Origin of the sequence: Mesorhizobium intechi, assembly GCF_002879535.1 — a bacterium.
Classification (GTDB): Bacteria; Pseudomonadota; Alphaproteobacteria; order Rhizobiales; family Rhizobiaceae; genus Mesorhizobium; species Mesorhizobium intechi.
In genome coordinates this window covers 1-53550 of sequence record NZ_PNOT02000314.1, presented here as the reverse complement: position 1 = coordinate 53550, position 53550 = coordinate 1, and the positions used below count along the sequence as shown (strand labels likewise).

Here is a 53550-nt window from a genome sequence, read left to right as displayed (position 1 = left end):
GGGTCGGCGCCGAGCCCCCCCACCCGGACCTTCGGTCCGACCTCCCCACAAGGGGGGGAAGGCTAGGCAGCGCAGACTTCGCGGATCGAGCTTTCCAGGATGTCGAGCGCCTCGTTCATGACCTCGTCCTGGATGGTGATCGGTGCGAGGAAGCGGATGACGTTGCCGTAAACGCCACAGGTCAGCAGGATCAGGCCCTTGTCGAGCGCCTTCAGCCGGATGGCGTTGGCGATCTCGGCCGACGGCAGACCCTTCTTGACGTCGTTGAACTCGACCGCGTTCATGAAGCCAAGGCCCCTTATATCGACGATCTCGGGCACGTCGTCGCGGATCGACTGCAGGCGCTGCTTCAGCCGCGCGCCCAGCGTGTTGGCGCGGTCGCACAGCTTTTCGTGCTCGATCACGTCGAGCACGGCATGCGCTGCCGCAACGCCGATCGGGCTGCCGCCATAGGTGCCGCCGAGGCCGCCGGGGCCCGGCGCATCCATGATCTCGGCGCGGCCGGTGACGGCCGAAAGCGGAAAGCCGCCGGCCAGGCTCTTGGCCATGGTGGTGATGTCGGCCGCGACGTCGTGGTGATCCATCGCGAACATCTTGCCGGTGCGGGCAAAGCCGGTCTGCACCTCGTCAGCGATCAAAAGCATGCCGTGCTGGTCGCACAGCTTGCGCAGCGCGGTCAGGAATTCGCGCGGCGCCTCGTAGAAACCGCCCTCGCCCTGAACTGGCTCGACAATGATGGCGGCGACGCGGGCCGGATCGACATCGGCCTTGAACAACCGGTCGAGTGCGGCAAGAGAATCGGCGACCGACACGCCGTGCAACGCCACCGGGAACGGCGCGTGATAGACGTCTCCCGGCATGGCGCCGAAGCCGACCTTGTAGGGCACGACCTTGCCGGTCAGCGCCATGCCCATGAAGGTGCGGCCGTGGAAGCCGCCGGCGAAGGCGATGACGGCCGGGCGTCCGGTGGCATTGCGGGCGATCTTGATGGCGTTCTCGACCGCTTCGGCGCCGGTGGTGACGAAGATCGTCTTCTTCTCGAACTTGCCGGGCAACATGGCGTTCAGCCGTTCGGCCAGTCTGACGTAGCTCTCATAGGGCACGACCTGGTGGCAGGTGTGGGTGAAACGGTCGAGCTGCGCCTTGACCGCCTCGATCACCCTGGGATGGCGGTGGCCGGTGTTGACGACGGCGATGCCCGAGGAAAAGTCGATGTAGCGACGGCCTTCGACATCCCAGATTTCCGAATTTTCAGCCCGGTCGGCATAGATTTGCGTGGTCATGCCGACGCCGCGCGAGATCGACTGGTTTTTGCGTTCGGAGATGGCTGAATTCTTCATGATATCCCTCATCGGGCCGGCGCCCGTCCTCGTTGATCAGGTGTCTTCTGACCTTATTTCACGTTTTCCTCAAGTCGGCACCACCGGCGGGCGATTGGGCCTGCGACGGAAGATCCGGACCTTAACCAGTCGGACGATACGCGTACGAGGCCGGTTTCCTTTTTCCGGGGATCGACTATCCTCCTGACATCCGCGCGGCATCGCGATCAGCGAGCGACCCGCGGCTGGGGGAGCCCATGATGAGGAACGCGACATCGTCCGTCTCGCCGCCATCCGTCAAAACCTCCAGCCTTTCGTCGTTTCCAATAGCCTCGGCCGTGTGCGTCTGCGCAGCCGCAATGCTGCTTGCCGGCTGCCAGAAGCAGGAAGCGGCGGACAAGAAACTGCCGATCATGGTGCGCACCGAAACGGTGGCGATGGCCGACTATGCGCCGAGAACCTCGCTGACCGGGGTGATCGCGGCGCGCACGCTGAACAATCTGTCGTTCCGGGTCGGCGGACGCATCGCCGAACGGCTTGTCGATGTCGGCCAGCATGTCGACCAGGGTGCGGTGCTTGCCCGCATCGATCCGCAGGAGCAGCAATCCGACCTGCGCTCCGCACAGGCCGATCTTGACGCGGCACGAGCGCAGCTGACCCAGTCCGCCGCCGCTTTCGAGCGGCAGAAGACGCTGCTGGCCCAGGGCTTCACCACAAGGCGCGACTATGACGCCGCCGACCAGGCGCTGAAGGTGGCGCAAGGCAGCGTCGATGCCGCGCAGAGCGCATTCGCCAACGCCCAGCAGAATCTATCCTTCACCGAGCTTAAGGCGGGCGCCGCCGGCGTCATCACCGCCCGTCAGGTCGAAACCGGCCAGGTGGTGCAGGCGGCACAAACCGTCTTCACCGTCGCCGAGGACGGCGACCGCGATGCTGTGTTCAACGTGCAGGAGACGCTGGTCGCCAGGACGCCGGCCTCGCCGGCGGTGACGATCACATTGCTGTCCGACCCGCAGGTGCGGGCGACAGGCAAGGTGCGCGAAATCTCGCCAGCGGTCGACCAGGCTTCCGGTTCGATACGGGTCAAGGTCGGCATTGCCGACACGCCAGCCGGCATGCCGCTGGGGGCGGCCGTCATCGGCTCGGTCAGCGCCAAGCCGGCGAAGGCGATCCTGCTGCCCTGGCAGGCGCTGACATCCAGCGCCGGCAAGCCGGCGGTGTGGATCGTCGACCCCTCGACCAAGGCGGTGGCGACGACGCCTGTCGAGGTGCTGGCCTTCGATTCCGGCACGGTCGTCATCACCAGCGGACTGAACGAGGGCGAGAGCGTCGTGACCGCGGGCGGGCAGTTGCTCAGTCCTGGGCAGACGGTCGAGATATCGGGAGCGGGCCAATGACCCGGCCTATCATGCTCGGCCTGTTCGCGCTTGGCGCGCTCGCCGCCTGCTCGAAATCGGAGGAAAAGCCGCCGGAGGTCATCCGGCCGGTGCTGTCGATGGTGGTCGAGCCGCGCACCACGCAGACCTTCGGCTTTGCCGGCTCGGTCGAGCCGCAGGTCAGCGCCGACCTTGCCTTCCGCCTGCTTGGCCGGGTCGTCTCGCGCGACGTCAAGGTCGGCGACATCGTCAGCAAGGGCACGACGATCGCCGCGCTCGACCCGACCGCGCTGGAGCTGGCGGTGCAAGCAGCCAAGGCCGAGCTCTCCAATGCAGAGGCCCAGTTCGCCAACGCCGCCGCCAGCGAGGAGCGCCAGCGCCAGCTGCTCGCCGCGGCCAACGCGTCGCAGGCCGTGTTCGACGCCGCGCAGCAGGCACGCAAAGCCGCGGAAGCCAATGTCGAGCGGGCCAAGGCTTCGCTTGCCAAATCGCAGGAGCAACTTGGATACGCCAGGCTGTTCTCGGATTTCGACGGCGTCGTCACCGCCGTCGGCGCCGAGGTCGGACAGACCGTCTCGGCCGGCCAGACGGTCGTCACAGTGGCACGCTCGGATCTGCGCGAAGCCGTCGTCGATATTCCCGATCAGTTGACCGGCGATCTGACGGCCGGCACGCCGTTCCAGGTCATCCTGCAATCGCTGCCGACGATCGAGACCCAGGCCAAGCTTCGCGAGATCGCGCCGCAGGCGGAGGGCTCGACCCGCACCCGGCGCGTCAAGCTGACGCTTACCGATCCGCCGCAGGCCTTCCGGCTCGGCTCGACGGTCACGGCGACCCGAGTGACCAAGGTGGCACCGACGATCGAACTGCCCATCTCGGCGCTGCTGGAAAAGAACGGGGCCGACAAGGTGTGGATCGTCGATCCGCAGACATCGAGCGTGAGCGCGAAAGAGATCAAGGTGGCCGCCAAGGGTGCCGCCACCTTTACCGTCGCCGAAGGGCTGAAGGCCGGCATGCGCGTCGTCACCGCGGGCGTCCACAGCCTGAGCGAAGGCCAGAAGGTCAAAGTGCCGGAGGGCGGCGTCTGATGAAGGGCTTCAATCTCTCCGACTGGGCCCTTAGCCACCGCTCGATGGTCTGGTATTTCATGCTGGTCTTCGTCGTGGCTGGCATCTTCTCCTACCTCAATCTCGGCCGTGAGGAAGACCCCAACTTCACCATCAAGACGATGATCATCCAGGCCAACTGGCCGGGCGCCTCCGTCAAGGAGACCTTGCAACAGGTCACCGACCGCATCGAGAAGAAGCTCGAGGAGCTCGACAGTCTCGACTACACCAAATCCGTCACCACCGCCGGCCAGACCGTCATCTTCGTCAACCTGAAGGACACCACCAAGGCGCGCGATGTCGTGCCGAACTGGATTCAGGTGCGCAACATGGTCAACGACATCAAGGCACAGTTTCCGCAAGGCGTGCAGGGGCCGTTCTTCAATGACCGCTTCGGCGATGTCTACGGCAACATATACGCCTTCACATCGGACGGGCTGACGCCGCGGCAATTGCGCGACTATGTCGAGGATGTCCGCACCAAGATCCTGACCGTGCCCAATGCCGGCAAGGTCGATGTCGTCGGCGCGCAGGACGAAGCCATCTATCTCGAATTCTCGACCCGCCAGATCGCCGCCCTCGGCCTCAACCAGCAGGCGATCGTGGCAAGCCTGCAGGCGCAGAACGCGATAACGCCGTCCGGCGTCATCCAGTCCGGACCGGAGCGCATCAGCGTGCGCGTCGGCGGCCAGTTCACCTCCGAGGACAGCCTTCGCGCCATCAATCTGCGCGTCAACGACCGCTTCTTCCGGCTGAGCGACGTGGCGACCATCACGCGCGGCTATGCCGATCCGCCGACGGCGCTGTTCCGCTTCAACGGCCAGGACGCTATCGGGCTCGCCATCGGCATGAAGCCGAACGCCAATCTGCTGCAGTTCGGCGAGGCGCTGCATGTGGAGATGAACAAGGTGCTGGCCGACCTGCCGGTCGGTGTCGGCGTGCATCTGGTCGCCGACCAGCCGGTCATCGTCGAGGAGGCCGTCTCGGGCTTCACCCGCGCCCTGTTCGAGGCTGTGGCCATCGTGCTCGCAGTATCTTTCATCAGCCTGGGCATGCGGGCCGGCTTCGTCGTGGCCCTGTCGATCCCGCTGGTGCTGGCCATCACCTTCACGGTCATGGCCTATCTCGGCATTTCGCTGCAGCGCATTTCGCTCGGCGCGCTGATCATCGCGCTCGGCCTTTTGGTCGACGACGCCATGATCGCGGTCGAGATGATGGTGGCGCGGCTGGAGGTCGGCGACAATCTGCGCAAGGCGGCGACCTATGTCTACACATCGACCGCCTTCCCGATGCTGACCGGCACGCTGGTGACGGTCGCCGGCTTCATCCCGATCGGGCTCAATTCGAGTGCTGCCGGCGAATACACGTTCACGCTGTTCGTCGTCATCGCCGTGTCGCTGCTGGTGTCATGGATCGTGGCGGTGCTGTTCGCGCCGCTGCTCGGCGTCACCATCCTGCCGGCGGCGATGAAGACGAAACACCACGACCAGCCGGGGCGCTTCACTTCGCTGTTCCGGAGCGTGCTTATCGGCTCGGTGCGCCACCACTGGCTGACCATCATCGCCACGGTGTTGTTGTTTGGCGCCTCGATCGCCGGCTTCGGTCTCGTCCAGCAGCAGTTCTTCCCGCCTTCCGACCGGCCCGAGCTGATCGTCGACTGGAACCTGCCGCAGAATTCCTCGATCGCCGAGACCCGCGACCAGATGGAGCGGTTCGAGCAGCGGGCGCTGGTCGGCAATCCCGATATCGATCATTTCTCGTCCTATGTCGGCCAGGGCGCGGTGCGCTTCGTGCTGGCCTATGACGTGCAGCCGGCCAACCCCTATTTCGGCCAGACCGTGATCGTCACCAAGAGCATCGAGGCGCGCAACCGGGTCAAGCCGGCACTGGAGAAGCTGTTGCGCGAAGAATTTGTCGGCACCGACGCCTTCGTCAAATTGCTCGAGCTCGGGCCGCCTGTCGGCCGTCCGGTGCAGTATCGCGTCGGCGGTCCCGACATACAGAGGGTGCGCGAGCTGGCGCAACAATTCGCCGGTGTGATCTCGGCCAATCCGAAACTGGCAGCACCCACCTTCGACTGGAACGAGCCGCAACGCGTGCTGAGGGTCGATGTGCTGCAGGACAAGGCACGCCAGCTCGGCATCACCTCTTCCGACATCGCCAGCGCGCTCAACAGCACGGTCGGCGGCGCCACCATCACGCAGGTCCGCGATGCCACCTATCTCATCAATGTCGTGGCGCGCTCACGCGATGCCGAACGCGGCTCGATCGAGACGCTGCAGAACATGCAGTTGCCGACCAGCACCGGGGAAGCGATCCCGCTCGCGGCGGTGGCCAATTTCCACTACGACCTCGAACAGCCGACGGTATGGCGGCGCGACCGCATTCCGACGATCACCGTGCGCGCCGGACTGGTCGGCGACGTGCTGCCGGCCACCGTGGTCAACGAGCTGAAGCCATCGGTCGATGCCTTCATCGGCAAGCTGCCGCCGGGCTACTCGGTCGCGACCGCCGGCTCGGTCGAGGAAAGCGCCAAGAGCCAGGGTCCGATCGCGGCCGTGGTGCCGCTGATGCTGTTCGTGATGGCCACCATCCTGATGATCCAGTTGCAGAGCTTCCAGCGCCTGTTCCTGGTGGTGGCGGTGGCGCCCCTCGGGCTGATCGGCGTGGTCGCGGCCCTGGTACCGAGCGGCGCGCCGCTCGGCTTCGTCGCCATCCTCGGCGTGCTGGCGCTGATCGGCATCCTGATCCGCAACTCGGTCATCCTGATCGTGCAGATCGAGGACCTCGTCGCCGAAGGCAAGGACCGCTGGGCGGCCGTCATCGAGGCGACCGAGCACCGCATGCGGCCCATCGCGCTGACGGCGGCCGCCGCCAGCCTGGCGCTCATACCGATCGCCCGCGAAGTGTTCTGGGGACCGATGGCCTATGCCATGATGGGCGGCATCATCGCGGGTACGGCAATCACGCTGCTGTTCCTGCCGGCGCTTTATGTGACGTGGTTCAGGATCAAGGAGCCGAAGCGATCGAGCCAAGCCGGACAAAGCGAGGCCTTGCCTGAGGGCGAAGCAGCCTGACGCGCGCTTTGCGCCAAGGAAGTCGATTCAAAGAGTTTGGCTACGCCCTCACGAACCCCTCGCTGGCTCGCAACAGATTGCGCGTATAATCCTCGGCGACGCGGTGCGCGACAAGTTGGGCTGCGGTGAGGTTCTCGACCGCCTCGCCGCCTTGCATCACCATCAGCCGCTCGCACATATGGGTGATGATGGCGAGGTCGTGGCTGACCATCAGGAAGGTCAGCTTGCGCCGCCGGCGGACCTCCTCCAGCAGGTTGAGTACCTCCGCCTGCACCGAGGCATCGAGCGCCGAGGTCGGCTCGTCGAGCAGCAGGATTGACGGCTCGAGGATCAGCGCGCGTGCGATCGCCACACGCTGGCGTTGGCCACCCGACAATTGATGTGCGTAGCGGAAGCGGAAACCGTTGCCGAGCCCGACCTCGTCGAGCGCGCGTTCTATGCGCTTTTCGCCATCGGCGAAACCGTGGATGGCAAGCGGCTCCTGCAGCAGGCGGTCGACGGTCTGGCGCGGGTGCAGCGAGCCATAAGGATCCTGGAAGACCATCTGCACTTCGCGATAAAAGGCCTTGTCGCGGCGCGCGCCGAGTGTCTTGCCGTTGACGGTGATGCTGCCCGAGGCGACCGGCGCAAGGCCGGCGATTGCCCTGAGCAGCGTCGATTTGCCGGAACCGCTCTCGCCGACCAGGCCGAAGGATTCGCCTGACCTGACTTCGAGGCTGACGCCTTTCAGCGCGCGAAACCGGTCGAAGATCACTTCCAGCCCGTCGACGGTGATCGCAGCTGTCATGCCGCCCACTCCGGCTTGCGGTCGAGCACCGGCAGCGGGTGGCGCTCGAAGCCGATCCTGGGCATGCAGTTGAGCAGGCCGCGCGTGTAGGGATGCTGGGCCTGGCCGAGTTCGGAGGCCTTGAGCTGCTCGACCACCTTGCCGGCATACATGACGATGACGCGATCGCAGAAGGACGAGACCAGGCGCAGATCATGCGAAATGAAGATCAGGCCCATGCCGCGATCGCTGACCAATTTATCGAGGATGCCGAGCACGTCGAGTTGCACGGTCACGTCGAGCGCCGAGGTCGGCTCATCGGCGATCATCATTTCCGGTCCGGCGATCAGCATCATGGCGATCATGGCGCGCTGACCCATGCCGCCGGAGACTTCGTGCGGGTGCAGGTCGAAAACGCGTTTCGGATCACGGATCTGCACCGCTTCCAGCATGGCCAGCGCGCGCTCGCGCGCCTCTGCCTTGGAGACCTTCTCATGCGTGCGCAGGGTTTCGACGATCTGGCGGCCGATGCTCATCACCGGGTCGAGCGAGTATTTCGGATCCTGCAGGATCATGGCGATGCGGTTTCCCCGCAGCGCCCGGCGCTGGCGCGGCGAGATGCCGAGCAGGTCGATGCCGTCGAAGGCCAGTTTCCTGGCCGATATCCGAGCCTGCGGCGGCGTCAGGCCCATGACGGCACGGCCGGTCTGCGACTTGCCGGATCCACTTTCGCCGACAATGCCCAACCGCTCGCGGCCGAGCGTGAAGGACACGCCGCGCACGGCCTGGACCAGGCCGGTGCGGGTCGGAAAATCGACCCGAAGATCGTCGACTTCAAGCAGCGTACCGCTCATTGGTCACCGCTCCGGGGATCAAGGGCATCGCGCAGTCCGTCGCCGAGCAGGTTGAAGCCGAGGCTGACGATGAGGATGGCGAAGCCCGGCGCGCCGGCCACCCACCATTGGTCGAGGATGAAGCGGCGACCGGACGCGATCATGGTGCCCCATTCCGGCAGCGGCGGCTGCGCGCCGAGGCCGAGGAAACCGAGGCCGGCGGCGGTGAGGATGATGCCGGCCATGTCGAGCGTCACCCGGACGATCAGCGAGGAGATGCAGAGCGGCATGATGTGGCGCAGCACGATGCGGAAGGGCGAGGCGCCCATCAGCTGCACCGCCTTGATGTAATCGGAATTGCGCACCGTCAGCGTTTCCGCGCGAGCAATTCGAGCATATGGCGGCCAAGAGGTGATGGCTATCGCCAGCACCGCGTTCTCGATGCCGGGCCCGAGTGCCGCGACGAAGGCCAGCGCCAGAACCAGCTTCGGGAAGGCGAGGAAGATGTCGGTGATGCGCATCAGGATGGCATCGGTCCAGCCGCCGGCGTAACCGGCGACGGTGCCGACCAGAAGACCGATGGGGGCGGCGATGATGGCGACCAGGATGACGACATAGAGCGTCCAGCGCGAACCGTAGAGGATGCGCGAAAGAATATCGCGGCCGAGGTCGTCCGTGCCGAACCAGTGCTCGGCGCTGGGCGCAAGCAGTCGCGCGTTCTTCAGGTCGCCGAAGGTCGGCGAATAGGGTGCCAACACGCCGGCAAGGGCCGCGATGACGAGCAAGGCGATGATGATCAGCAGGCCGACAAAAGCCAGCCGGTTGGCCGAGAAACGCCGCCACGCGACATAGGCGCGGCCGAGCCTTGCCTGCATGCGCGAGGCCGGCCGCTCGCTGAGCAGCCAGTCGCGACGGCTCTGGATGGTGTCTGTGCTCATCCTGTCTTGGTCCTTGGATCGAGCACGCGGTAGAGAAGATCGGACAGAAGGTTGATGCCGATGAACACCGAACCGATGACGATGGTGCCGCCGAGCACGGCGTTCATGTCGGCGTTCTGCAGCGAGTTGGTGATGTAGAGACCGATGCCGGGCCAGGAGAAGACGGTCTCGGTCAGCACCGAGCCTTCGAGAAGGCCGGCATAGGAGAGCGCGATCACCGTTACCATCGGCACCGCCGCGTTGCGCAGCGCGTGGCCCCAGATGATGCGGGTTTCCGACAAGCCCTTGGCGCGCGCGGCGACGATGTATTCCTGCGCGAGTTCGTTGAGCATAAACGAGCGCGTCATGCGGCTGATATAGGCGAGCGAGAAATAGCCCAGCAGCGAGGCCGGCAGAATGATGTGACGGAAGGCGTCCCAGAAGACATCCCACTGACCTTGCATCGCCGAATCGAGAAGGTAGAAACCGGTGATCGGCGTGAAGGTGTATTCGTAGACGACATCGAGCCGGGCCGGAAAAGCCACCCATTGCAGCTTGGCGTAGAACAGGACGAGGCCAAGCAGGCCGAGCCAGAAGATCGGCACGGAATAACCAATCAGGCCGATGACGCGCACGACCTGGTCGATGATGCTGCCGCGCCTGACCGCGGCCAGCACGCCGAGCGGCACGCCGAACAGCGCGCCGATCAGCGTTCCCAGCGTCGCCAGCTCCGTCGTTGCCGGAAGGGCGCGGCGAATGTCGGTCATGACCGGATTGGTGGTCAGCACGGAGGTGCCGAAATCACCGCTCAGGGCATTTCTTACATAGATGTAGAACTGCTCGATCAACGGCAGGTCGAGGCCCATCTCGCGGCGCGTGCGCTCGACGACATTGGCCGGCGCCCGGTCCCCGAGCACGGCCAGCACAGGGTCGATCGGGATGACGCGGCCGATGAAGAAGGTGACGGCGAGAAGACCAAGATAGGTCGTCACCGCGATGACCAGGAAACGGCCGATCGCCGACGCAATGGCGACGGCGCGGGCGCTGCCGCGCCCGCTCTCGTTTTCAATCGCGCTCATGTGGCGCGTCCGTCGACTTTATTCTTTCGAGACCGGGCCGACGAAGTTGCTGTCAAAGCTCGGACCGAGCGCGAAGCCCTTGAGGTTCTTGCGCAGCCCAGCCACTTCCAATTGCTGATGGATGATGACGAAGGGGCTGGTGTCGAGGATCTTCTGCTGCAGATCCTTGTACATGTCGGCGCGCTTGCCCGCATCCTTCTCCAGCAGTGCCGCTTCGGTTTCCTTGGTCAGGTCCGGAATGTCCCAGGCATTGCGCCAGGCGAGCGTGTGGGATTTGCCGCCATCCGAATTGTCGGGGTTGGAAGCGAAGGTCTGGGCGTTGGAGTTCGGATCGAAATAATCCTGACCCCAATTGCCGATGTAGATGTCATGGTTGCGGGCCCGGTACTTGGTCAGCGTCTGCTTGCCGTCGCCGGGAATGATCTCCAGCTTGATGCCGGCCTGGCCGAGCGTCTGCTGGATGGATTCCGCCATGCCGGTGGTCGGCTGACCGGTGCGTACGTCCATGGTGACGCTGAAGCCGTCGGCCAGGCCGGCCTTTGCCAGCAATTCCTTGGCCTTGGCAACGTCGAGCTTGAAGGGATTGGTGTCGATGGCCCCGAGGTCGCCCTTGGGCAGGAACGACTGGTGGATTTCGCCGATACCCTTGAGGATGGTCGAGCTCAGCGCATCGTAGTCGACCAGATATTTGAAGGCCTGGCGCACCTCGGGCTTGGCGAGGTTCGGGTTCTTCTGGTTGAGGCTGATGTAGTAGACGGTGCCCTTCGGCGCGCTGGTGGTGGTGAGATCGGCGTTCTTGGCGATGGCGTCGAGGTCATTCGGCTCGAGGTTGCGGGCGACGTCGATGTCACCGGCTTCGAGCGCCAGGCGCTGGGCCGAGCTTTCCTTCATGTTGCGGTAGATAACACGGGCTAGCTTGGCCTTTTCTCCGTGATAGTTGTCGTTGCGCTCCATGACGACGGCTTCGTTGGCGCGCCATTCGCGCAGCTTGTAGGCGCCGGAGCCGGCATAGCCGGTCTTCAGCCAGGCATTGCCGAAGTCGTTGTCCCATTTGTAGTCGGCGCTTGGCGTCACCGCGGCGACATGCTCCTTGACCAGCTTGGCGTCGACAACGGAAGCGACGGTGGCCGACAGGCAGTTCAGCACGAAGCTCGGCGCATAGGCCTTGTCAACGGTGAACTGGAAGGTGGTGTCGTCGATTGCCTTGGCCTTTTCGGTGACATTGTCGCCGCTGATGCCGAACTGGTCGATGATGAAGGCCGGGCTCTTGTCCAGCTTGACGGCGCGCTCGAACGAATAGGCGACGTCGGCCGCGGTGATCGGGTTGCCCGAGGCGAACTTGAGGCTCGACTTCAGCTTGAAAGTGTAGGTCAGGCCATCGTCGGAGACGGTCCAGCTCTCCGCGAGATCGGGCTTGACCTTGGAGGTGTCGCTGAGGTCGAGACGGACCAGTAGGTCATAGGTGTTGCCGGTGACTTCGGCGGTCGACAACTCGAACGCTTCGCCCGGATCCATGGAGATGATGTCGTCGATGGCGAATCCCTCGACCAGCGTGTCGGCGGGCGTGACGGCGAAGGCTGGCGCCGCGCCAACGAGCAGCGCGGACATCGCCGCGCCCGCTAGCAAGGCACGCGAGCGAAGAGCAAACTTTTCCATCATCATGGTGATTGTTCCCTGTTTTGTTGGTTGTTGTCCTGAGTTCCCGGCTCAGGGTTGCAGAATTTTGTCGGGGCCAAACGACAGCCCTTCAGCCTCGTACCGTCGTGGTTTTTGTCCAATTGGTCAACAGCATATCGGGCCGCTTTGTGACGGGCAACGAGCATTTGCAGAACGGCCCATTGGAGCAGAATGGCGGGCAGCGCGTCGACGCACAGGTCAGCCAAGCGAGGCCGCCGGGCGAGAAAAATTTGCCAATTTTTCGAGTTATTTCAGCCGTCCGACCAGGCCGGCGTCGGGAAAGCAGGTCGCTGCCTGGCCGTTCTTGGTCTGCCACTTGCCGATCGAACGGCGGGTCTTGAAGCCCGGCAGGCCGTCGGAGCCGCCGACATCATAGCCCTTGGCCTGCAGCGCCCGCTGCAGGGCGGCGATGTCGGAGCGATGGAGATCACCGACCGGCCCCCAGCTGCCGGAAAAATTCTGGTCGCCATGCGCAATACGGTCGGCGCCATGGCCGATGAACAGCGCATAGAGGTCGCTGGTGTTGTATTCCTTCAGCACATAGAAATTGGGGGTGGCGATGAAAGCCGGCCCGCTGCGGCCGGCCGGCATCAGCAGGAAGCCCTCCGCCTGCAGCTCGCTGGCGGGAAACGGCTTGCCGCCGACGCGCTTGATGCCCATGCCAGCCCACTCAGAGATCTTCTTGCCCTGATCGGGACCTTCCAGCGAGCAGGAGACGCTGTCGGGCACGGTCACCTCGACCCCCCAGCCGCGTCCCCTCACCCAGCCATAATGGACGAGATAATTGGCGATCGAGGCAAGCACGTCGGGCGTCGAGTTCCAGATATCGACGCGGCCATCGCCGTCGAAATCCACGGCATGCTTGAGAAAGGAGGTCGGCATGAATTGCGGCTGGCCAAGCGCACCGGCCCAGGACGATTTCATCGCGCCGACCGGGGCCAGGCCGCGTTGGACGATCTCCAGCGCGGCCAAAAGCTCGGTGCGGAAGAAATCCTTCTTCGTCGACATGAACGCCTTGGTGCCCAGCACCTCGAAGGCGTTGTAAGGCATCTTTGCCGCCCCGAAGCCGGTCTCGCGGCCCCAGATCGCCAGAAGAATCTCGCCGGGCACGCCATATCGCTTTTCGATCGCGGCAAGCGTCTTGGCATTGGCGGCTTCGCGCGCGCGGCCGCCTGCCGTCACCGCACGAACCGTCTTCTCGGCGAAATAGGCGCCGGGCGAGCCGAACTCGGCCTGATGCTGCTTCTGCGGCGTCTTCGGCTTCTCGCCGGGCATGACAAGGTCGGGCAGCTTCAAATTGGGCTTTATGCCGTCAAAGGCGGCATCGAATGTCTGCCTGGAGATGCCTTTGGCCGTGGCCTCGGGCCAGAGGTCGTTCTGCAGCCAGGCGCGGAATTGGTCGTCGATCTTGGCCGCCGAGGCGGGGGCTGCGAGGAGGAGAGCGGTAAGAGCCGCGACCAAGGCGAAGGTCATTGTGCGAAGGAATGCGGTCATCTCGGCAAACATCCCCGCCATTGCATCAAAACGCCGTCCTGGAGCGCAGCGCGGCGGCGAGCGTGCCCTCGTCGAGATAGTCGAGTTCACCGCCGACCGGCACGCCATGTGCCAGCCTTGTCACCTTGATGTCGAAGCCGGACAGCTGGTCGGTGAGGTAGTGCGCGGTCGTCTGCCCCTCGACCGTCGCGTTGACGGCGAGGATGATCTCCTTGACCTCGCCGCCGGCGACGCGGTCGATCAATGAGCGGATGTTGAGCTGGTCGGGGCCGACACCATCGAGCGGCGACAGCGTGCCGCCGAGCACATGGTAGCGCACGTTCATGGCGGCTGCTCGCTCCAACGCCCAGAGGTCCGAGACGTCCTCGACGACGATCAGCGTGGCGGCGTCGCGGCGCGGATCGGTGCAGATCATGCAAGGGTCCGATGTGTCGACATTGCCGCAAGTGGAACAGATGCGCACCTTGTCGGCGGCTTCGCCCATGGCGGCGGCGAGCGGCGACAGCAACTGTTCCTTCTTCTTGATCAGATGCAGAGCCGCGCGCCTGGCGGAACGGGGCCCGAGCCCCGGCACCTTGGCCAGGAGCTGGATCAGGCGTTCGATCTCGGGACCGGCGATTCGCTTGGACATCGCTCTGATCTAGGATTTTTCAGAGCGCTTTGGAACATCCCGCGTTCGCGCATCGTCGCCATGCCGCCATGCGACACGCCGGCAACACGAATCAGTTGACCTCGAGCGGTCGGGACTGGCTGGCGATCATCGCCCCAATGGCGTCGGTGTTCTCGGGCGTCGACTGGAACCCCATCGCCGCTTCTTGCGGCGCACCCTGAACCGAGGAAATGACGCGGTTGTTCAAGGTTCCGCCGAAACGGGCGGCATCCGGTTCTTCCATCGGCTCCTGCATCGCGACCATTGTCGGCTTCACGCTCACGCGCTCCGCCTTCGCAGCAGGCGCCACAGCCGCGGTCACATAGGCCTCTTGAGCCGGGGCGGTCTTGGTCTTGGGCTGACGGGCCGGTTCCGCGGCGGCGGTCATATAGACCTGCTGCGCCGGAGCGGCGCGGGACGTTTTGTTCGGGCGCGCCGGTTCGGCCGAGGCCACCATCGTCACCGGGGCGGCCGGCTTGACTATCTCGGACCCGGCCGAAGCAAGCGCCACCATTGGTTCATCCGGCAGCGGCTGCCAGTTGCGGCCGCGCTTCTCGTAGAAGGCATTGCCGCCGGCAACCATGGTGTAGTGCATGTTCTTGTAGGGGAAGCGCAGGCCGGCGGTGTGGAAATACATCGTGTTCTTCAGCTTGGCCTTGCGCTCGCCCTTGAGCACTGCATCGGCCGCTTCCTCGACATCGGGCATGGCGCGCGAATTCATCGGCCTGGTCATGACGCCAGGCGCGAATTGCCCCGGCTCGCCGACCACCTGGCAGATGGTGCTGCCGTGGTTGCCGGAGCGCAGCCGGTTCATGACCACGGTGCCGACAGCGATCATGCCATCACGGCTCGAACGGTTGGATTCGAAGAACATCGCCCTTTCCAGGCACTCCCTGTCCTTCGGCGAGTGGCTGGAAGCGCGCGACGTCAGGAAACTCGGCGTGATGGCGTTGGTCAGGCCGGCAACGGACATGCCGTGCGAAGTGGTCTGGCTGCAGGCAGCCAAAAACAGGGGAGACGTGATGACGCCGAGCAACAGCGGCGTCTTCCATCGCATAACGATCAACAGGTTACCCTCTCACTTCGATGCCCGCCCCAGGCTGCGGCAAGAATGAGACACTTTCGGGCAAAATGATGGCCAAAACGTTATTAACAACGTACTGTTGCCAAAAAGGCACAATTTCGAGGTATTCCAGATAGATCGAGCCGTCATTTCACGAAAGCGATGACCGCTCTCTCTTGGTTTCGCCGCAATTGCCGACGGAAAAGCCTCGTCGCGGTTTTCCGGGAATCGCTACCGCGCGGCCGCAATAGCCGTCGGCTGACCAGGCTCAGCCTCCTCGACCTTCTCCGAAAACAGACCGCGCCTGAGGAACAGCGCCCGTGCGTCCCTGGCCGCCGGCGCGATCTTTCCCGGCCAGTCGCTGTCGATGAATTCGGCCTTGGTGAAATCGGGATTTGTTTCAGAGGCCGCCTCGAGGAATTCGGCGATCTCCAGCACGACCGCACGCTCATCCTTCGAAAGCGCCGACGTGCCGGCCTCGATCGACGGGCGGTGCACGAAATCCTCGAACAGGTAGAAGTAACCCTTGATGCCGACAATATCGACGCCGGCATCGCAATCGGCGAGGATTTCCAGAATCTCGTAGATCCTGTTGCGGATACGCTGCTCGATCAGTCTTTCGGACGGCTCTTCGGTCATGGGCGCATCGCCGCTGGGTTAAACTTTTATGCACGCCGTTGCCCAACACCGCTGCACGGTCTTGGGCGAGATGCATCAGAACGGCAATTTCATTCCCGGCGGGATCGGCAGGCCTGATGTCAGCGCCTTGGTCTTTTCCTGCATGATCTGCTCGACCTTGGCCTTGGCGTCATTGTGGGCGGCCAGAATCAGGTCCTCGAGGATTTCGACCTCATCCTCCTTGAACAGGGACGGGTCGATCTTCAGCACCTTCATCTCGAACTTGCCGCTCAAGGTGACGCTGACCAGGCCACCGCCGGCCTGGCCGACGGATTCGATCGTGGCGATCTCATCCTGCATGGCCTGGAATTTGGCCTGCATTTCCTTCGCCTTGCCCATCAGGCCGAGAAGATCTTTCATGGTCCGATCCTTGTCTTGTTTTATCAGGTCTCGTCGTCATCCGCCGGCGGCTCGACCGGCATTTCGGCCTCGGTCGTGTCCGCCTCCGGGGCGTCGGGAATGCGCACGTCGATGATCTTGGCGCCGGGAAAGCGCGCCAGGATGGCGGCAACCGTCGGATCGCTCTTTGCGTCGAGGAAGGCGTTTTCGCGCTTGGTCGATTCCATTTCGGCCAGCGTCTGGCCGCCCTCTTCCTTCGACAACGACACTAGCCAGTTGCGCCCGGTCCAGGCGCGCAATTTCGTCGTCAGGTCGTTGAGCAGCAGCTTGGGCGCATCGTCGGTCAGGCTGACGTCGATGCGGCCGGGCTCGAAGCGGACGGGACGGATGCAACGCTTGATCAGCACCTTGAAGGCTATGTCGCGCTGCGCGTCCGCAAGCGCAACGATGTCGGCCAGCGACCTGACCGGCACCTGCTGCGGCTCGGACACCGGCGCGGGCGGCGCAACGAAGGCGGCCGGCGCCGGCGTCGCCTCGACCAGCCGCATGGTCTGCGCGCCACCCGAACCGGATGGCATGCGCGCCTGCGCCACCGCGCTGGCCCCGCCGCCATTGCCAGGACCGGCAGGGGCACCATTCGGGCGCGATACGCCATTCTGAACCGGCCCCGCGCCCTCGAGCGATCGCAACGCCTCGTCCAGAGTCGGCAGGTCGGCGGCATGCGCCAGCCGGATCAGCACCATTTCGGCGGCACTGACCGGCCGGTTGGAGGACTGCACCTCGGGAATTCCCTTGAGCAGCATCTGCCAGGTCCGCGACAGCACACGCACCGACAGCGCTTTGGCGAAATCGGCGCCGCGCTGGCGCTCGTCCTGCGACAGCGATGCATCGTCCATGGCGGTCGACACGAAACGCAACCGGGTGACGAGATGGTTGAATTCGGCAAGATCGGTCAGCACCGCGGCCGGATCGGCGCCGGTGTCGTATTGCGCGCGGAATTCGGCGAGTGCCGCCGCCACGTCGCCCTTCATCACATGTTCGAACAGATCGACGATCCGGGCGCGGTCGGCCAGGCCCAGCATGGCCCGCACCGCTTCGGCGCTGACGGCGCCGGCGCCGTGCGCGATCGCCTGGTCGAGGATGGAGAGCGAATCGCGAGCCGAGCCTTCGGCCGCGCGCGCAATCATCGCCAGCGCGTCGTCGTCGACCGAAATGCCTTCCTTGGCGGCGATCGAGGAGAGATGCGCCACCAGCGCGCCGGCATCGATGCGCCTGAGGTCGAAGCGCTGGCAGCGCGACAGGACGGTGATCGGAACCTTGCGGATTTCGGTGGTGGCGAAAATGAATTTGACGTGCGGCGGCGGCTCTTCCAGCGTTTTCAGCAGGCCGTTGAAGGCCTGCGTCGACAGCATGTGCACTTCGTCGATGATGTAGACCTTGTAGCGGGCCGAGACCGGCGCGTAGCGCACGCGCTCGATGATGTCCCTGATGTCGTCGATGCCGGTGTGCGAGGCGGCGTCCATTTCGATGACGTCGACATGGCGGCCTTCCATGATCGCCTGGCAATGCTCGCCGAGCACGGCGAGGTCGACGGAAGGCTGGTCGACGGTCGCGGTCTTGTAGTTCAACGCCCGCGCCAGGATGCGCGCCGTGGTGGTCTTGCCGACACCGCGCACGCCGGTCAGCATCCAGGCCTGGGCAATGCGGCCGGTGGAAAAGGCGTTGGTGAGGGTGCGCACCATCGGCTCCTGGCCGACCAACTCGGAAAAATTCGACGGACGGTATTTGCGCGCCAGCACGCGGTAGGCGGCGGCCTTTCCATTCTCCGGGCTTTTTGGCCCCGAATTTCCGGCTTCGCTCATTCGCCCGTTAAGCTCCAAAAGGGCGCGCCCAAAGGCGCCGATTCCTGCGCATAGTCTCGCCCGCGCTGCAATGCGTCGTCAATGTCGCGAGGAGGGCCGATGAGGTGGGAGGCTGGAACAATGACCCGTTCCGGGCTCGTTAGGGCTGCTTCCTTCCGGACCTGACCCGGTTGGCGAGTGGATCGTCCACCACCAACCTCCCGATGTCCATATCGGCAATTGCGCGACGAAATGCAAGTGCGCAGGCAAATCAGCGCCATCACAAGAGAGATTCGCTTGCAGCCCCGATGCAGCCGCTCTAGCGTCCATGGTTTGAGGAAAACAGAAAAGCAAGGGAAACGCCGATGCTGCCGGGCCTGAAGGCCGGATTCACGCTGGATGCCCGGCTGGAGGCGGACAGCGAGCAGTTGATGTGGCTTGGGCTGTGCGAATTGCGGGTAATGAACGACCGTCGCTGGCCATGGCTGCTCTTGGTGCCGCAGCGGCTGGGCGCGGAAGAAATCCACGACATGACGCCGCTCGACCAGACGATGCTGACCTTCGAGACCAACATGGTGGCTCAGGCGCTGAAAAAAGTCAGCGGCTGCACCAAGATCAACACCGGCGCGCTCGGCAATATCGTGCGCCAACTGCATATCCATATCGTCGCACGGTCCGAAGGCGATCCCGGCTGGCCCGGCCCGGTGTGGGGGTATGGCCTGCGCGATCCCTATCAGGGTTCCGACCTGCGCCGGTTTGCCGAAACCATAAGGGCGGCGCTATAAGCCTTCCCCAGTGTTGTTCCAAGACACGTTCATTCCCAGACATGTCCATCCCAAAGCATCAGAGACCGCATGAGCTTCCGCCTGTTTGACGCGCCTTTGCGCGAGCCGAGCCAGTTCGTCGGCTTTGCCGGCAACACGATCAACCGGCAATCCGAGAATCGCGCCGACGATTCGGTCGACAACGCGCTGGCGGATCCGACGACACGGCTTTTGCTGATGAATGGCGGCCGGCTCCACCTGAAGCTTGGAACAGGCGGCAGTCTCGATCCCTGGTTCGACGCCGCCGGGAGCGAGCCCTTCAAGCCGTCCTTGGCGCAGGGCGTGTTGCTCGGCTATACCGAACAGGGGCCGGTGCTGGCGATGCCTGTCGGAATCGAGGCCGAACAGTTGCCCGAGACCGTCAAGGCGGTCGACTACCGCTCTGTCTACATGCAAGGACTGATCGACGAAGCGGCGGCCGGGGCAATGGCGCAAGGGGCGGCCCTGCTCGCCTGGCACGCCAGCCATCGGTTCTGCAGCAAGTGCGGCACGCAATCCGAAATGCGGGCCGGCGGCTACAAGCGCCATTGCCCGAATTGCGGCACCGAGCATTTTCCGCGCACCGACCCGGTTGCGATCATGCTGACGGCGACGCGGGAAAAATGCCTGCTCGGGCGCGGCCGGCACTTCGCGCCGGGCATGTATTCGGCGCTTGCCGGCTTCATCGAACCAGGCGAGACGATCGAGGCCGCGGTGCGCCGCGAAACACTGGAGGAAGCCGGCATCCGGCTCGGCCGCGTCGTCTACCACGCCAGCCAGCCCTGGCCGTTTCCCTATTCGCTGATGATCGGCTGCTTCGGCGAGCCGCTCAACGATGACATCCAGGCCGATCTCAACGAGCTGGAAGACTGCCGCTGGTTCGGCCGCGACGAGGTGCGGCTTATGCTGGCCAGGGAGCATCCCGGCAATCTGGTCACGCCGCCGAAAGGGGCGATCGCGCATCACCTCATCCGCGCCTGGGTCGACAGCGAATACTGAAAGTCATTGCAGGAGAGACAAATGATCCGTCACACCGTCGTCTTCACGCTGAAGCACCCGCCGCACTCGCTCGAGGAAAAGCGGTTCCTCGTCGACGCCAAGAAAATCCTCTCGGCGATCCGGGGCGTCACGCATTTCGAACAGTTGCGGCAGATCAGCCCCAAGAACGACTATCAGTTCGGCTTCTCGATGGAGTTCGCCGACCAGGCCGCCTACACCAGATACAACGACCACCCCGACCATGTCGCATTCGTGCGTGACCGCTGGGGGCCGGAGGTCGAGAAATTTCTCGAGATCGACTATGTGCCGCTGGGCGCTGTGATTTAAGCATGATCCCGAAAAGTGGGTAGCGGTTTTCTCGGACCAACGGTTTCCGTTTGTCCAGGAAATCACGCTGAACGCGGTCAGTCAGCGACTTTCCACTGCTCACGCGACTCACTGGCCGGGTAGACGCCCAGGATCCGCACCTCGCGGGAGAAGAAGCGCAACTCGTCCAGCGCCAGCTTGACCAGCGGATCGTCGGGATGGCCCTCGATGTCGGCGTAGAACAGCGTGGCGGTGAAAGCGCCGAGCTGATAGCTCTCCAGCTTGGTCATGTTGATGCCGTTGGTGGCGAAACCGCCCATGGCCTTGTAGAGCGCCGCCGGCACGTTACGGACGCGGAAGATGAAAGTCGTCATCATCTTGGTGTCGGCCGACGGCCGTTCGGCCCATTGCTTGCTCTTGGTCAGGACGACGAAGCGGGTGACGTTGGAATCGGTGTCCTCGACATTTTCCTCGATGATATCGAGCCCGTAGAGCGTCGCGGCCAGCGCCGGCGACAGCGCGGCCATGGTGCGGTCCTTGACCTCGGAGATCATCTTGGCGGCACCGGCGGTATCGCCGGCGACGACCGCCTTCCAGCCGTTCTTGCGGATGTATTTGCGACACTGGCCAAGCGCGTGGATGTGGCTGTGAACCGTCTTGATTTCGTCGCGCTTGACCCCGGGCAGCACCATCAGCTGGAAATGGATCGGCAGGAAATACTCGCCCACGATGTGCATCCGCGATTCCGGCAGCAGATGATGGATGTCGGCGACGCGTCCGGCGATGGTGTTCTCGATCGGGATCATGGCAAGGTCGGCCTTGCCGGTCTCGACGGCGTTGAAGGCATCCTCGAAGGTCGGGCACGGCAACGGCTCCATCCAGGGATAGACGTTGCGGCAGGCGGTGTCGGAATTGGCGCCCGGCTCGCCCTGGAAGGATATTCTGTTGGTCTTTTCAGGCATGGCCGGGTCTCGATTCACGGTGTCGAAGGGATTTCTCAGTTTGAAAGGATGGTTCGGGCGCGCTCAAGGTCTTGCGGCGTGTCGACGCCGAACGGCAGCGACCGGACGATCTCGGCGTCGATGCGCATGCCAGCCTCCAGCGCCCGCAACTGTTCCAACCGCTCGCGGCGCTCCAGCGGCGACGGTTTCAGCGCGACGAAGCGTTCGAGTGCCGCGCGGCGATAGGCGTAGAGACCGACATGGTGATAAAGCGGCCCCTCGCCCCAAGGTGCTGTGGCGCGGGTGAAATAGAGCGCCCTCAGCCGCGTTGCTGACAGCGGCGAACCGACGATCTTGACGACGTTCGGGTTGGTCTTTTCCTCATCGCGGACGATCTCGACGCCGAGCGTGGCGATATCCACCGTCGCGTCGTCTAACGGCCTGAGCGAGGCGGCAATGATGCCGGGATCGATGGTCGGCAGGTCGCCCTGGACATTGACGATCGTTTCGACCCTGCGACCGGGATCGAGGGCGGCCAGCGCCTCGTGGATGCGGTCGGAGCCGGATTCATGATCGATGCGCGTCATCACCGCCTCGAAACCATGCGCGCGCACCGCTTCGGCGACGCTTTGCGTGTCGGTCGCCACCACCACCCTCCCGAGGCCGGCCTCGGCCGCGCGACGGGCGACATGGACGATCATCGGCGCGCCGGATATGTCGGCCAGCGGCTTGCCCGGCAGGCGGGTGGAGGCCATGCGGGCCGGTATCAGGATCAGGGTGGACATGGCTGTGGCAAGGCGTTCGAAAAGAGGAGGGGAAAAGTGGCAAAAGGTCTCACTGGCAGCGCCCTTATAGGTGTTGCAACGCCGGAGCAAAAGACCTAGTTTCCGCCCGATTTGACCGGCTCTGGAGGGCGGGTCTCGATACCGACGGACGGAGTGGACGGTTCGGTCCGCCGGAAAAGGGAGCAAGGGGCGTATGGATTCCAACGAAGTCAACAAACTGCTCGCCGGATTGCTCGGAACCGTTTTCGTCGTTTTCTCGGTCGGCCTGGTATCCGACGCGCTGTTTGCCTCGCCGGCTCCCGAGAAGCCCGGTTTCGCCATCGAGGCAGCCGAGCCCGCCGAAGGCGGCGCCGCAGCGCCGGCCGCCGCGGCCAAGCCGATCGCCGATCTGCTGCAGACCGCCAATGTCGAGGCGGGCGCTGCCGTCTTCAAGAAATGCCAGGCCTGCCATTCCGGCGAAAAGGGCGGACCCAACAAGGTCGGCCCCGATCTGTGGGACCTCGTCGATCGTCCCGTCGCCGAACACGAAGGCTTCGCCTACTCGGCCGGCATGAAGGAATTTTCCAAGGGCGGCACCGAGAAGTGGACCTATGACAACATCAACCACTTCATCACCTCGCCGAAGAAATTCGTGAAGGGCACGGCCATGGGTTTCGCCGGCCTGCCCAAGGACGAGGACCGCGCCAACGTCATCGCCTATCTGCGCACACTGTCGGACAATCCCAAGCCGCTGCCGGCACCGGGAGCCGCCGCCGACGCCAGCGCACCCGCCAAGCCCGCCGCTGGCGCCGCACCGGCCAAGCCGGCTGACGGCGCGGCGCCGGCCAAGCCTGCCGCGCCTGCGGCTCCGGCACCAGCCGCGCCGGCCAAATAACCAAATTGTCATCAAAGCGTTCATAGAAAAGCCGGGTTCTGCCCGGCTTTTTTGTTAGGAAAACGCATATGCGGCGACAAAGCCGCGCATGGCGGTTTCCAGGAGCGCCAAATCATCTAGATTGCCTTTTCTGGATGATCCGGAGAAACGCATCGCGAAGAGGATAGTGCATGACGGTTGGCCGAACGCTTCTCAGGTCGCTGCTGGCGGCGGCCCTTCTGGTGGCGGGACTGCAGGCGACCCGGGCCGACGAGTGGCGAACCACCTCATCGTTGATCGGCGACTCGAAATACGGCGACAATTTCCAGCACTACGACTACGTCAACCCGAACGCGCCCAAGGGCGGGGGCTACAACTCCGTCGTCCAAGGGACATTCGACAGCTTCAATCCCTACATCGTGCAAGGAGCGCCGGCCGCCGGCTTCCAACCGATCGGCGGCGGCCTGCTCTACGATACGCTGATGGACCAGGCGACCGACGAAGGCAGCGTCAGCCACCCGCTGATCGCCGACGCCTACAAATATCCGGCCGATTATTCCTCGGCGACCTACCGGCTGGACCCGCGCGCGAAGTGGCATGACGGGCAGCCGATCACCGTCGACGATGTGATCTGGTCGTTCCAGGTGCTGAAGGCGAACAGCCCGATGTACAGCCGCTATTTCGAGAACGTCACCGAGGCCGTCGCGATCTCGGACCGCGAGGTCGAATTCCATTTCAGCCAAAAGGGCAACCGCGAACTGCCCAAGATCCTTGGCGACCTCGTCGTTCTGCCCAAGCATTGGTGGGAAGGCACCGACCCCAACGGCAAGAAGCGCGACATCACCAAGGGGACGCTGGAGCCGCCGCTTGGCTCAGCAGCCTACAAGATTGCCAGCTTCAAGCCGGGCTCGGAAATCGTCTGGCAGCGCGTGCCGGACTATTGGGCCGCCAAGCTGCCGGTGAAGATCGGTCGCGAGAATTTCGACACCCAGCGCTTCACTTATATTCTTGACGACAATGCCGCCTGGCAAGCCTTCAAGAAGGGCGGGCTCGACGATATCAAGCCGGAAAACAGCTCGAAGAAGTGGGCGACGTTTTATGATTTCCCGGCGATCAAGGCCGGCGACGTGATCAAGCAGGAATTCAAGACCACCTCGCCGGAGCCGATGCAGGCCTTCATGCTCAACCTGAGGCGGCCGCTGTTCCAGGATCGCCTTGTACGCGAGGCACTGACCTATGCGTATGATTTCGAGACAATGAACCGTACGCTGTTCTTCGGCTTCAACACCCGTACCAGCAGCTACTTCCAAGGTACGGAGCTGGCATCGAGTGGCCTGCCGCAAGGCAAGGAGCTGGAAATCCTGGAAAAATATCGCGACAAACTGCCGCCCGAGCTTTTCACGCAGGCGTTCAAGCTGCCGGTCTATGACACGCCGCAAGCCGAGCGCAAATACCTGAAGCAGGCGGTCGATCTGTTCGCCAAGGCCGGCTGGGTGATTAAGGGCGGCAAGATGGTCAACGCCAAGACCGGCGAGCCGTTCAAGTTCGAGATCATCGGCTCAAGTGAAACGGACCAGGTCCTTTCCGGCACCTATATCGCCAATCTGCGCAAAATCGGCGTCGATGCGACGCTGCGCATCATCGACCAGAGCCAATACATCAACCGCGTCAACAATTTCGATTACGATGTCATCACCAACCTGCTGCAGCAATCGGAATCGCCCGGCAACGAGCAACGTGATTTCTGGAGTTCGAAGGCCGCAGCCACACCGGGATCGCGCAACTTTTCCGGCATCAAGGATCCGGTCGTGGACGCCCTTGTCGACCGCATCATCTTTGCCACCGACCGCCACGATCTCGTGGCCGTCACCCATGCGCTCGACCGGGTGATGCTGTGGAACTATTACGTCGTGCCGCAATACTACCGTGCGGTAGTGTGGCTCGCCTACTGGAACAAGTTCGGGATTCCGGACAAGCAGCCAAGCTACCGCGGCGCCGATATCGATTCCTGGTGGATCGACCCCGAGAAGGAAAAGGCGCTCGCGGCCAAATACAAGGGTAGCGATTGATGGGGCAGCAGTCGATGCTACCTCGTCGTGGCTTCCTGACGCTTGGCGCCGCGGCAACTACCGCCGCGCTACTGCCGGGCCGTGCCTTCGCCGCCAGCCCGACCGATGTGAAACTGCATGGGCTGTCGGCATTCGGCGACCTCAAATACAAGCCGGATTTCACCCATTTCGACTATGTCAATGTCGATGCGCCGCAAGGCGGTACGTTCAACTTCCTGCCGCGCAACTGGGGCTCCAACCAGACGCCGCTGACCTTCAACACGCTGAATTCGTTCGTTCCCAAAGGCGATTCGCCGCAGCGTATGGAGATGTGCTTCGATTCGCTGATGGTGAGAGCGTTCGACGAACCTGACGCCGTCTACGGGCTGATCGCTGACAGCGTGACGATTTCAGACGACCGCAACGGGTTCACCTTCTCGCTGCGTCCGCAGGCTCGTTTCCATGACGGCACGCCGCTGACGGCCGAGGACGCCGCCTTCACCTTCAAGCTGTTGAAGGACAAGGGGCATCCGGACTATTCGCTGCCGCTGACACATCTGAACGACGCGATCGCCATCGATGCTCACACGTTGAAGCTTGCCTTCTCCGGCAAGCAGACAACCCGCACCATCCTCAACGTCGTTGCGTTCCCGATCCTGTCGAAGGCTTTCTATACGGCCAACCCGTTCGATTCCTCGCAGATGAATCCGCCGCTCGGGTCAAGCGCCTACAAGGTCGGTCGCTGGTCGGCAGGAGGCTGGATCGAATATGAGCGAGTGGCCGACTATTGGGGCAACGACCTGCCGGTCAATCGCGGCCAGAACAATTTTCAGCGCATTCGTGTCGAGTTCTACCAGGATCGCAACGTTGCCTTCGAAGCGTTCAAGAAGGGAGAGATCCTCTACAAGGAAGAATTCGTGTCGCGAGTCTGGGCGACGGGCTACGACTTCCCCGCCTTCATTGCCGGCAAGGTGGTGAAGCGCGAATTCCCGGCCGAAACGATGCCTTCCATGCAGGCCACCGCCGTCAATCAGCGGCGGGAGCAATTCCGCGACCCGCGCGTGCGGCAAGCGATCGGGCTCTGCTTCGACTTCGAATGGACGCGGCGCAATTTCTTTTACGGCTCCTATGAGCGCTCGCAATCCTGCTTCGAGCAATCCGATTTTCGCGCCGAGGGCGTCCCGTCGCCACAGGAACTAGCCTTGCTCGAGCCACTACGCGGCCAGATTCCGGCCGAGGCTTTTGGCGAAGCCGTCACACAAGACGTGTCGAACGGTTCCGGGCGCGACCGCCATTTGCTTGGCAAGGCAGCCAAGCTCCTAACTGACGCCGGCTGGAAACGCTCCGGCAATTTCGTCGTCAACGACAAGGGCGGTCGACTGTCGGCAGAGTTTCTTGTCGATGACGAGGTCTTCGAGCAGGTTTACTCGCCTTGGGTGGAAAACATGAAGGCGGTCGGCATCGATGCCTCTATCCGGCTGGTCGATGCCGCGCAGTATCAGCTGCGGCAGAATTCGTTCGACTACGATCTTATCTCGGTTGCGGCCCGGCTTCCGGCGACGCCAACTCGTGACGACCTCGAAACCTTTTTCCACTCGCGAACCGCAACCTTATCGGGCACACGCAATCTGCCGGGAACATCGAGCCCGGCCATCGACGCCCTGGTCGACGCCGCCGGCGCCGCCAAGGACCGCGAAAGCCTGACAATCGCCATGCGTGCGCTCGACCGGGTCTTGCGTGCACGGCGCGATTGGATTCCAAGTTGGTTCCTGGCGAATCATCGAAGCGCCTATTGGGACATGTTCGGCTTTCCCGGGCGGAAACCCGATTTCGACTTTCCGGTCGAAGCGCTGTGGTGGGTCGACAAGGACAAGGCGGCAAGAATTGGCAAAGCCTGACATGACCGTTCGCGCAGGATTGGCGGGCTGATGGGCGCCTATATACTGCGACGCATCCTTCTGATGATCCCGACGCTGTTCGGCATCATGGCGATTTCCTTTGCCGTGATCCAGTTCGCGCCCGGCGGTCCGGTCGAGCAGGTGATTGCCAGTCTGACCAACCAGGGCGGCAGCGATCGCCTCGGCAGCGGTGGTGGCGACGCCGGCGTCGGTGGCAATAGCGATGCCGCCGGCGATATCGGCTCGAAATACCGCGGTGCGCAAGGTCTTGACCCCGAGTTCATCAAGAAGCTGGAAAAGCAATTCGGCTTCGACAAGCCGCCGCTCGAACGCTTCGGCATGATGCTGTGGAACTATATCCGGTTCGATTTCGGCGATAGCTATTTCCGCGACATATCGGTGCTCGACCTGATCCTCGAAAAGATGCCTGTGTCGATCTCACTCGGCATCTGGATCACCATCCTGTCCTACCTGATCTCGATCCCGCTCGGCATCCGCAAGGCGGTCAAGGATGGCTCGGCGTTCGACATGTGGACCAGCGGCGTCGTCATCATCGGCTATGCGATCCCGGGCTTCCTGTTCGGCATCCTGCTGATGGTGCTGTTTGCCGGCGGCTCGTTCTGGGACTGGTTCCCGTTGCGCGGCATCGTTTCGGATAATTGGAACCAGTTGTCCTGGCCGGACAGGGTCGTCGACTATATCTGGCACATGACGTTGCCGCTGACCGCGCTCGTGCTGTCGGCTTTCGCCACGACAACGCTGCTCACCAAGAATTCCTTCCTCGAGGAAATCCGCAAGCAGTATGTGGTGACGGCGCGCGCCAAGGGCCTGTCGGAGCGCAAGGTGCTCTACGGCCATGTCTTCCGCAACGCCATGCTGATCGTCATCGCCGGCTTTCCCGGCGCCTTCATCTCGGCCTTCTTCACCGGCTCGCTGCTGATCGAGAACATCTTCTCACTCGACGGTCTCGGCCTGCTCGGCTTCAAGTCGGTCCTGCAGCGCGACTATCCGGTGGTGTTCGCCAATCTCTATATCTTCTCGCTGCTTGGGCTGTTCGTCGGCCTGCTGTCCGACCTGATGTACACTTGGGTCGATCCGCGTATCGATTTCGAGCGGAGAGACATCTGATGTCCCAAGCCGTTGTCGAGAACACCGTTGTCGAGACCACGCCGAGACGCGCAAAACGGCCTTGGCTATCGCCGCTGAACCGCCGGCGCTGGCAGAATTTCAAGGCCAACCGACGCGGCTACTGGTCGCTGTGGATATTCCTTGTGCTGTTCGGTCTGTCGCTTTTTTCCGAATGGATCGCCAACGACAAGCCGATCCTCGTGTCCTACAAGGGCGAGATCCTGTTTCCAGTGCTGGTCGCCTACCCCGAGGAGAAGTTCGGCGGCTTCTATGCCGTGACCGATTATCGCGATCCGGTGATCCGGGACGAGATCAACGCCAATGGCTGGATGATCTGGCCGCCGATCCGCTACTCCTATCGCACGGTCAACAATGCAATTCCCGATGCCGCGCCTGCAAAACCATCCTGGCAATATGATGCGGACAAGCGCTGCGGCCAGTATCCGCAACGGGCGGCCGATCCCGATTGCATTGTCGGCAACTGGAACTGGCTGGGCACAGACGACCAAGCGCGCGACGTGCTGGCGCGGCTTATCTACGGTTTCAGGATCTCGGTGCTGTTCGGTCTGATCCTGACCGCGGGCTCGTCGCTGATCGGCGTTGCCGCAGGCGCCATGCAGGGCTATTTCGGCGGTTGGACCGATCTTCTGTTCCAGCGCGTCATCGAGATCTGGTCAGCGATCCCGGTGCTCTATCTCTTGCTCATCGTCTCCGCCATCCTGCCGCCCGGTTTCTTCATCCTGCTTGGTCTGATGATGATCTTCTCCTGGGTGGCGCTGGTCGGGGTGGTACGTGCCGAGTTCCTGCGTGCCCGCAACTTCGAATATGTAAACGCCGCCCGCGCCCTCGGCGTGCCCAATCGCACCATCATGTTCCGGCATCTGTTGCCCAACGCCATGGTGGCGACATTGACCTTCCTGCCGTTCCTGACCAGTGGTTCGATCTCGACGCTGACCTCGCTCGACTATCTCGGCTTCGGCCTGCCTCCGGGCTCCCCATCGCTAGGCGAACTCATGAAGCAGGCGCAAAGCAACCTCAATGCACCTTGGCTCGGTATTTCCGGCTTCATCGTCGTCTCGCTGATGCTGTCGTTGCTGGTGTTCATCGGTGAGGCCGCACGCGATGCCTTCGACCCGCGCAAGGCATTCAGATGAGCGAAATTCTGCTCTCTGTCCGCGATCTCAGCGTCGCCTTTGCGCAAGGTGGCAACCAGTCGACGGCGGTCGACCACATTTCCTTCGACCTCGCCAAGGGCGAGACCGTGGCGCTGGTCGGCGAATCCGGCTCTGGCAAATCGGTGTCGGCGCTGTCGGTGCTGAAGCTCCTGCCCTACCCCAGCGCCAGCCACCCCTCGGGAAAGATCCTGTTCGAGGGCGCCGACCTGCTGGCGATGAGCGAGAAGCAGTTGCGGCAAGTGCGCGGCAACAAGATCACCATGATCTTCCAGGAGCCGATGACCTCGCTCAATCCGCTGCATACGATCGAGCATCAGATCGTCGAGATCCTGAAGTTGCACCAGGGCATGGCCGACCGCCCGGCCAAGGCGCGCACGCTGGAACTGCTCAACGAGGTCGGCATCCGTGATCCCGAAAAGCGGCTCGACGCCTATCCGCACCAGTTGTCCGGCGGCCAGCGCCAGCGCGTCATGATCGCCATGGCACTGGCCAACGAACCGGAACTTCTGATCGCCGACGAGCCGACCACGGCGCTCGACGTCACGGTGCAGGCGCAGATCCTCGAACTGCTCGCGGGCCTCAAAAGCCGCAAAAGCATGTCGATGCTGTTCATCACCCACGATCTCGGCATCGTGCGCAAGATCGCCGACCGGGTTTGCGTCATGACCAAGGGCAAGATCGTCGAGACCGGACCGACCAAGGAAATCTTCGCCAACCCGCGGGACCCCTATACGCGCCATCTGCTGGCGGCCGAGCCGAAAGGCAAGCCGCCAGCGGCCAATGCCGACGCCAAGCCGGTGATGACCGGCAAGGACATAAAAGTCTGGTTTCCGATAAAGCAGGGCTTCTTCCGCCGCACGGTCGACCATGTGAAGGCGGTCGACGGCATCGATGTCACCGTGCGCGCCGGCCAGACGCTTGGCGTGGTCGGCGAGTCCGGTTCCGGCAAGACGACGCTCGGCCTGGCCCTGGCGCGCATGATCTCGTCGACGGGAACCATCCGGTTCAACGGTCGCGACATCAACCAGCTCACCTTCAACGCCATGCGGCCGCTCAGGCGCGAATTGCAGATCGTGTTCCAGGATCCGTTCGGTTCGCTCAGCCCGCGCATGTCGATCGCCGAGATCATCGAGGAAGGGCTGAAGATCCACGAGCCGAAGCTGTCGCCCGATGAACGCGACGACAAGGTTGCGGACGTGCTGAAGGAGGTCGGTCTCGATCCGGCCACCCGCAACCGCTATCCGCACGAGTTTTCCGGCGGCCAGCGCCAGCGTGTCGCCATCGCGCGGGCCATGGTGCTCAACCCGCGCTTCGTCATGCTGGACGAACCGACATCGGCACTCGACATGAGCGTGCAGGCGCAGGTCGTCGACCTCCTGCGCAATCTGCAGGCCAAGCACGACCTCGCCTATCTCTTCATCAGCCATGACCTCAAGGTCATCCGGGCGCTTGCCAACGACGTCATCGTCATGCGCAATGGCCAGATCGTCGAAGCCGGCCCTTCCCAGCAGATTTTTGAAAATCCGCAAACCGACTATACTCGGGCGCTGATCTCGGCCGCCTTCAAGATAGAGACGGCGCCGGTCGGCACCGTCAGCGAGTAATTGCGTAAAGAGGACTAGACGAACCGCGATGGAAAAAGGCCGTATCCTGCTTGCCGTCACCGGCTTTCATCCGCAGCGTTGGCGCGAGCTGTTGTCGGCCGAGCGTGAGGTGGTGCTGGAGCCGGACGGCGCCAAGGATCCGTCGATCACCTATGCGGTGGTATGGAAGCAGAAGCCCAATTTGTTGTCGTCGCTGCCCAATCTGCGTGCCATCTTCTCCATCGGCGCCGGCGTCGACCATATCTTCGCCGATCCAGGCCTGCCCGACGTGCCGATCGTCAAGGTTGTCGCCGACAACCTCACGCAATACATGACCGAATATGTCGTCTGGCGGGTGCTCGATCATCATCGCCAGGGCCTGCTCTACCGGCAGCAGCAGCAAAAGAAAATCTGGCACGAGCCGCTGCAGCGGCCAGCCGGCGACATATCGGTCGGCATCATGGGCCTCGGCAATCTCGGCCGCGCCGCGGCCTCGGTGCTGCTGTCGCTCGGCTTCGCCGTCAATGGCTGGTCGCGCACCGAACGGCCGATGCAAGGGGTGGCGACCTATTCCGGCGAGGCCGGGTTGATCCCCTTCCTCAAGGCAACAGATATTCTTGTCGTGCTTTTGCCGCTGACACCGGACACGCATGGCATCATCAATTACGGCGTGCTCAAGGAATTGCGCAAGCGCAACGGCCTCGGCGGTTCGGTGCTGATCAACGCCGGACGCGGCCGCCTGCACAAGGATGCCGACATCGTGAGGGCGCTGGACGACGGCACGCTGAAGGAGGCGAGCCTCGACGTGTTCGAGGTCGAACCGCTGCCGAAAACCAGCCCGCTCTGGAACCATCCGAAGGTGTTCGTGACACCGCATGCCGCGGCGACCTCCGATCCCATGCATCTGGCGCCGACCATGCTGCGCCAGATGGACGCCTTCGAGCGTGGCGAGAAGCTCGAGAACCTGGTCGACCGGAAGGCCGGATATTAGCCGGATCCCTATATGGCCAGGTCCCATTGCCTGAAGCACTGCTTGATCGCTCTCAACGAGGATAGCTGCAGCTTTGGCAAATCGAGCCCCTCGAACATCGCCTGGTATCGTCCGCGGTTTTTCGGCGTGGTCACGGCAATATGGTGGATCATGTCCCATTTGACGCTGTCGCGCCCGCCCTCCAACGCACCGCGCCTGTTCTTCTCAAACCAGCTTCGCCTGAAGTAACGCAGCAGACTTGCCGGCGTGGAAATATCCAGCAGGATCACTCCCGTCGCCCGACGGAAACGTTGCGGCATGCAGATCGCGTAATTTCCGTCCATCACCCAGCGCTCGGCGGCGATCGCGGCGTCATGCAAGGCGATGAATTCGGTCTTTGGACGCGGCTCCCAGTCGGTGTTGGGCAGATGATGAAGCAGGTCGAGGTGAACGGGCTCCAGGCCACGCTTGCAGGCAATCGCAACGGCAAGGGTCGACTTGCCGCTGTTGGACGGTCCCAGGATGCAGATGCGGTCGCCGAGGTCCGAGAGTTTCATCGATCGTCCCTTACGCGGACGCGAGCATGCTGTCGGCGATCGCTCTCGTGGGACAGCTGCTGCTTCCGTTATCAGCTGGGAAGGGCGAACTTCTTCTTCTGATTGTCCGGCTTGCCGCAGTCGCGACGCTCGATCGACCGGTTCATGGCGTCGATCTCGCCTGACGCCTTGTCGCTGTCGCGCTTGGCCTTGGAGCGCATGTCGGGCGTGAACGGACCGAAACCCATCGCGGGATTGGAGAAGGTCGGCTTCGCGGTCACCGGAAGGTTGTATTGCTGCGCCAAGCCATTGCGTTGCGCCAGCAACTGATCGCACGGCACGGTGTCGTATTGCAGGGAGGATTCTATGTTGGCGTCCTGCCGCTCGGACATCGAATTGCCGACGCAGCCGGCCGTTGCCAGGCAAGATGCCAAGATCATCATGTTCCAGCGCATCCGATATGCTCCTCCTGATATCCCGCCCTGATGTGACCAGATCGCAAATATCAGTCGCGCACGCAAATCGGACTTTTTCGCAGCAGCGGGATGGTATCCATGCACGCTTCAAACGGCGTGAGGTTTCCACGCCACCACGCCAAGCCCTTCGACGGGCTCGCGGCGATCCTGCCGTATGGTGGTTGGCTCCAGCCCCAGGATCGCAAGCCCTTTGGCCTCGAGTGTCCGCCTGACATAGGGTTGCGAATGGGCATAGCGCCGCGAGGGCTGCAGCGCGAAATCGCCGTCGCCCGCCAGGGTCTCGACGGAGAAGGCAAACAGGCCGCCTTCGGCGAGCAGGCCGGCAACGGTGCCCACCAGGCCCTCAAGCGCGCCGATATAGATCAGGACATCGGCCGATGTCACGAGATCGGGTGTTTCGCCCGAACGGGAAAATCCCTGCAGATCCGCCTTTGTCAGCGTGTCGTAGATGCCTTTCGCCCGCGCCTTCTTCAGCATCCTGGCCGAGATATCGACCCCCTCCAGCCGGTCGACGATCGGTCTCAGCCTCTCTCCAATCAGCCCGGTTCCGCAGCCCAGGTCGAGCGCCAGGCGGAAGCGGCCCGGCCTTGCCTTGCGAATCATCTGCTCGAGGAATTCGGGAAGCCGGTAGTCGAGCCTGCCGACCAGCATCTCGTCGAATGTCTCGGCATAGTGGTCGAACAGCGCTTCGACAAAGGCGCTCGGGGGCGCGGCGGCGACCGGCGCCTTGCCGATCACCTGCAGTTTGAGGGCCGCGCCCTGGCGATCCGCCGGATCCAGTTTCAGCGACATCGTCCAGGCCTGCGCCGCCAGGTCGAGCCTGCCTGACGTCTCCTGCATCTCGCCGAGGCGAAACCAGCCCATTGCCCATTGCGGCGCCAGCTCCAATGCGCCCAGCAGCAGCTCGGCCGCCGCCGTGGGATCGCCGGAGGCATAGAGCATCTCGGCGTAGTCGGCACGGCGATCGGCGTTCAAATCGCCGGACGATGTCTGAAGCGGTTTCACAATGATGGTTCCGCCGGCCGATGGCAGCCGGGCCGCCATCTCTGTAGAGCAAAGCCGGCCCGAGAGTCAGCAGTCTCCGACAACCGGCTTCCCGCAGCGGAATTATATCCTATCTTGGGTACCATGCGCGCCAGTGACCTGCTTCATCCCCGGCCCGAAGGCCTTTACTGCCCGCCGGGCGATTTCTTCATCGACCCGGTGCGGCCGGTGGACCGGGCGCTGGTCACGCACGGCCATTCCGACCATGCGCGCTCCGGCCACCGCTCGGTGCTGGCGACGCAGCAGACGCTCGACATTATGGGTCTGCGCTACGGCGACGACTTTGCCGGAACTACACAAGCCGCACGGCTCGGCGAGACGATCGCGCTGGACGGTGTCAACGTCAGCTTTCATCCGGCCGGCCATGTTCTGGGCTCAGCCCAGATATCCGTCGAACATCAGGGCATGCGCATCGTCGCATCCGGCGACTACAAAAGGCGAAGGGATGCGACCTGCGCGCCATTCGAGCCGATACGGTGTGACGTGTTCATCACCGAGGCGACCTTCGGCCTGCCGGTGTTTCGCCATCCGCCGGACACGGACGAGATCGGCCGCCTGCTGAAATCGGCGGCGCAGTTTCCCGAACGCTCGCATCTGGTCGGCGCCTATGCGCTGGGCAAGGCGCAGCGGGTGATGCGGCTGTTGCGCGATGCCGGCTATGACAAGCCGCTCTATATCCATGGCGCGCTGGCCAGGCTCAGCGAATACTATCAGAGCCAGGGTATCGACCTGGGGATCCTCGAGCCGGCGACGGTCGACGGCGGCAAGGACGACTTCACTGGCGCCATCGTCGTCGGCCCGCCATCGGCCTTCGCCGATCGCTGGGCGCGGCGCTTTCCGGATCCGATCTCATGCTTCGCGTCGGGCTGGATGCGGATCCGCCAGCGCGCCAAGCAAGGCGGCGTCGAACTGCCGCTGATCATCTCGGACCATGCCGATTGGGACGAACTCACCACCACCATCAAGCAGACCGGCGCCGAGGAGATCTGGGTGACGCATGGCCGCGAGGAAGCGCTGGTTCGCTGGTGCGAGCTCGAAGGCATCGCTGCGCGGCCGCTGCATCTGGTGGGCTATGAGGACGAGGGCGACTGAAGGCATGAACCGCTTCGCCGAACTCCTAGACCGCCTGGTGCTGACGCCATCGCGCAACGGCAAGCTGACGCTGCTGGTCGATTACTTCCGAACCGTTGAGGACCCGGATCGCGGGCTTGCGCTGGCGGCCATCACCGGGGACCTTACAATAGCCGCGGTCAAGCCGGCCATGCTGCGCATGCTGGTCACCGAACGCATGGACCCTGTGCTGTTCGGCTATTCCTACGACTATGTCGGCGATCTCGCCGAAACGGTGTCGCTGGTCTGGCCGCAAACGCCCGGCAATATCCCCAACCGCGAGCCGACGCTCGGCGAGGTGGTGGCGAAACTGCAGGCGGCAAGCCGCTCGGACGGGCCGAAAGTGCTGGCAGGCCTGCTCGACAGCGCCGGCATTTCGGCGCGCTTCGCCATCATCAAGCTGGTCACCGGCGGCCTGCGCATCGGCGTCTCGGCGCGGCTGGCCAAACAGGCGCTGGCGGATTTCGGCAAGCTCGACGTCGCCGAGATCGAAGAGCTCTGGCACGGACTGTCGCCGCCCTATATGGCGCTGTTCGCATGGCTGGAAGGCAAGGCCGAAAAACCCCGCAACACGGCGATGGCTTTGTTCCGTCCGGTGATGCTGTCGAACCCGGTTGGCGACGGCGATCTCGAAAAGCTCGATCCGGGGGACTATGCGGCCGAATGGAAATGGGACGGCATCCGCGTCCAGGCGGTGGCGGAAGGAGGCATCCGTCGGCTCTATTCACGCACCGGCGACGATGTCTCCGGCGCCTTTCCCGACCTTGCCGACGCCATGCACTTTTCCGCGACGCTGGACGGCGAATTGCTGGTCGGCGACCCGCGAGAGGCGACTGGAACCTTCTCGGACCTGCAGCAGCGGCTGAACCGCAAGACGGTGACGCCGAAGATGCAGCAGCAACATCCGGCCTTCATGCGCTGCTACGACCTGCTTCAGCTCGGGGACGAAGACCTTCGTGCGTTGCCATTCCGCGAGCGGCGTGGCCGCCTCGAAGCCTTCGTGAAAACGCTCGACCCCAGCCGTTTCGACCTGTCGCCCTTCGTCGCCTTCGCGGACTGGCAGGTGCTGGAGGATCTGCGCCGCGCGCCGCCGCACCCGATCATCGAAGGCGTGATGCTGAAACGCTGGGATTCGCCCTATGTCGCCGGCCGGCCGAAAGGCCCGTGGTTCAAGTGGAAGCGCGATCCGCACACGGTGGACGCAGTGCTGATGTATGCCCAGCGGGGTCATGGCAAGCGGTCGAGTTTCTACTCCGACTACACGTTCGGCGTCTGGTCCGGAGCCGAGGGCGAGGAGGAACTGGTGCCGGTCGGCAAGGCCTATTTCGGCTTCACCGACGAGGAGCTGAAGCAGATCGACAAATATGTCCGGGACAACACGGTCGAGCGTTTCGGGCCGGTGCGTTCGGTGCGGGCGGACCGCGACAATGGCCTGGTGCTGGAAGTCGCCTTCGAGGGGCTCAACCGCTCGACGCGGCACAAATCCGGCGTCGCCATGCGCTTTCCCCGCATTTCGCGGCTGCGCTGGGACAAGCCCGCCAACGAGGCCGACCGCATCGAGACGCTGCAAGCACTGCTCGACCGCTAAACGCGGCCGGTATTTCTTACGGTTCGATCGACACGCGGATCTCGTAGATGTCGACCGCCTTGCCCTGCTTGTCGAAATCGGAATTGACGGCGATGGTTCCGGCCGAGCCCGGATGCTTGTTGGGGAACTGTACGTCGAACAGATATTCGTTGCGCTGCTGGCCGACCGCGTAGCGCTTGCGGCCGCAATCGCCAAGCTCGCCGAAATTGCAGTCGACGGAGATCTGCGTGTCCTTGCCTTCCTCGGCACGCGCGATGATGTCGAACACGGCGTGCTTGCCGGCGAGCTTCTCCAGCACGCCCTGCCCGACATCGAAGGCTATCGCCGAACCTGAAGGGCCGGACTGAATGCGCAGGAACGGACCGGTGTCGTCCTTCATCACCGAGGCCTTGGCGTCCGATGGGGCGGCGACATGCGTCGGGTCGGTCGGCGAGAACACATTGATCCAGTTGCGGGACTGGTCCGCCGCGCCAGGCTTGGCGGGCGCGTTGGCGCCGTCGGCCGGGGTGAAATCGTCGCCCTCGACGGTTGGCGGCGCCTCGGGCGGCGCCGTATCGAGCTGTGCGGCCGTCTTGAACACGCCGGTCTGGATCGCGAAGAACACGCCGATGCCGACCGCGGCAAGCAGGGTGAGGGTGAAGAAAATGGCCGTCAGCGGCAGGCGCCGCCCGCGGATGCGCCGCTCATCGCGATCGGGCGCGACTTCCGTCGCTGTACCCGAAGCGGCGGGAGCGGACATGTCGATGGCCGGCACGCCGGGAAGCGTCGCATCCGGCATGATGTCGGGAACGACCGGCAGCACACGCGATCGCGGCGCATCGGAAGCGGGCTGCGCGGGGACGTCGACGGTGACGGCGGGCGATGGCGCCTTGCCGCCGATCTCGATGGCGGGCGCCGCGGTCGCCGCAAGCCCGGCCGCCGGGTCGTCGACCTCCAGCCCGACATCCGGCACCGCCGGCAGGTACTCGGATTCGATTTCGGTGATCGTCGCCTGGATGGCCTTGCGGCGCTTGATGGCGACCTCCACGGTCACGCCGGGATTGGCCTGGAGCGCACGGTCAAGCGCGGCAAAGGCCGAGCGATAGACCTTCTCGCGGAACGCGCGGTCCTCGGCATTGCCCTTCTCCAAGGCGTTCCGGATCGCTTTTTCGATCGCGTCCAAGCGGGATCCCTCTGCAATTGCCCAAACTTCCGTGATGGTTAGCCGTAGGCGACCAATCAATCAACGGGCGGGCGGGCGCATTCTGCCTCGACGGGCCGTCCAAAGTCCATCTTGGCGATATTCCGGCAACAAAATCGGCATGTGCCGGCGATTCTGGCGCGCGCAGGCGCAATCGCCTGGTTTCGCTCGCGGCGGGCGCTCTTGCATGATTTGCCAAGTGGCATCTTGAATTCGCGGCCGGTTGAGTCTATCACCCAGCCCATCTTGGAGGCCTTTGCCTCCCGGGCCGCTTTAGCTCAGTTGGTAGAGCACATCATTCGTAATGATGGGGTCGCGTGTTCGAGTCACGCAAGCGGCACCAGTTCCTTCCCTTCGTTTTCCTCCCCATGCCGCAATCAGCAGTTGACCACCGCTTATGCGGTGGGCTCGCGCATGGCGCCGATATCCGCCATTGTCGAGACTCAGCTTTGGTGGGAAACTCGCGGGCGTCAGCATGGGAGGTCGAAAATGCCCAACACTTTCAAGACCGGAGACGTCGTCAAGCTGAAGTCGGGAGGGCCGAAGATGACGGTCAGCGACGGTGCCGCATCCGGCATGTATCTGTGCCACTGGTTCAACCGCGAGGGCGATGTCTGGATTCCGCAGCATGCGGGCTTCAAACCGGACCAGCTCGTGGCCGCCGACCCATCGGCATAGCTCCTGCCCGTTCGCCAAAAGGGCGGTGGCTAAACCGGCGTGCATCCGGATGACGCCGGATGGGGTGTCATGGCCGCTGCTTTTGGTACCGGCGCCGGGGCGGCATCGCCCAATCGCATGATCGGCACAGGCGACCGACGGATTTCCGTCGTCGCCGCGTTTAACGGTTGAAGCGTGACCACGGCATTGGCCGCGGCCGACGCGCCAACCGGAGACGCCCAAGCATGATAAGCCGTTCGATCCTTGCCGCCGCCTTGAGCCTGCTGTCCGTTGCGGCCCTCGCCCAGACGGCGACGCAACCCCCAGTTGCCGCGCCTCCTGGCGTCACGTCTCCCGGCGCCACGCCGCCAGCCGCGCCAAGGGCCAAGTCCGACATCACGCTGGCCAAGTTCCAGAAGCGGCGGGAGAAGGCTATCATGGCCGCCGACACCGACCGCGACGGCAAGATCAGCCTGCTGGAGTGGGAGGCTTTTCAGGCCAGGCGCAACATCAAGGGCGATGCGGCCAAATCCTTCGCGCGCATCGATTCGAACCATGACGGTTTCATCGATCGAGCCGAACTCGATGCGTTCTTCGCCAAGCGCTTTGCCAAGCTGGACAAGAATGGCGACGGCGTTCTGACGGCCGACGAGATGCCAGGCCACAAATCCGCTCCCAAGCCGGAGCAATGACCAAGAGGCCATGACGCGTGATGGATATCGGGAGTGCGTCGGCCGATGAGCGCCGATCCGGACGAGGAGTTGGTTCGTCGGGTCGGTGCCGGCGACCCGGCGGCCGTGCAGACGCTTGTCGCGCGCAAACTGCCGCGCATCCTTTCGCTCGCCGTGCGCATGCTTGGCGATGCGGCGGAAGCCGAGGACGTCGCGCAGGAGACCTTCGTGCGCATCTGGCGCCACGCCTCGAGCTGGCGGCGCGGCAATGCACGCTTCGACAGCTGGATCCACCGGGTGACGCTCAACCTCTGCTACGACCGGCTGCGCCGGCGCCGCGAACTGGTGACCGACGATCTGCCGGACATGGCCGACCCTGCCCCGCTTCCCGACGCTCGCGAAGGGCCGCATCGCGTCGAGCAGGCCTTGCAGGCGATCGCGCCACGCCAGCGCGAGGCGATCATCCTGGTCTACTATCAGGAGATGTCCAACATAGAGGCGGCCGCGACCCTGGAGATCAGCGTCGATGCGCTGGAAAGCCTGCTGTCGCGCGGCCGGCGGGCCTTGCAGATGATCCTGGCCAGGGATGGCGTCCATGACTGAGAAGAGCGCGACCATGAATGGCGGGCAGTCACCGCGCCTTGCAGGCATCAGGCGGCGGCGGGTCGGCCTCGTTTCCAACCCGTGCGGGCACGTGGCACCAAGGGGCAAGGGGAAGACAGATGGCTGAAGACATCGAGGACGGCCCGGCAATGGACGCCGGGCGTTTCGCGGCGCTCGCAGAAGCCTATGGCGGCGACCCGCGGCGCTGGCCACAAGCGGAGCGCGCCGCCGCCACCGCCTTTGCTTCAAGCGAGACAGGCCGGGCCATTTCGCAACGGGCCGACAGGCTCGACGCCCGGCTCGACAGTTATGGCGTCCCGCACCCCGGCAAGGCGCTGCACGACACGATCCTGCGGACCGCCGACCGGTACATCGTCCGGCGCCGGCGCCAGCGCTTCTGGTGGCTGGGGCTGGGGCTTGCCGGCATAGGGCTGGCCGGCGCCATTGCCGGACTGGCCCTGGTGACCGTCGTCACGCCCGAAGTTCAGCCAGACCATTATGTGCTCGACGCCAATGCGACGGCATTCGGCGATGCCGGACCCGACACGATCGAGGAAGACCTATGAGCACCGCCCGTAATCTCCTCATCGCATCGGTGGTGCTGAATGTCTTCCTGGCCGGTGCGCTTGCCGGCGGGGCCGTCTGGATCAAACGCGGCAAGCCGGCCCAGGGCTATTCGCTGGAGGCGGCGGGCGGCCGGCTTCCCGACGAGCAGCGCACGCTGTTCCGCAAGGCGCTGCGCGACGTCCGCCAAGAGTCGCGCGACATCATTCGCGAAGGCCAGCAGGCCAGGCGCGAGGCGGCGGATTTGCTGCGGCGGCCCGTCCTCGACACGGCGGCCCTGGCGGCCGCCCTGGAGCGGGCCCGCAACGCCGACGTCACCGTGCGCACGCGGCTGGAGCAGCGCATCATCGAGTTCGCGGGGGCAGCGTCCGCCGAGGATCGCAGCCTGCTGGCGGAAGGCCTCTCAAGGCGCGCCGGGCCGCAGCCGTCGACACCGCCAAAAAAATCGTCGTGACGACCGACGGAAAATGCCGATGGCGCCCGTTTAACGAGGCGAAGGGCAGGACCTGCCGGGCCATCTGGCGCCGACAGGTTTCAACCTCGGACAACTTCGGAGTATGGTCATGAACTACCTGACAAAATACGCGGCCACCGCCGCTCTCGCGATGACCGGAACGGTGGCTACGGTCGCGGCATCCTCGGCCATGCCGCTGGCGCCGCCTGCCGCCCCGGCGCTGGTCGAGCACGTCGCCTGGGGTTGCGGACCTGGCTGGCATCCCAATCCCTGGGGGCGCTGCGTCCCCAATCGCGTCGTCGTCTACCCCGGTTACCATTATTGGCATCGCCCGGTCTTCTATGGGTGGCATCCGCACCGTCACTGGCACCGCTGGCATCGCTGGTAAGGACCTTCGGGGCCGACAACTTCGTCGGCCCCACGACCTCAGTTGAACAGGCACGAAACGGCTTGAACGGGCTTCCGGCGCCGCGCGCGGGAAGCTCCAGCAATGGAGAGCTGACTTGGCTATCCCGGCCTCCGGTTCCCCGCCAGATCCAGTGCTCGTCGCTCTCAACCGCTTCGGGCTCGGGGCAAGGCCCGGTGACCGCGACAGGATGGCCCACGACCCGCGCGCCTATCTGAAAGCGGAACTGCGGCAGCCCGATATCGCCCTGATCTCGCTCGACGATCAGGCCTATGCGGGCCTGCCGGGCAGCACGCCGGCCATCCAGGCCAGCATGGCGGCAAACTTCCAACGCAAGCTCGACCGCGAGCGCATGACCGCAACCACGGCGCAGCCCGCAATGGCGAGCGCCCTGGCCACTCCGGAACGGGTTGCGCATGCCCAACCCGTTCCGCCGCCTGCGATCCCGGCCAAACCCGCGCCGCCAATCGAGGCCACGCTGTTTCGCGCCGAAGCCCAGGCGCGCCTCGACAAGGCATCTCGCGCCGAGGCAGGCTTTGTCGAACGCCTGGTGTATTTCTGGTCGAACCATTTCTGCGTCTCCGTGGCGAAGGACAACATCGTGCGGGCGAGCGCCGGTGCTTTCGAGCGGGAAGCCATCCGGCCCTTCGTGCTTGGCCGTTTCGCCGACATGCTGATGGCGGTGGAGCGGCATCCCGCGATGCTGTTCTATCTCGACAACCAGCAATCGATCGGACCTGACTCCCGCGCCGGCAAGAACCGCCGGCGCGGCCTCAACGAAAACCTCGCCCGCGAGATCATGGAACTGCATACGCTGGGCGTCGGCAGCGGCTATACCCAGGCCGACGTCACCAGTTTCGCGCGCATCCTGACCGGCTGGACGATGGCCGGGCGCGAAGGTCGGCTTGGTGAGCCCGGCAGCTCCGTCTTCAACGCCAACGCACATGAGCCGGGCGATGCGGTGCTGCTGGGCAAGACCTATCCTGCCGGCGGCATGGGTCAGGCCGAGACGGCGCTCAACGACATGGCCCGCCATCCGGCGACGGCGCAGCACATCGCCACCCAGCTTGCCCGTCATTTCATAGCCGACGACCCGCCACCCGCGGCGGTCGCCTGCCTCGCCAAGGTTTTCGCCAAGAGCGACGGCAATCTCCGGGCATTGGCGGCGACCCTCATCGACATGCCGGAGGCATGGTCGACGCCGCTGGCCAAGATGCGCTCGCCCTTCGACTATGTCGCCGCCATCCGCCGGTCGGCCGGTCCGGGTCCGGCGAACGATCCGGGCCAGTCGCTCAACTGGCTCAACGCGCTGGGCGAACCGCTCTGGCAGCCGCCGGGGCCGAACGGCTTTTCCGACCAGGCGGACAGCTGGGCTTCGGCCGAAGGCATGAAGATCCGCCTCGACATCGCCTGGCAAGCGGCCCGCCAGGCCAAGGACATCGGCAATCCCAACGACATGCTCGACGCCGTTATCGGTCCCTCCGCCTCCCCGGAAACGCGGCAAGCGATCGCCCGCGCCGAGTCCAAGCAGCAAGGCCTGGCGCTGCTCTTGATGGCGCCCGAATTCCAGAGACGATAGCGCGAGCGACGGGTCCGGCGCCGAAACGCCTATGGAGATGTAGTCATGAGCCTCTTGTGTGAAACCCCTCACCCTTCCCGCCGCGCCGTGCTGATGACCGGCGGCGCCCTGTTTGCCTGGGCCTATCTGCCTCGTTTCGCCCGCGCCGCCGACAATCGCGACCCCCGCCTGATCGTCATCGTGCTGCGCGGCGCGCTCGACGGCCTGTCGGCGGTCGGTCCGATTGGCGATCCCGACTATGCCGGCCTGCATGGCGACATCGCGTTGTCACTTGCCGGCCCGCACGCGGCATTGCCGCTCGATGGTTTTTTCGCGATCAATCCGTCGATGCCGGTCTTCGCGCGGCTGTTCAAGGCAAACCAGGCGGCGGTGGTGCACGCGGCCGCGACCGGCTATCGCGAACGCTCGCATTTCGACGGCCAGGATGTGCTGGAAAGCGGTTTCGCCGGGCCGGGCCACGTCGCCACCGGATGGCTCAACCGGGCGCTGGAGAGCCTGCCGGCGGGGGACCGCGTGGCGACGCTCGGCGGGCTGGCCGTCGGACCATCGACGCCACTGGTCATCCGCGGCGCGGCTCCCATTCTGGGCTGGGCGCCGCAATCGCTGCCGGCGCCGGCGGGCGACCTCGCGGCGCGGGTTCTCGACCTCTACCAGCATCGCGACCCGGTGCTGGCGGTGGCCCTGCAAAAGGGCATCGATGCCGACCGCATGGCGCTCGACGGCCAGATCGGCGGCAACGCGATTAAGCCGAAGGACAGGGCGATGAAGGCGAAGGGCGGCCTCGACAGCGCCGCCGGCATGCGGCAGGCCGCGCAAGGTGCGGCCAAGCTGATCGCGGCCGACGACGGGCCGCGTGTTGCGGCGCTTGCCTTCGACGGCTGGGACACGCATGTCAACGAAGGCGGCGCCACGGGCCGGCTCGCCACCTTGCTCGGCGGCCTCGACGGCGCCTTCGAGGAATTCGAGAAGGGTCTCGGCGAGCGCTGGAAGGACACGGCGATCGTCGCAATCACCGAGTTTGGACGCACGGCGCGGATCAATGGCACTGTCGGCACCGATCACGGCACCGGCACGGTGGTGCTGCTCGCCGGAGGCGCGATCAAGGGCGGCCGCGTCATCGCCGACTGGCCTGGCTTGAAGCCGGCCCAGCTCTACGAACAACGCGACCTCGCCCCGACCAGCGACGTCCGGGGGGTGTTGAAAGGCCTGCTCGCCGGCCAGTTCGGCCTGTCCGCCGCCGTGCTCGCCGACAAGGTGTTTCCGGAGTCGGCGGCGGTGAAGCCGATGCGGGATCTCATCGCTTGAAGAAGCCCGGTGGCGTCACGGGCGCCATCCCTGGGGAAGCGCCCACGCGCTTCGCAGCCACCGCCGTCTCGATCCGCTCCGCGGTCACCAGCGACGATGCCAGCGGTGGTGCCAATGATGTATCGGCCGGATTATCAAGCGGCGATGATTGGGCACGCAATTTCCCCTCCGGTTCAGGTGCCAGCCAGGGCCGCATCTCCAGCCGACGCTCTCGATTGGCAACGGAACAGCGCTGGGCTTGGCCACGGGCAGGGCCTGCGAGCCCGACGCTCGACAGCATCAACGTGCCTGCGGCGACGGCAATCGGCAGAATGTATCTGGTGAGCATGATCGTGTCCTCCATGGTTGCATTCCCGAGGGACAACATACCGCTCGCCCGACTGAATGCCGGGTGAGCGGCGCGATCACATATTCGTTGGAGCGTTTCACCGTTTCATGGAAACGGCGAACTGCTCCAACTCTTTGTTTTGACGCAATTCCCAAGGGAAAGCGCTACGCGCTCTTCCCGGAAAAACCGCTCGCACTTTTCCTAGAACTGCTCTAGCGGGCAGTGCTTGCCGGGCGACGCCGCGACATTCAGGCCACGCCGCCGTGCAGGTGGCCTCGATCAGGCGGCCTCGACATTGGCGGCCGGCGCATCCTGCCCCCGCACCAGTTTGGTCACGCCGGCGAAGTCGAGCTTGCCGGAGCCGAGCACCGGTACTTTCGAGACGACGCGCACTTCGGCGGGCACCATCAGGTCCATGGCGCCGTTGGCCTTGGCGAAGGCCAGGAACTCGGCACGTGTGGCGCCGGGAGTCTCGGTGATGAGAATGAGCTTCTCGCCCTTGCGCGCATCCGGAACCGAGGCGACCGCCGACAACGAGCCTTTCCACAATTCACCCGCCAGCGCCTCGACGGCGGCGAGGGAAATCATCTCGCCACCGATCTTGGCGAAACGCTTGGCGCGGCCGCGAATGGTGATGAAGCCACCCTCGTCGACCGAGACGACATCGCCGGTGTCATGCCAGCCGTCCACCAGCCGTTCCAGCACGCCCGGCTTCTCGGCGCGCAGATAACCCGACATGACATTTGGACCGCGCACGTAGAGACGCCCGCCTTCATCGACGCCGGGTACCGGATCCAGGCGATATTCCATGCCGGGCATGATTTTGCCGACGCTGCCGGACCTGTTGTACATCGGCGTGTTGATGGCGATCACCGGCGCCGCTTCGGTCACGCCGTAGCCCTCGAGGATACGCACCCCGAACTTTTCCATGTAGGTCATGCGCGTCGCTGCCTTGACCGGTTCGGCGCCGGCAAAACAATAGCGTATCGAGCGGAAGTCATAGGGATGCGCTGTGCGCGCATAGCCGCTGAGGAACGTATCGGTGCCGAAGATGATCGTCGCGTTGGATGCGTAGATCAGTTCCGGCACGATGCGGTAGTGCAGCGGCGATGGGTAGAAATAGACCGGCACGCCCGAGATCAATGGCAGCACCGTGCCAGCCGTCATGCCGAAGGAATGGAAGATCGGCAATACGTTGAACACCTTGTCGCCCGAGTGGAAGTCGATGCGCGAGGCCGCCTGCGCCGCATTGGCCAGGATGTTGCGATGGGTGAGCACGACGCCCTTGGGCGTGCCTTCCGAGCCTGAGGTGAACAGGATCACCGCCGGGTCGTCAGGCTTGCGCGGCGCGCGCGGCGTCGACTTGCGCAACAGGCCAAGCAGCTTGTCCTTGAGACCGATGGTTGCACGCAGATCGTCGAGCCAGACGATGTCGACGGACCGGCCGATCTCCTCGACCACCGGGCCAAGCTTGGCCTGTTCGACAAACGCGCGGGACGTCAGCACGGTCTTCACTTCAGCGGCCTTGCAGGCGGAAAGGATGTTGGCGGCACCCGCGGTGAAGTTGATCATCGCCGGCACCTTGCCGGACGACATCACGCCGAGCAGCGTGGCACATGAGCCGTTGGCGTTGGGCAGCATGATGCCGAGCGTCTGCTGATCGGCATAAAGGTTCTGGAATTTCTCGCCGAGCACGGCGGCCGCCGTCAGCAGCTTGCCATAGCTCAGCGAGCCGGTGACCGGGTCCTGCACGGCGAGCCGTTTCATGCCGCGTTCATTCGCCGTCAGGATGATCTTTTCCAGCACCGTCTTGTTGATGTCCTGGGTGCGGAAGACGAGATCCGACATGACCTGGTAGAGGGCCGAACCCGCCGCGGCGCGACGCTTGCGGCCCTTCAGTTCCGGCGGCACTTGCAGCTTGACCGGCTCCAGTATGGTCACCTTGACCTTCGGGAACAGGCGGCGGCGCACATGCTGCGACGTCAGCCTGGAGAACAGGCTTTTCTCCAGCCCGTCGATGCGGATCGGCACGACCATCGAGCCGGTCTTGTCCGCCACCATGGCGGCGCCGTCATAGACCTTCATCAGCCCGCCGGTGACGGTGATGCGGCCTTCGGGGAAGATGACCAGAGGATCGCCGGCCTGCACGATCTTTATCAGCGTGCGGGTCGACATCGGCTTGGCCGGATTGAGCGGCAAAGCACGGGCGAGCTTCATGAACGGCTTCATCCACCAGGCCTGGGCGATGGCGTAGTCGATGGCGAAGACCGGCTCCTCGTCGGTCAGCGTCAGCGCCAGCGGACCGTCGAGGAAGCTGACATGGTTGAGTGCCAGGATCGGCGCCTTGCCGGCCGCCTTGAGGTTCTCCATGCCCTCGACTTCCAGGCGCAGGAAGGCGCGGAACAGGATGGAGACGAAATCGCGGAAGGCGTTGGTCGGCAGGAATTTCAGCATCAGCCAGGCGGCGACGCCATTGGCCGCGGCCAGACCGAACAGGATGCCGCCGGTCGAGATTTTCGTCTGGATCGCGGCGACGAGGATGCCGCCGACCGTCATGAAGCCGGCATTGACGATGCTGACCGCGGCGACGACACGGGCGCGACGCGCCTCGGGCGACCAGGCCTGCACGGCGGCGAAGGTCGGCACCACTAGGAAGGCGCTGGCGATGGCCATGCCAGCGAGGTCGATCGCGACACGGATCGTGTTTGGCCCGGCGAAGAACAGGGCAAGGGTTTGGGCCTTCGGCGAAGGCTGCATGCTCCAGATGGTCCAGGCCAAATGCAGGCCGAACAGTGCCAGCAGCGCCGTGCCAGCCGGGGCGGGCAGAAGCACGATGCGCCCCTGCGACATCCATGCGGCAATCGCCGAGCCGATGGCGATCGAGACGGCGAAAACCGCGAGATAAACGGTGACGGCGATCTCGTTGCCGCCGAGCGAATCCTTGATCAAGCTCGGCAGGATCGAAAGCACGATGGCGCCGATCAGCCAGAACCACGACGTCATCAGGCCGGCGCGCCAGATCCGCGTGTCGGTCCGCAACTCGCTGACCTGGCGCCATGTCGAGCGAAAGATGTTCCTGTCTATGACGAGGTCAGGTGCCGCGGAACCCGTGGGCGGAATGTAACGGCTGACGAACCAGCAGCCGACCGCCAAGGCCATCATGATCGGCCCGAAGGCCGTGACGCCTATGCCATCGGCCGACACGACGCCACCGGCGATGGTGCCGCCGAGGATGGCGGCAAACGTGGCCGATTCGATCCAGGCGTTGGCCTTGGGCAGTTCCTTGCGCTCGAGGTGATCGGGCAGGATGCCGTATTTGATCGGCCCGAACAGCGCCGAGATGGTGCCGAACATCAGCAGCGCCGTCATCAACACGGGGATGGACGACAGCGCGATACCGGCGACGGAGACGCCGGCGGCGGCGATCTCTGCGAATTTGAGCCGGCGCGCGATCAGGGCCTTGTCGAAGCGATCGGCGATCTCGCCGCCAAGGGCGGACAAGAGCAGAAAAGGCGCCATGAAGACGGCGCCCGCCAAAGTGACCAGCGAGGCCGCCTGGTCGGCGGCCAGCGTGAAGAGGATCAGGAACACCAGCGTGTTCTTGAGGAAATTGTCGTTGAAGGCGGACAGGAACTGCGTCCAGAACAGAGGCGCAAAGCGCCGGGACAACATCAGATGCGTGTTCATGGCGATTTCCATTTGGCGGAACCCTGCGGCTGTTCGCCGCTGGTCCTGCGGGTTGCAGGCGCTGTTTCAAGCTCAGTGATAGTCATGAGCTGGTTAAACATCCTTACATTGCAGTGCCCGATGTCCATATCGTGGCTTCGGTTGGCCAGAAATGAACATCGTTCATGAGCACACCCTATCATGTCTTGAACAATGTTCAAGAGAAAAATGAACGTCGTTCATCGCGCTGGGGACGGAGCCCGCAACCGGGGACGCCTCTGGTATCTCGGGGTTAGAGTGTCGAGGTTGCCGGACCTGGCCCGAGCGTCGCCACTGTCTTCAGCGCGCCGTCGAGCATGTCGCCCTTTTCGTCCTTCAGCGCCACCTCGCGCAGGCGGCGGATCCAGTCGGCGGCGTCGTCGCGGCCCTTGAGCATGGCAAGCGCCGACAGCACGCGGTCGAATTTCGACTGCGCCCGGACATGGGTATCGCTGTAGCCCTTGATCAGCCGGCGGCAATTGAGGATCTCGACGGCGAGCGCATAGTCCCGGGGCGCATAGGCGAGCGCCAGCCCGTACCAATGCTCGATATGCGCCGTCTCGACCTTATGGCGCAGCAGGCTGCGCCTCCAGCGGCGCAGGCCGCCGATGAACCAGAGTGCCGCGAAGCCGGCGAAGCTGTCGGTGCGGATGCGGCGGCCATGGTTGATGCGGCGGTCGAGGAAGGCGGCAAGCTTCGGCCGGCTCTCGATATAGCTGCCGAGCCCCGCCGGCATCGTGCCGCAGAACTCCTCGATGCGCGGATGAAAATATTCGGTGACCTGCAGGATCGAACCGTCCTTGACGCCGACTTCCTTGCGCACCCTTTTGTCGCGCGTCGAGCGCGTCTTCAGGTCGGCGACCCGGATCATGTCGTCATAGCAAAGCGCGTTGGCGAGATGCTTGGCAGCGGCGATGGACAGCGCATGGGCATGGTGGGCGCCGTCCAGTGCGACGGCCCGGTCGAGCCGGTCAAGATACTCGCCGCCATAGGCGATATCCTGATAGTCGACGACCTTCCTCAGGCCCCGCAGCGCCATGTCGCGCACAGCCACGGGCATCAGGTCGATGCGGGCAGCGAGTGCCTGCCAGCCCTGGAGCAGGTCTTGCGGGCCGCTCACCCGCCCTGCGCCCAAGGCAGCCTCGACAATGGCCGGCCCTGCAGGCTTCGGCGCCGGCGCTGCCGTGCCGCGCGCGCGGTCATAGGCGGCGCCGAAGGCGGCGAGGCTGGCCTTGACGCCGCGACCGCCGGCACCGATCGCCTGCTCGTAGCTTTCGCGCGTGAACGGCAGCGCCTCCGAGCCCGCCAGCGCGCCAAGCAGGCTGGCCGAGATCATCGAACCATTGTCGGCGGCGATCTTTTCCATGTCGAAGGCGATGAAGCGTTTGGACGCCGCTTCCGCCGTGGCGTGCACCTTGGAGGACGAGGCTCGGCCGTCGCCCGGTTCGATCTTCTCCGACACGGCGGCGATGCGGTGCGAGGAGGCGATCAGCGTGGTGCGTTCCGGCGTGACGAAACCACGGATGATGGCGCGGCCGGCTTCCATCAATTCGGCGGCGATCAATATGTCGACATCGCCTTGCGAGGGCGACAATGCGAAGACCGGAAGCCGGCCGGTGTCACGGGCCATTTCGACATAGTAGATGGTAGCGCCGGTGCGCTGCGCGACTCCGGCGACCGAGGTCGATTGCGCGACGTAGCCATTGCGTTCGGCGACATCGGTGATCCAGTCGGCCAGCACGCCGCCGCCCTGGCCGCCGACCGCCAGCACGGCGAGCTTGATGACGTGCTCGTCGTCCTGGTCGCCGGCCTTGGCACGGAACGGGGGGGCAGCGTCAAGCATCGGCGAAGGTCAGGCGCCGGCTTTCGCGGCGTCGCTGCAGGAGGCTGATCACCGCGCGACGCGCGCCTTCCAGGAAACGGTCCCAGCGGCTCGGATTGTGGACGACATCGGCGCGGTAGAAGGACGGGCAGAGTACGGCGGCATCGGCCACCTCACCGCAATTGCCGCAGCCGACGCAGTTCTGGTCGATCGATGCCACCGGATCGTCGCGCAGCGGATCTTCGAGCGACTTCACCGAAAGTGATGGGCAGCCCGACAACCGCATGCAGGCGTGGTCGCCGGTGCAGATGTCCTCGTCGACACCGAATTTCGGTTTGACGACACGCTCGCCGCCCTTGATCGCCTTGTCGACCAACGGCTTTTCGCGGCGCTGGCGGTTGAGCATGCATTCGGAAGAGGCGACGATGACCTTCGGTCCCTTCTCCTCCGTCGTCAGCGCCTCGCGCAACGTGTCCTGCATCTTGCCGACATCGTAGGTGCGCTCGACATGGCGCAGCCACTTGACGCCCATGCCCTTCACCGCCTCGGTGATCGGATGTTTTGTCGATTTGGTCCTGTTGCCGGCGCGCGACGACAGGATGTCCTGCCCGCCGGTGGCGGCCGAATAGAAATTATCGACGATGACGATGACGCCGTCATTCTTGTTGAACACCGCATTGCCGATCGAGGAGGTCAGACCGTTGTGCCAGAAGCCGCCGTCGCCGACGAAGGAGATCGAGCGGCGCTTGGCATCGGGCGAATTGAACGCCGACGCCGAGGCCGGCCCCAGCCCATAGCCCATGGTGGTGGCGCCAAGCTCGAAAGGCGGCATGATCGAAAACAGGTGGCAGCCGATATCGGAAGCGATGTGATGCTTGCCGAGCTCCTGTTCGACCAGCTTTGTCGCGGCAAAGATCGGCCGCTCCGGACAGCCGATGCAGAAACCCGGCGGCCTGCCCGGCACGACATTGATCAGGTCCGCGGTGTCGACGCCGTCGCCGACCTTGTTGGGCGCGCGCACTTCACCCGGAAGCAGATGCGGCACCTCGGCGCGCAGGAAGGCGCCGATGCCGTCCAGCATGACCTGGCCGGTATATTCTCCGGCCATCGGAAGATATTCCTTGCCGACCAGCCTGGAGCCACGCCCGGCCTTGTGCAGCATCGCCGCGAAGGCCTGCTCGATGTAATTCGGTTGTCCTTCCTCGACGACCAGCACCGACTGCTTGCCTTCGCAGAAGGACAGGAACTCGTCGTCGATCAAGGGATAAACGGCGTTGAGCACGTAGAGCGGCACGTCCGTCTCGCCATAGGTGTCGGCAAGGCCGAGACGCTGCAAGGCGCGGATGACGGAATTGTACATGCCGCCCTGCATGACGATGCCGATCGAGCCATGATCCGAACCGAAGAATTCGTTGATCTTGTTCTTGGCGATGAAATCGACGGCGGCCGGCAAGCGCTTTTGCACCTTCTCCTTCTCATGCAGGAAGGAGGCGGGCGGCAGCACGATGCGGCCGGTGTCGCGGCGCGGCGCTTCCAGCGCATCGGCGACCGTCATCGGCGGGCGCTTGTTGTCCTTGGCGATGAAATGGCCGTGCACATGGCAGCAGCGGATGCGCACCTGCAGCATGACAGGGGTGTTGGAGATTTCGGACAGTTCGAATCCGTCTTCCACCGCCTTGACGATCGACGGCAGATTGGGACGCGGATCGAGCAGCCAGACCTGGCTCTTCATGGCGAAGGCATGGCTGCGCTCCTGCATGATCGAGGAGCCCTCGCCATAGTCCTCGCCGACGATGATCAGCGCGCCGCCGGTGACGCCGCCGGAGGCAAGATTGGCGAGCGCATCGGAGGCGACATTGGTGCCGACGGTCGATTTGAAGGTCGCGGCACCGCGAATGGGATAATGCACCGAGGCGGCGAGCATGGCGGTGGCGGTGGCCTCCGAGGCGCTCGCCTCGAAATGCACGCCGAGTTCGCCCAGAATGTCCTGCGCGTCGGCCAGCACATCCATCAGATGGCTGATCGGCGCGCCCTGGTAGCCGCCGACATAGCCGACGCCGCATTGCAGCAGCGCCTTGGTGATGGCGAGGATGCCCTCGCCGGCAAATTCCTCGCCGGCGCCGAGCCTGAGTTTTTCAACTTCCTTGGCAAAAGACCGTTCGGCCATCTCTGCCTCCTTCCGTTGCCGCCGCGACCGGCGGCGCGTACGTCTAGATATCGTGCTTGCGAATGTTCTTGAGCATCTTCAAAAGCGTGGCGATCAGCGCGGCATATTCGGCGTCGTCGATATCGTCGAACATCGCCTCGAAAGCGTCATGCATGGCCGGCCAGGCGCGCGCGAACTCGGCGCGGCCATCATCGGTCAGGAAGACATGACGGATGCGGCTGTCGGTGACGCCCTGCTCGCGCCGCACGAAGCCTTGTCCCTCCAGAGTGTCCAGCGTGCGGCTCAAGGTCGACTGCTCGATCACCGTATAGACCGAGAGGTCGTTGACGGTGACGCCATCGGTGACCGACAGCACCGCCAGCGTGCGCACCTGCGAAATGGTCAGGCCCTGCTTGCGGAAATCATCGCGCAAGGTGGCGTTGTAGCGGCCCATGATGCGGTTCATCAGATAGGGCGCGAATTGCTGTAGGCCGATCTGCCCGAGCGTCGAAATGCGCTGGCGCTTTTCCGCCACCTTCTGTTCCATCACAGCCTCCCCGCCAGGAGAAAGCCGGAACCGCCGCCGAGACCGGCGCCCGGGTGGGTCGAGGCCCCGATATGATGAAGCCCCTTTATGCCGGTCTGGTGGTTGCGGCTGGTCTTGAACGGCCGCCACAGGAAGGACTGGTCGATGGTCGAGGAGCCACCATAGGGATCTCCGCCGACCAGATTGATGTTCATCGCTTCAAGGTCGGCCGGCGAATAGGCTCGGCGCGCAATCACGCGGTCCTTGAAGCCATCGATGTGGCTGGCGAGGATCGCTTCAGCGCGGTCGGCATAGGCCTCGCGCAATGCGTCGGTCCATTGCCCATCGGCCGGGGCCTGCAGCTTGCCTGCGGCATCGCCTCTGACGTGGCGAGGCGCCTCTGGCAGTTGCAGCCACAGGATCGCCTTGCCTTGCGGACAGCGCGACGGGTCGAGCGCGTGCGGCTGGCCGACGCAGATGGTCGGCACTTCCGGCAGCAAGCCGCGCACCGCCTCGTTACAGGCTTTCGACACGCCATCCAGTCCCGGCGTCAGATGCAGCAGCGCCACCTTGTCCAGTCCTTCGCCGCGCCATGCCGGCGGCTTGTCGAGGGCGTAGTGGATCTGGAAATTGCCTTTGCCGTAGCGGTATTTCCGCGTTGCCTCGATATCGGCTTTGGGCGCCTCGCTGCCCAGCAGCCGGCCATAGAGCTGCGTCGGCGTCACCGAGCAGATGATGCTCTTCTTCGCATGCACCGTTTCGCCCGAGGCCAACCGCACACCGGTGGCGCGACCACCAGCCAGGATGATGGAGGCGACGTCCGCTTCGGTGGAGATGACGCCGCCGCGCTCGATGATCAATGCCTCGAAGGCCGACAGCAGGTTCTTCGCCCCGCCCTTGACGATCGGGGCGCCCGCGGCTTCGAGCGCGAAGGCGATTACCTTGGCGATCTGGCCGGAGAAGGCATCTTCCGGCCCCAGCCCGGCATGCAGCACCCAGGGCGCCCAAAGCGCGCGGATGGTTTCGGACTGGTAGGTGCTTTCCAGCCAGCCGCGTGCCGGCGCCAGCGCCTCGCCGAGAAAGGCGGCAAGGCCGCGCGGGCCGCGCCGCCAGGCATCGCCAGCCAAAAGCCTGGCCGTCGGATAGG

At 64.3% G+C, this 53550-nt stretch carries 46 protein-coding genes, 1 tRNA gene, 1 other RNA gene and 1 pseudogene; 24 read left to right on the top strand and 25 right to left on the bottom strand.

Translation table 11 applies throughout. The annotated features are described in order from the left end of the window. Window positions 1-62: 62 nt before the first annotated feature. The gene (locus C1D09_RS26860) at window positions 63-1340 is read right to left on the bottom strand and encodes a 4-aminobutyrate--2-oxoglutarate transaminase (RefSeq protein WP_143977081.1); all 1278 of its coding nucleotides are present in this window, start codon (window positions 1338-1340) and stop codon (window positions 63-65) included. A gap of 236 nt (window positions 1341-1576) precedes the next feature. Here C1D09_RS26860 and C1D09_RS26855 point away from each other — a divergent pair, with 236 nt between their 5' ends. From C1D09_RS26855 to C1D09_RS26845, 3 genes are read left to right on the top strand one after another with little or no spacing between them, the layout of a single operon-like run. Further along, a complete protein-coding gene (locus C1D09_RS26855; RefSeq protein ID WP_143977080.1) occupies window positions 1577-2716 on the top strand; it encodes an efflux RND transporter periplasmic adaptor subunit in 1140 nt (379 codons plus the stop codon). After that, window positions 2713-3783 (top strand): efflux RND transporter periplasmic adaptor subunit, encoded by a 1071-nt coding sequence (locus tag C1D09_RS26850; RefSeq protein ID WP_143977079.1) that lies wholly within the window; start codon window positions 2713-2715, stop codon window positions 3781-3783. The genes C1D09_RS26855 and C1D09_RS26850 overlap by 4 nt, the downstream gene beginning before the upstream one ends. Continuing rightward, window positions 3783-6878: an efflux RND transporter permease subunit gene (locus C1D09_RS26845; RefSeq protein WP_143977078.1), complete on the top strand. Its 3096-nt coding sequence runs from the start codon at window positions 3783-3785 to the stop codon at window positions 6876-6878. Before C1D09_RS26850 ends, C1D09_RS26845 begins: the two co-directional genes overlap by 1 nt. A gap of 40 nt (window positions 6879-6918) precedes the next feature. On the opposite strand, the gene C1D09_RS26840 is transcribed toward C1D09_RS26845, so the two are convergent. From C1D09_RS26840 to ffs, 12 genes are all read right to left on the bottom strand, one after another. Next, on the bottom strand, window positions 6919-7665 hold the full coding sequence (locus tag C1D09_RS26840) for an ABC transporter ATP-binding protein (protein WP_143977077.1): 747 nt from the start codon (window positions 7663-7665) through the stop codon (window positions 6919-6921). Beyond that, the gene (locus tag C1D09_RS26835) at window positions 7662-8498 is read right to left on the bottom strand and encodes an ABC transporter ATP-binding protein (protein WP_143977076.1); all 837 of its coding nucleotides are present in this window, start codon (window positions 8496-8498) and stop codon (window positions 7662-7664) included. Before C1D09_RS26835 ends, C1D09_RS26840 begins: the two co-directional genes overlap by 4 nt. Then, entirely contained in the window at window positions 8495-9415 is a 921-nt protein-coding gene (gene nikC, locus C1D09_RS26830; RefSeq protein WP_095198405.1) for a nickel transporter permease, read from the bottom strand. Before nikC ends, C1D09_RS26835 begins: the two co-directional genes overlap by 4 nt. Continuing rightward, window positions 9412-10473: an ABC transporter permease gene (locus tag C1D09_RS26825; protein ID WP_143977075.1), complete on the bottom strand. Its 1062-nt coding sequence runs from the start codon at window positions 10471-10473 to the stop codon at window positions 9412-9414. Before C1D09_RS26825 ends, nikC begins: the two co-directional genes overlap by 4 nt. 18 nt (window positions 10474-10491) lie before the next feature. Continuing rightward, entirely contained in the window at window positions 10492-12135 is a 1644-nt protein-coding gene (locus tag C1D09_RS26820) for an ABC transporter substrate-binding protein (RefSeq protein ID WP_143977074.1), read from the bottom strand. Window positions 12136-12396: 261 nt separating this feature from the next. After that, the gene (locus C1D09_RS26815; protein WP_246135890.1) at window positions 12397-13623 is read right to left on the bottom strand and encodes a lytic murein transglycosylase; all 1227 of its coding nucleotides are present in this window, start codon (window positions 13621-13623) and stop codon (window positions 12397-12399) included. 46 nt (window positions 13624-13669) lie between these two features. After that, entirely contained in the window at window positions 13670-14275 is a 606-nt protein-coding gene (gene recR / locus C1D09_RS26810) for a recombination mediator RecR (protein ID WP_056569846.1), read from the bottom strand. A 91-nt stretch (window positions 14276-14366) separates the two neighbouring features. Beyond that, on the bottom strand, window positions 14367-15359 hold the full coding sequence (locus C1D09_RS26805) for a cell wall hydrolase (protein ID WP_143977072.1): 993 nt from the start codon (window positions 15357-15359) through the stop codon (window positions 14367-14369). 228 nt (window positions 15360-15587) lie between these two features. Beyond that, window positions 15588-15995 carry a hypothetical protein gene (locus tag C1D09_RS26800; protein ID WP_143977071.1) on the bottom strand — a complete coding sequence of 136 codons (408 nt, stop codon included), beginning with the start codon at window positions 15993-15995 and terminating at the stop codon, window positions 15588-15590. A 75-nt stretch (window positions 15996-16070) separates the two neighbouring features. Continuing rightward, window positions 16071-16394, bottom strand: a complete 324-nt coding sequence (locus tag C1D09_RS26795) for a YbaB/EbfC family nucleoid-associated protein (RefSeq protein ID WP_143977070.1) — start codon at window positions 16392-16394, stop codon at window positions 16071-16073. 23 nt (window positions 16395-16417) lie between these two features. Continuing rightward, window positions 16418-18235, bottom strand: coding sequence for a DNA polymerase III subunit gamma/tau (locus tag C1D09_RS26790; RefSeq protein WP_143977069.1), 1818 nt, complete (start codon window positions 18233-18235; stop codon window positions 16418-16420). A gap of 104 nt (window positions 18236-18339) precedes the next feature. After that, window positions 18340-18436: signal recognition particle sRNA small type (gene ffs, locus C1D09_RS26785), an RNA gene on the bottom strand. Between the two features lie 143 nt (window positions 18437-18579). Between ffs and C1D09_RS26780 the strand changes: the two genes are divergently transcribed. The 3 genes from C1D09_RS26780 (at window position 18580) to C1D09_RS26770 (ending at window position 20343) form a co-directional block, all read left to right on the top strand. Further along, window positions 18580-18999 carry an HIT domain-containing protein gene (locus C1D09_RS26780; protein ID WP_143977068.1) on the top strand — a complete coding sequence of 140 codons (420 nt, stop codon included), beginning with the start codon at window positions 18580-18582 and terminating at the stop codon, window positions 18997-18999. Window positions 19000-19068: 69 nt separating this feature from the next. Continuing rightward, window positions 19069-20016 (top strand): NAD(+) diphosphatase, encoded by a 948-nt coding sequence (gene nudC, locus C1D09_RS26775; protein WP_143977067.1) that lies wholly within the window; start codon window positions 19069-19071, stop codon window positions 20014-20016. Window positions 20017-20037: 21 nt separating this feature from the next. After that, on the top strand, window positions 20038-20343 hold the full coding sequence (locus C1D09_RS26770; RefSeq protein WP_143977066.1) for a Dabb family protein: 306 nt from the start codon (window positions 20038-20040) through the stop codon (window positions 20341-20343). Between the two features lie 77 nt (window positions 20344-20420). Here the strand turns inward: C1D09_RS26770 and C1D09_RS26765 are convergent, their stop codons facing one another. Both C1D09_RS26765 and C1D09_RS26760 read right to left on the bottom strand, forming a co-directional pair. Beyond that, entirely contained in the window at window positions 20421-21284 is an 864-nt protein-coding gene (locus C1D09_RS26765; protein WP_143977065.1) for a prephenate dehydratase, read from the bottom strand. A 35-nt stretch (window positions 21285-21319) separates the two neighbouring features. Then, window positions 21320-22048 carry a 3-deoxy-manno-octulosonate cytidylyltransferase gene (locus C1D09_RS26760; protein ID WP_143977064.1) on the bottom strand — a complete coding sequence of 243 codons (729 nt, stop codon included), beginning with the start codon at window positions 22046-22048 and terminating at the stop codon, window positions 21320-21322. 193 nt (window positions 22049-22241) lie between these two features. On the opposite strand from C1D09_RS26760, the gene C1D09_RS26755 reads away from it, so the two are divergent. From C1D09_RS26755 to C1D09_RS26725, 7 genes are all read left to right on the top strand, one after another. Continuing rightward, window positions 22242-22922 (top strand): c-type cytochrome, encoded by a 681-nt coding sequence (locus C1D09_RS26755; RefSeq protein WP_143977063.1) that lies wholly within the window; start codon window positions 22242-22244, stop codon window positions 22920-22922. Between the two features lie 170 nt (window positions 22923-23092). Continuing rightward, entirely contained in the window at window positions 23093-24970 is a 1878-nt protein-coding gene (locus C1D09_RS26750; RefSeq protein WP_143977062.1) for an extracellular solute-binding protein, read from the top strand. Window positions 24971-24984: 14 nt separating this feature from the next. Then, the gene (locus C1D09_RS26745; RefSeq protein ID WP_246135888.1) at window positions 24985-26847 is read left to right on the top strand and encodes an extracellular solute-binding protein; all 1863 of its coding nucleotides are present in this window, start codon (window positions 24985-24987) and stop codon (window positions 26845-26847) included. A 30-nt stretch (window positions 26848-26877) separates the two neighbouring features. After that, window positions 26878-27975, top strand: coding sequence for a microcin C ABC transporter permease YejB (locus C1D09_RS26740; RefSeq protein WP_143977060.1), 1098 nt, complete (start codon window positions 26878-26880; stop codon window positions 27973-27975). After that, window positions 27975-29129 (top strand): ABC transporter permease, encoded by a 1155-nt coding sequence (locus C1D09_RS26735; RefSeq protein ID WP_143977059.1) that lies wholly within the window; start codon window positions 27975-27977, stop codon window positions 29127-29129. Before C1D09_RS26740 ends, C1D09_RS26735 begins: the two co-directional genes overlap by 1 nt. Next, the gene (locus tag C1D09_RS26730; protein WP_143977058.1) at window positions 29126-30754 is read left to right on the top strand and encodes an ABC transporter ATP-binding protein; all 1629 of its coding nucleotides are present in this window, start codon (window positions 29126-29128) and stop codon (window positions 30752-30754) included. Before C1D09_RS26735 ends, C1D09_RS26730 begins: the two co-directional genes overlap by 4 nt. Before the next feature lie 28 nt (window positions 30755-30782). Continuing rightward, window positions 30783-31724 carry a 2-hydroxyacid dehydrogenase gene (locus C1D09_RS26725; protein WP_143977057.1) on the top strand — a complete coding sequence of 314 codons (942 nt, stop codon included), beginning with the start codon at window positions 30783-30785 and terminating at the stop codon, window positions 31722-31724. Window positions 31725-31732: 8 nt separating this feature from the next. Here C1D09_RS26725 and C1D09_RS26720 read toward each other — a convergent pair whose 3' ends face one another. The 3 genes from C1D09_RS26720 to C1D09_RS26710 all read right to left on the bottom strand — a co-directional run bounded on the left by C1D09_RS26720 (window position 31733) and on the right by C1D09_RS26710 (window position 33720). Further along, on the bottom strand, window positions 31733-32260 hold the full coding sequence (locus C1D09_RS26720) for a P-loop NTPase family protein (protein WP_143977056.1): 528 nt from the start codon (window positions 32258-32260) through the stop codon (window positions 31733-31735). A gap of 71 nt (window positions 32261-32331) precedes the next feature. Next, window positions 32332-32694, bottom strand: coding sequence for a hypothetical protein (locus tag C1D09_RS26715; RefSeq protein ID WP_143977055.1), 363 nt, complete (start codon window positions 32692-32694; stop codon window positions 32332-32334). Between the two features lie 108 nt (window positions 32695-32802). After that, entirely contained in the window at window positions 32803-33720 is a 918-nt protein-coding gene (locus C1D09_RS26710) for a class I SAM-dependent DNA methyltransferase (RefSeq protein WP_143977054.1), read from the bottom strand. 123 nt (window positions 33721-33843) lie between these two features. Here C1D09_RS26710 and C1D09_RS26705 point away from each other — a divergent pair, with 123 nt between their 5' ends. Together C1D09_RS26705 and C1D09_RS26700 are read left to right on the top strand one after the other, a co-directional pair. Beyond that, window positions 33844-34851: a ligase-associated DNA damage response exonuclease gene (locus C1D09_RS26705; protein ID WP_143977053.1), complete on the top strand. Its 1008-nt coding sequence runs from the start codon at window positions 33844-33846 to the stop codon at window positions 34849-34851. A gap of 4 nt (window positions 34852-34855) precedes the next feature. After that, window positions 34856-36457: a cisplatin damage response ATP-dependent DNA ligase gene (locus C1D09_RS26700; RefSeq protein WP_143977052.1), complete on the top strand. Its 1602-nt coding sequence runs from the start codon at window positions 34856-34858 to the stop codon at window positions 36455-36457. A 16-nt stretch (window positions 36458-36473) separates the two neighbouring features. Here the strand turns inward: C1D09_RS26700 and C1D09_RS26695 are convergent, their stop codons facing one another. After that, complete coding sequence (locus C1D09_RS26695) at window positions 36474-37619, bottom strand: hypothetical protein (RefSeq protein ID WP_143977051.1); 1146 nt, start codon at window positions 37617-37619, stop codon at window positions 36474-36476. A gap of 285 nt (window positions 37620-37904) precedes the next feature. Here C1D09_RS26695 and C1D09_RS26690 point away from each other — a divergent pair. The 9 genes from C1D09_RS26690 to C1D09_RS26650 all read left to right on the top strand — a co-directional run bounded on the left by C1D09_RS26690 (window position 37905) and on the right by C1D09_RS26650 (window position 43876). Further along, window positions 37905-37980 (top strand) — tRNA-Thr (locus C1D09_RS26690). A 146-nt stretch (window positions 37981-38126) separates the two neighbouring features. Further along, a complete protein-coding gene (locus C1D09_RS26685) occupies window positions 38127-38315 on the top strand; it encodes a YodC family protein (protein ID WP_019863018.1) in 189 nt (62 codons plus the stop codon). Between the two features lie 224 nt (window positions 38316-38539). Next, window positions 38540-38986, top strand: a complete 447-nt coding sequence (locus C1D09_RS26680; RefSeq protein ID WP_143977050.1) for a CREC-EF hand family protein — start codon at window positions 38540-38542, stop codon at window positions 38984-38986. A gap of 45 nt (window positions 38987-39031) precedes the next feature. Further along, window positions 39032-39568 (top strand): RNA polymerase sigma factor, encoded by a 537-nt coding sequence (locus C1D09_RS26675; protein ID WP_143977049.1) that lies wholly within the window; start codon window positions 39032-39034, stop codon window positions 39566-39568. Between the two features lie 119 nt (window positions 39569-39687). Further along, complete coding sequence (locus C1D09_RS26670) at window positions 39688-40134, top strand: hypothetical protein (protein WP_246135887.1); 447 nt, start codon at window positions 39688-39690, stop codon at window positions 40132-40134. Continuing rightward, entirely contained in the window at window positions 40131-40586 is a 456-nt protein-coding gene (locus tag C1D09_RS26665) for a periplasmic heavy metal sensor (protein ID WP_143977047.1), read from the top strand. The genes C1D09_RS26670 and C1D09_RS26665 overlap by 4 nt, the downstream gene beginning before the upstream one ends. Before the next feature lie 109 nt (window positions 40587-40695). Continuing rightward, window positions 40696-40974 (top strand): GCG_CRPN prefix-to-repeats domain-containing protein, encoded by a 279-nt coding sequence (locus C1D09_RS26660; protein ID WP_143977046.1) that lies wholly within the window; start codon window positions 40696-40698, stop codon window positions 40972-40974. A 115-nt stretch (window positions 40975-41089) separates the two neighbouring features. Beyond that, complete coding sequence (locus tag C1D09_RS26655; RefSeq protein WP_143977045.1) at window positions 41090-42571, top strand: DUF1800 domain-containing protein; 1482 nt, start codon at window positions 41090-41092, stop codon at window positions 42569-42571. Window positions 42572-42616: 45 nt separating this feature from the next. Further along, complete coding sequence (locus tag C1D09_RS26650) at window positions 42617-43876, top strand: DUF1501 domain-containing protein (protein WP_143977044.1); 1260 nt, start codon at window positions 42617-42619, stop codon at window positions 43874-43876. Between the two features lie 84 nt (window positions 43877-43960). Here the strand turns inward: C1D09_RS26650 and C1D09_RS26645 are convergent. From C1D09_RS26645 to C1D09_RS26620, 6 genes and pseudogenes are all read right to left on the bottom strand, one after another. Next, window positions 43961-44204, bottom strand: a pseudogene (locus C1D09_RS26645) (GCG_CRPN prefix-to-repeats domain-containing protein). A 279-nt stretch (window positions 44205-44483) separates the two neighbouring features. After that, a complete protein-coding gene (locus C1D09_RS26640) occupies window positions 44484-47891 on the bottom strand; it encodes an acyl-[ACP]--phospholipid O-acyltransferase (protein ID WP_143977042.1) in 3408 nt (1135 codons plus the stop codon). A 271-nt stretch (window positions 47892-48162) separates the two neighbouring features. Continuing rightward, entirely contained in the window at window positions 48163-49752 is a 1590-nt protein-coding gene (locus C1D09_RS26635; protein WP_143977041.1) for an indolepyruvate oxidoreductase subunit beta family protein, read from the bottom strand. Further along, window positions 49745-51898 (bottom strand): thiamine pyrophosphate-dependent enzyme, encoded by a 2154-nt coding sequence (locus C1D09_RS26630; RefSeq protein ID WP_143977040.1) that lies wholly within the window; start codon window positions 51896-51898, stop codon window positions 49745-49747. The genes C1D09_RS26635 and C1D09_RS26630 overlap by 8 nt, the downstream gene beginning before the upstream one ends. A gap of 43 nt (window positions 51899-51941) precedes the next feature. Continuing rightward, entirely contained in the window at window positions 51942-52424 is a 483-nt protein-coding gene (locus C1D09_RS26625; RefSeq protein WP_143977039.1) for a MarR family winged helix-turn-helix transcriptional regulator, read from the bottom strand. Next, the coding region (locus C1D09_RS26620) for a phytoene desaturase family protein (protein WP_143977038.1) at window positions 52424-53550 on the bottom strand (1127 nt) is incomplete at its 5' end. The genes C1D09_RS26625 and C1D09_RS26620, both read right to left, overlap by 1 nt.

Coding starts and splice junctions, on each gene's coding strand:
- C1D09_RS26840 (WP_143977077.1), bottom strand. CDS start 7,665: ATGACAGCTGCGATCACCGTCGACGGGCTGGAAGTGATCTTCGACCGG.
- C1D09_RS26640 (WP_143977042.1), bottom strand. CDS start 47,891: ATGAACACGCATCTGATGTTGTCCCGGCGCTTTGCGCCTCTGTTCTGG.
- C1D09_RS26850 (WP_143977079.1), top strand. CDS start 2,713: ATGACCCGGCCTATCATGCTCGGCCTGTTCGCGCTTGGCGCGCTCGCC.
- nikC (WP_095198405.1), bottom strand. CDS start 9,415: ATGAGCACAGACACCATCCAGAGCCGTCGCGACTGGCTGCTCAGCGAG.
- C1D09_RS26755 (WP_143977063.1), top strand. CDS start 22,242: ATGGATTCCAACGAAGTCAACAAACTGCTCGCCGGATTGCTCGGAACC.
- C1D09_RS26680 (WP_143977050.1), top strand. CDS start 38,540: ATGATAAGCCGTTCGATCCTTGCCGCCGCCTTGAGCCTGCTGTCCGTT.
- C1D09_RS26800 (WP_143977071.1), bottom strand. CDS start 15,995: ATGACCGAAGAGCCGTCCGAAAGACTGATCGAGCAGCGTATCCGCAAC.
- C1D09_RS26740 (WP_143977060.1), top strand. CDS start 26,878: ATGGGCGCCTATATACTGCGACGCATCCTTCTGATGATCCCGACGCTG.
- C1D09_RS26845 (WP_143977078.1), top strand. CDS start 3,783: ATGAAGGGCTTCAATCTCTCCGACTGGGCCCTTAGCCACCGCTCGATG.
- C1D09_RS26855 (WP_143977080.1), top strand. CDS start 1,577: ATGATGAGGAACGCGACATCGTCCGTCTCGCCGCCATCCGTCAAAACC.
- C1D09_RS26660 (WP_143977046.1), top strand. CDS start 40,696: ATGAACTACCTGACAAAATACGCGGCCACCGCCGCTCTCGCGATGACC.
- C1D09_RS26745 (WP_246135888.1), top strand. CDS start 24,985: ATGCTACCTCGTCGTGGCTTCCTGACGCTTGGCGCCGCGGCAACTACC.
- C1D09_RS26700 (WP_143977052.1), top strand. CDS start 34,856: ATGAACCGCTTCGCCGAACTCCTAGACCGCCTGGTGCTGACGCCATCG.
- C1D09_RS26635 (WP_143977041.1), bottom strand. CDS start 49,752: ATGCTTGACGCTGCCCCCCCGTTCCGTGCCAAGGCCGGCGACCAGGAC.
- C1D09_RS26675 (WP_143977049.1), top strand. CDS start 39,032: ATGAGCGCCGATCCGGACGAGGAGTTGGTTCGTCGGGTCGGTGCCGGC.
- C1D09_RS26685 (WP_019863018.1), top strand. CDS start 38,127: ATGCCCAACACTTTCAAGACCGGAGACGTCGTCAAGCTGAAGTCGGGA.
- C1D09_RS26790 (WP_143977069.1), bottom strand. CDS start 18,235: ATGAGCGAAGCCGGAAATTCGGGGCCAAAAAGCCCGGAGAATGGAAAG.
- C1D09_RS26715 (WP_143977055.1), bottom strand. CDS start 32,694: ATGCGCTGGAACATGATGATCTTGGCATCTTGCCTGGCAACGGCCGGC.
- C1D09_RS26760 (WP_143977064.1), bottom strand. CDS start 22,048: ATGTCCACCCTGATCCTGATACCGGCCCGCATGGCCTCCACCCGCCTG.
- C1D09_RS26815 (WP_246135890.1), bottom strand. CDS start 13,623: ATGACCTTCGCCTTGGTCGCGGCTCTTACCGCTCTCCTCCTCGCAGCC.
- C1D09_RS26720 (WP_143977056.1), bottom strand. CDS start 32,260: ATGAAACTCTCGGACCTCGGCGACCGCATCTGCATCCTGGGACCGTCC.
- C1D09_RS26780 (WP_143977068.1), top strand. CDS start 18,580: ATGCTGCCGGGCCTGAAGGCCGGATTCACGCTGGATGCCCGGCTGGAG.
- C1D09_RS26630 (WP_143977040.1), bottom strand. CDS start 51,898: ATGGCCGAACGGTCTTTTGCCAAGGAAGTTGAAAAACTCAGGCTCGGC.
- C1D09_RS26795 (WP_143977070.1), bottom strand. CDS start 16,394: ATGAAAGATCTTCTCGGCCTGATGGGCAAGGCGAAGGAAATGCAGGCC.
- C1D09_RS26825 (WP_143977075.1), bottom strand. CDS start 10,473: ATGAGCGCGATTGAAAACGAGAGCGGGCGCGGCAGCGCCCGCGCCGTC.
- C1D09_RS26835 (WP_143977076.1), bottom strand. CDS start 8,498: ATGAGCGGTACGCTGCTTGAAGTCGACGATCTTCGGGTCGATTTTCCG.
- C1D09_RS26730 (WP_143977058.1), top strand. CDS start 29,126: ATGAGCGAAATTCTGCTCTCTGTCCGCGATCTCAGCGTCGCCTTTGCG.
- C1D09_RS26770 (WP_143977066.1), top strand. CDS start 20,038: ATGATCCGTCACACCGTCGTCTTCACGCTGAAGCACCCGCCGCACTCG.
- C1D09_RS26670 (WP_246135887.1), top strand. CDS start 39,688: ATGGCTGAAGACATCGAGGACGGCCCGGCAATGGACGCCGGGCGTTTC.
- recR (WP_056569846.1), bottom strand. CDS start 14,275: ATGTCCAAGCGAATCGCCGGTCCCGAGATCGAACGCCTGATCCAGCTC.
- C1D09_RS26625 (WP_143977039.1), bottom strand. CDS start 52,424: ATGGAACAGAAGGTGGCGGAAAAGCGCCAGCGCATTTCGACGCTCGGG.
- C1D09_RS26750 (WP_143977062.1), top strand. CDS start 23,093: ATGACGGTTGGCCGAACGCTTCTCAGGTCGCTGCTGGCGGCGGCCCTT.
- C1D09_RS26705 (WP_143977053.1), top strand. CDS start 33,844: ATGCGCGCCAGTGACCTGCTTCATCCCCGGCCCGAAGGCCTTTACTGC.
- C1D09_RS26765 (WP_143977065.1), bottom strand. CDS start 21,284: ATGCCTGAAAAGACCAACAGAATATCCTTCCAGGGCGAGCCGGGCGCC.
- C1D09_RS26820 (WP_143977074.1), bottom strand. CDS start 12,135: ATGATGATGGAAAAGTTTGCTCTTCGCTCGCGTGCCTTGCTAGCGGGC.
- C1D09_RS26665 (WP_143977047.1), top strand. CDS start 40,131: ATGAGCACCGCCCGTAATCTCCTCATCGCATCGGTGGTGCTGAATGTC.
- C1D09_RS26725 (WP_143977057.1), top strand. CDS start 30,783: ATGGAAAAAGGCCGTATCCTGCTTGCCGTCACCGGCTTTCATCCGCAG.
- C1D09_RS26650 (WP_143977044.1), top strand. CDS start 42,617: ATGAGCCTCTTGTGTGAAACCCCTCACCCTTCCCGCCGCGCCGTGCTG.
- C1D09_RS26860 (WP_143977081.1), bottom strand. CDS start 1,340: ATGAAGAATTCAGCCATCTCCGAACGCAAAAACCAGTCGATCTCGCGC.
- nudC (WP_143977067.1), top strand. CDS start 19,069: ATGAGCTTCCGCCTGTTTGACGCGCCTTTGCGCGAGCCGAGCCAGTTC.
- C1D09_RS26735 (WP_143977059.1), top strand. CDS start 27,975: ATGTCCCAAGCCGTTGTCGAGAACACCGTTGTCGAGACCACGCCGAGA.